The 41,327-nt window shown below is 42.7% G+C and carries 38 protein-coding genes; 33 read left to right on the plus strand and 5 right to left on the minus strand.

Annotated features, from left to right (window positions below; genetic code table 11):
• The first annotated feature begins 63 nt into the window (after nt 1-63).
• On the plus strand, nt 64-288 hold the full coding sequence (locus tag AAEZ02_RS23740; protein WP_502959595.1) for a DUF6988 family protein: 225 nt from the start codon (nt 64-66) through the stop codon (nt 286-288).
• Between the two features lie 18 nt (nt 289-306).
• A complete protein-coding gene (locus AAEZ02_RS16050; protein ID WP_351123979.1) occupies nt 307-906 on the plus strand; it encodes a hypothetical protein in 600 nt (199 codons plus the stop codon).
• 8 nt (nt 907-914) lie between these two features.
• Here the strand turns inward: AAEZ02_RS16050 and AAEZ02_RS16055 are convergent, their stop codons facing one another.
• Entirely contained in the window at nt 915-2,150 is a 1,236-nt protein-coding gene (locus AAEZ02_RS16055) for a tyrosine-type recombinase/integrase (RefSeq protein ID WP_351124009.1), read from the minus strand.
• A 554-nt stretch (nt 2,151-2,704) separates the two neighbouring features.
• Nucleotides 2,705-4,159, minus strand: a complete 1,455-nt coding sequence (locus AAEZ02_RS16060) for a tetratricopeptide repeat protein (protein WP_351123982.1) — start codon at nt 4,157-4,159, stop codon at nt 2,705-2,707.
• 1,629 nt (nt 4,160-5,788) lie between these two features.
• Here AAEZ02_RS16060 and AAEZ02_RS23745 point away from each other — a divergent pair.
• The 3 genes from AAEZ02_RS23745 to AAEZ02_RS16075 all read left to right on the plus strand — a co-directional run bounded on the left by AAEZ02_RS23745 (nt 5,789) and on the right by AAEZ02_RS16075 (nt 7,872).
• A complete protein-coding gene (locus AAEZ02_RS23745) occupies nt 5,789-5,995 on the plus strand; it encodes a YegP family protein (RefSeq protein ID WP_443729201.1) in 207 nt (68 codons plus the stop codon).
• 690 nt (nt 5,996-6,685) lie between these two features.
• Nucleotides 6,686-7,165 carry a DUF2947 domain-containing protein gene (locus AAEZ02_RS16070; RefSeq protein ID WP_124011952.1) on the plus strand — a complete coding sequence of 160 codons (480 nt, stop codon included), beginning with the start codon at nt 6,686-6,688 and terminating at the stop codon, nt 7,163-7,165.
• Between the two features lie 149 nt (nt 7,166-7,314).
• Complete coding sequence (locus AAEZ02_RS16075) at nt 7,315-7,872, plus strand: chalcone isomerase family protein (RefSeq protein ID WP_124011951.1); 558 nt, start codon at nt 7,315-7,317, stop codon at nt 7,870-7,872.
• A 472-nt stretch (nt 7,873-8,344) separates the two neighbouring features.
• On the opposite strand, the gene AAEZ02_RS16080 is transcribed toward AAEZ02_RS16075, so the two are convergent.
• The 3 genes from AAEZ02_RS16080 to flgA form a co-directional block, all read right to left on the minus strand.
• A complete protein-coding gene (locus AAEZ02_RS16080) occupies nt 8,345-8,818 on the minus strand; it encodes a flagella synthesis protein FlgN (RefSeq protein ID WP_124011950.1) in 474 nt (157 codons plus the stop codon).
• A gap of 101 nt (nt 8,819-8,919) precedes the next feature.
• Nucleotides 8,920-9,249 carry a flagellar biosynthesis anti-sigma factor FlgM gene (gene flgM / locus AAEZ02_RS16085; RefSeq protein WP_124011949.1) on the minus strand — a complete coding sequence of 110 codons (330 nt, stop codon included), beginning with the start codon at nt 9,247-9,249 and terminating at the stop codon, nt 8,920-8,922.
• 74 nt (nt 9,250-9,323) lie between these two features.
• Nucleotides 9,324-10,031 (minus strand): flagellar basal body P-ring formation chaperone FlgA, encoded by a 708-nt coding sequence (flgA, locus tag AAEZ02_RS16090; protein ID WP_124011948.1) that lies wholly within the window; start codon nt 10,029-10,031, stop codon nt 9,324-9,326.
• A 608-nt stretch (nt 10,032-10,639) separates the two neighbouring features.
• Between flgA and AAEZ02_RS16095 the strand changes: the two genes are divergently transcribed.
• From AAEZ02_RS16095 to fliJ, 28 genes are all read left to right on the plus strand, one after another.
• Nucleotides 10,640-11,560 carry a chemotaxis protein CheV gene (locus tag AAEZ02_RS16095; RefSeq protein ID WP_101032358.1) on the plus strand — a complete coding sequence of 307 codons (921 nt, stop codon included), beginning with the start codon at nt 10,640-10,642 and terminating at the stop codon, nt 11,558-11,560.
• A 60-nt stretch (nt 11,561-11,620) separates the two neighbouring features.
• Complete coding sequence (locus AAEZ02_RS16100; protein ID WP_124011947.1) at nt 11,621-12,454, plus strand: CheR family methyltransferase; 834 nt, start codon at nt 11,621-11,623, stop codon at nt 12,452-12,454.
• A 136-nt stretch (nt 12,455-12,590) separates the two neighbouring features.
• Nucleotides 12,591-12,989: a flagellar basal body rod protein FlgB gene (gene flgB / locus AAEZ02_RS16105; RefSeq protein WP_351075300.1), complete on the plus strand. Its 399-nt coding sequence runs from the start codon at nt 12,591-12,593 to the stop codon at nt 12,987-12,989.
• A 2-nt stretch (nt 12,990-12,991) separates the two neighbouring features.
• The gene (flgC, locus tag AAEZ02_RS16110) at nt 12,992-13,408 is read left to right on the plus strand and encodes a flagellar basal body rod protein FlgC (RefSeq protein ID WP_101032355.1); all 417 of its coding nucleotides are present in this window, start codon (nt 12,992-12,994) and stop codon (nt 13,406-13,408) included.
• A gap of 23 nt (nt 13,409-13,431) precedes the next feature.
• Nucleotides 13,432-14,217: a flagellar hook assembly protein FlgD gene (gene flgD / locus AAEZ02_RS16115; protein WP_351075297.1), complete on the plus strand. Its 786-nt coding sequence runs from the start codon at nt 13,432-13,434 to the stop codon at nt 14,215-14,217.
• A 60-nt stretch (nt 14,218-14,277) separates the two neighbouring features.
• A complete protein-coding gene (gene flgE / locus AAEZ02_RS16120) occupies nt 14,278-15,654 on the plus strand; it encodes a flagellar hook protein FlgE (protein ID WP_351123987.1) in 1,377 nt (458 codons plus the stop codon).
• 265 nt (nt 15,655-15,919) lie between these two features.
• Nucleotides 15,920-16,660, plus strand: coding sequence for a flagellar basal-body rod protein FlgF (flgF, locus tag AAEZ02_RS16125; RefSeq protein ID WP_124011943.1), 741 nt, complete (start codon nt 15,920-15,922; stop codon nt 16,658-16,660).
• 15 nt (nt 16,661-16,675) lie between these two features.
• The gene (gene flgG / locus AAEZ02_RS16130; RefSeq protein ID WP_101032351.1) at nt 16,676-17,464 is read left to right on the plus strand and encodes a flagellar basal-body rod protein FlgG; all 789 of its coding nucleotides are present in this window, start codon (nt 16,676-16,678) and stop codon (nt 17,462-17,464) included.
• 9 nt (nt 17,465-17,473) lie between these two features.
• Nucleotides 17,474-18,148 (plus strand): flagellar basal body L-ring protein FlgH, encoded by a 675-nt coding sequence (gene flgH, locus AAEZ02_RS16135; RefSeq protein WP_101032350.1) that lies wholly within the window; start codon nt 17,474-17,476, stop codon nt 18,146-18,148.
• A gap of 10 nt (nt 18,149-18,158) precedes the next feature.
• Nucleotides 18,159-19,265, plus strand: coding sequence for a flagellar basal body P-ring protein FlgI (locus tag AAEZ02_RS16140; protein WP_351123991.1), 1,107 nt, complete (start codon nt 18,159-18,161; stop codon nt 19,263-19,265).
• Between the two features lie 17 nt (nt 19,266-19,282).
• Nucleotides 19,283-20,452 carry a flagellar assembly peptidoglycan hydrolase FlgJ gene (gene flgJ / locus AAEZ02_RS16145; protein ID WP_351123994.1) on the plus strand — a complete coding sequence of 390 codons (1,170 nt, stop codon included), beginning with the start codon at nt 19,283-19,285 and terminating at the stop codon, nt 20,450-20,452.
• Entirely contained in the window at nt 20,452-22,371 is a 1,920-nt protein-coding gene (gene flgK / locus AAEZ02_RS16150) for a flagellar hook-associated protein FlgK (protein ID WP_124011939.1), read from the plus strand. The genes flgJ and flgK overlap by 1 nt, the downstream gene beginning before the upstream one ends.
• A 10-nt stretch (nt 22,372-22,381) precedes the next feature.
• A complete protein-coding gene (flgL, locus tag AAEZ02_RS16155; RefSeq protein ID WP_124011938.1) occupies nt 22,382-23,587 on the plus strand; it encodes a flagellar hook-associated protein FlgL in 1,206 nt (401 codons plus the stop codon).
• 153 nt (nt 23,588-23,740) lie between these two features.
• The gene (locus tag AAEZ02_RS16160; protein WP_124011937.1) at nt 23,741-25,198 is read left to right on the plus strand and encodes a flagellin N-terminal helical domain-containing protein; all 1,458 of its coding nucleotides are present in this window, start codon (nt 23,741-23,743) and stop codon (nt 25,196-25,198) included.
• Nucleotides 25,199-25,400: 202 nt separating this feature from the next.
• Nucleotides 25,401-26,852, plus strand: coding sequence for a flagellin N-terminal helical domain-containing protein (locus AAEZ02_RS16165; RefSeq protein ID WP_124011936.1), 1,452 nt, complete (start codon nt 25,401-25,403; stop codon nt 26,850-26,852).
• A gap of 233 nt (nt 26,853-27,085) precedes the next feature.
• Entirely contained in the window at nt 27,086-27,583 is a 498-nt protein-coding gene (locus tag AAEZ02_RS16170; protein ID WP_233768557.1) for a flagellar protein FlaG, read from the plus strand.
• Between the two features lie 76 nt (nt 27,584-27,659).
• A complete protein-coding gene (gene fliD / locus AAEZ02_RS16175) occupies nt 27,660-29,024 on the plus strand; it encodes a flagellar filament capping protein FliD (RefSeq protein ID WP_124011935.1) in 1,365 nt (454 codons plus the stop codon).
• A gap of 69 nt (nt 29,025-29,093) precedes the next feature.
• Nucleotides 29,094-29,438, plus strand: coding sequence for a flagella biosynthesis chaperone for FliD, FliT (locus tag AAEZ02_RS16180; RefSeq protein WP_124011934.1), 345 nt, complete (start codon nt 29,094-29,096; stop codon nt 29,436-29,438).
• 6 nt (nt 29,439-29,444) lie between these two features.
• Nucleotides 29,445-29,849, plus strand: coding sequence for a flagellar export chaperone FliS (fliS, locus tag AAEZ02_RS16185; RefSeq protein ID WP_124011933.1), 405 nt, complete (start codon nt 29,445-29,447; stop codon nt 29,847-29,849).
• Nucleotides 29,850-30,281: 432 nt separating this feature from the next.
• Nucleotides 30,282-31,712: a sigma-54 dependent transcriptional regulator gene (locus tag AAEZ02_RS16190; protein ID WP_124011932.1), complete on the plus strand. Its 1,431-nt coding sequence runs from the start codon at nt 30,282-30,284 to the stop codon at nt 31,710-31,712.
• A 337-nt stretch (nt 31,713-32,049) separates the two neighbouring features.
• A complete protein-coding gene (locus AAEZ02_RS16195) occupies nt 32,050-33,267 on the plus strand; it encodes a sensor histidine kinase (protein ID WP_232772060.1) in 1,218 nt (405 codons plus the stop codon).
• Entirely contained in the window at nt 33,260-34,609 is a 1,350-nt protein-coding gene (locus tag AAEZ02_RS16200; RefSeq protein ID WP_351124003.1) for a sigma-54-dependent transcriptional regulator, read from the plus strand. The genes AAEZ02_RS16195 and AAEZ02_RS16200 overlap by 8 nt, the downstream gene beginning before the upstream one ends.
• Before the next feature lie 274 nt (nt 34,610-34,883).
• Complete coding sequence (gene fliE, locus AAEZ02_RS16205; RefSeq protein ID WP_101032337.1) at nt 34,884-35,225, plus strand: flagellar hook-basal body complex protein FliE; 342 nt, start codon at nt 34,884-34,886, stop codon at nt 35,223-35,225.
• A 62-nt stretch (nt 35,226-35,287) separates the two neighbouring features.
• Entirely contained in the window at nt 35,288-36,964 is a 1,677-nt protein-coding gene (gene fliF / locus AAEZ02_RS16210; protein WP_351124012.1) for a flagellar basal-body MS-ring/collar protein FliF, read from the plus strand.
• Complete coding sequence (fliG, locus tag AAEZ02_RS16215; protein WP_101032335.1) at nt 36,957-38,012, plus strand: flagellar motor switch protein FliG; 1,056 nt, start codon at nt 36,957-36,959, stop codon at nt 38,010-38,012. The genes fliF and fliG overlap by 8 nt, the downstream gene beginning before the upstream one ends.
• A 234-nt stretch (nt 38,013-38,246) precedes the next feature.
• Nucleotides 38,247-39,380: a flagellar assembly protein FliH gene (gene fliH, locus AAEZ02_RS16220; RefSeq protein ID WP_351124006.1), complete on the plus strand. Its 1,134-nt coding sequence runs from the start codon at nt 38,247-38,249 to the stop codon at nt 39,378-39,380.
• On the plus strand, nt 39,352-40,692 hold the full coding sequence (gene fliI, locus AAEZ02_RS16225; protein ID WP_101032333.1) for a flagellar protein export ATPase FliI: 1,341 nt from the start codon (nt 39,352-39,354) through the stop codon (nt 40,690-40,692). The genes fliH and fliI overlap by 29 nt, the downstream gene beginning before the upstream one ends.
• A 5-nt stretch (nt 40,693-40,697) precedes the next feature.
• On the plus strand, nt 40,698-41,144 hold the full coding sequence (fliJ, locus tag AAEZ02_RS16230; RefSeq protein WP_101032332.1) for a flagellar export protein FliJ: 447 nt from the start codon (nt 40,698-40,700) through the stop codon (nt 41,142-41,144).
• Nucleotides 41,145-41,327 lie beyond the last annotated feature (183 nt).

Consider the following 41,327-nt stretch of genomic DNA (forward strand, 5'->3'; position numbering starts at 1 on the left):
TGATTTTTTTGATGAGGAAAGATCTGCTTATCGTTAAATTCGGCAAATAGTGGCGCTTTTAGACTGGCGTTAACACTCAGTTCTTATATCCATGGAGGCATACATGTCATCAGCCGTAAGAAGCAGGGCTACCCAGTCATACTGTTGGAAAATGTCCTTAAAAATTCTAACCAACTCAGTGGAGTTGCAGGGTACTTTTGGTCTCATCAGACTCAGAACCCGCTGATTATTGCTAATGCAATGGCTTCTTTTAAAAAATATCAGGATTGTTTTAATTACGTGCAATAAACTAATTAGGAATATTAAATGGAATTAGATGTAGTTTCGAAGTTGATTACTTTTGTCGGTGCAATTTTTGGTATTGCATTGACTATCTCTCACTTATTAGCTCAGAAAAGTACAGGGAAGCTAAAAAAATTTGATATTTTCAAAGAAATCAAAACATACCTTGATGATTCACCTGATAAGAACTTTTCAGCAATCTGTGTAGCTATTAACTGTATTTGCAAAAGGGAGTTGACATTACAGGAGGTTAAGTGGTTTATCTTGACGCCACATGCCTTTGATTATCTTAAAGCATATAGTGATCAAGAAAGGTATATCGAACTATCAGAAAACATGGATTCTTTTAGATATTCAGGTAAATACCAATCAGAAACTGTTAGAAATATAGAATATTTAGTGCTAGTGTTGGCTTACATAATTTTAGCCAGTATTGGTGTATCTATTTGTATATTTACACAGTCAAAAGTCGAAACATTTATAATGTCTATTAGCGGTTATATTTTTGGTATTATTTTCATTATCTTCGGTGTTATGGCTTTAATTCAAAAAGGTCACTTATCCAGCAGTAAATCAACTGTTAAGCGAAAATTTTGTTCTGTCATGCCGAATGAGCAAGATTAAGCATTCAGCTAAAACTTTTCAAACAGCTCTCTTTTCTCTTCCTCTGAGAGCTGTTTTATTTCCCACACCAACTTATCCACTTTCGACTCATGCTGAAAAGTCCCAAGTAAATGCGCTGTGGTGATACCTAGTTCTTGCCTAACATGCTCAATATCTAAATGCGCATAGGTACTTGCTGTGATGCTAATATCGCTATGCCCTAACAGTTTACTCGTCGTTTGAATGTTACCGCCTCGCATTACACTCCAACTGGCTATGGTTCGTCTTAAATCGTGAATGGTGACACTCTCGCCTTTTGTCTCACTACGCAAACCAGCACGTTCGGTTATACGCCACCAGAAGCTGCCTTTGCCAGACTTTTCGGTAATGTGGCCACTATGACTACGATTAGCAGGAAAAACATATTTCTCGCCTTGTTTAGCTTCAATGCTTCTACGTTTTAGAATATCCATCATCTCAATCGTTAATGGCACTGCATGAGGCTTTTTGATTTTCATCTTAGAAGTTGGAATAAGCCAAATGCCGCGCTGATGATCTATCTCTTTCCACTCCATGCTAAAAACACAGCTTTTACGCTGACCTGTCAACAATAGCGCCATGACCACATCGCTATAAATTGGCTCTTCGAATTTGAGGGCGTCTAGCAGTTCCTTGACTTCCAATTGACTAAGAATTCGCTCACGCTTGGTATCTGCCAGCTTTTTTATCTTGATAAACGGGTTGATGTCTTGATCAGCATACATCGACTTTATTAACGACAAACTTTTATTGCGTACCGCAACCGAATTTTTGGTTAGAATCAATTTGAGTAAATTATTAGCTTCTTGGACTGAGATATTATCTATAGCCAAATGACCAACAAGCTTTTGTAAATGAATGCGCCAAAGTGAGCGGATATCTTGCAAAGACTTTATACGCCGCTGACCAGACTTAATCTTTAATTCAAACTCAACTTCGAACGCATCAAACAGTTGTTGCACTGACATCGATAAAGCACGTTCACGATCAGCTTGCTGTTTTTTCTCGCGTTTTACTTCGTTAGGGTTTTGACCTTGAGACAGGTCAGAAGCATGTTTGAGTGCCAGTTTTCTAGCATTCTCGATAGTGATAGTAGGGAAATTTCCTAGGGAGACTGTTACATCACGACCTAAGTGCTTGCGGCGAAAACGAAAAATCTTTTTCCCTGATGGCAAAATATCTAAAATCAAGCCTTTAACCGAGCTTTTTTGGCCAGAATCGTGAATTCGGTAGCGTTTTAGGGGGTTCTCGAGCTGTTATAAACTACGTTTTGTAAAAGGAATATCAACACTCATAATCACTTAGCCTCAAAAAAAGTCTTTCCCTGTGCCGCCCCTGTGCCACCACGGGGGTTAATTTAGACTAATTTACAGTAATTTTGATTAATGTCAAAAAACGAAATAATGATATAAGGTGTTGATATATATAGATTGGTTAACTTTGGTCAATTCTGGTTAATCTCACCATAGCTCACCTGTGGGGAGACCATATAAGGCTTTCCACTCTTGTTTATCAGTAGTTTACTGAATATGAAAATACTATACCGCCATAGGAACACCCTTTTTTAGAATTTTATTTTTAGCTTTTTATAAAAACTCCTTTTCAACTGTTTGATTCAAATCATAGATATTAACGTCCATTCTTCATAGTTTATGAGTATGTATATTAAGAAATGATATATATGAGTGATATCTTCGAATCTTTTGTAAATACCGATGATGTTGTATTGCTTCTTTCTTATACTTCACAGCAACGGCCTATTGATTAAAACAATTCAAGATTATTGACTCTGTAGATTGAACAGTGTAGGTACCGTTTTAGGCGATAGATGATAGTTATCGATATGGTGCTGTAGGTTACTTTGTCCATCCTTGTTCGTTAGCGCATATACGTCGAGTAGCTTGATGTTTAAAGACTGACATGCATTTGCAAGCGCAAGGTTATAGTAAGCAACGATATCTTTGAACCGTTGTTGCTCAGACGGCGGTAATATCTCAATGCTTTGAGGGTGTGGAGCTGGTACGCCGTAGAGAATAATTTCAATGTCAAAAGAGTCTGCAAGATTTTTTAGTGCATTCACATATTTTGACAGCATATCATCAATCACGTCCTTGTAATCTCGTTTTGATTTCAAACTATAGCTGTAAATTCCTTCGTCCGGTCGGCAATCAATTTCCCCAAATGCAACCACCACTTTGGAACCTGGAGCAAGGTCTTGTAGTAATGATACAAGACTCACTTGGTATTTATTTTCTTCCTCGGTAACAAAGTGAATAACCTTAGCGCCCATTATGAAAAGAGAATTGACTTCATAGTTTTGGTCTTTGTATTGAATTGATGTTCGGTTGGGCGCGAATCCATGACTTTCAGAGATGAAGTACATTTTTGTGGCGTCGTTAACAAGGTTATAACAATCTTTATATTCGCCGCTCTCATACAGTGCTATAAGATTTTTAATGTAATGGTGAAATACACTGAATTTTTTCAAGTATTTTGGCTGTGAGGGAAACTGATGAATGATTTCGCTCAGCTGTAATGTGTGCTTGGCTTCATCTAAATGGTTAAATAGAAAATAGATGATGGCCTTGCCGATGAGCAAAGTGCAGAGTTGTTGCTCTGAAAGTTGCTGGCTTTGTATGCCAAGATCGGCAACTTCAAGTGCATCTTGGTAGCGGTGTTGACTGAGATGTAAGCTGAATAATTGCCAATAGGCGTCGAGGTGTGTTCTTCCTTTCTTGTGCTTATTCTCTACTTCAAGTGCTTTAACTAGCGCCTTAGCGGCATTGTCAAACTGACCTTGATCATAGTAGATGACACCTAAATGAAGGTAGAAGTCAGAATTTGTGGCATCTTGCAGGATGGCTTTCTTGCAAAAGTTTTCTGCTAATGAGTAGTTGCGCTGGTTGTGCAGACAGATAGCAAGATTGTAGTTAGGTTCAGGTAAAAGTGGTTCAAGATTAAGTGCTTTTTCGAAACACCGACTCGCTTCAACAAAACTCTCTTGGTCTAGATAAACATTGCCTAAGTTACTATGGAATGATGAAAGCTGGCTGTTAATCGCAATGGCTTTTTGAAATTCTGCTATCGCAGGTGCAAATTGTCCAAGTGCATAATAATTCAAGGCAGTTAAATGGATGGCATTAGCCAGTTTTGGTTTTTTCTCAATAATTTTTGTACACAAGGAGAGTGACTCAGCATACTCTTTTTGACGAAATAATGCCTCGGCTCTGGCCATATTACTCTTTATACTCATTTTGAGCTTCCCCAAGAAAGTTCTATTTTGTTCAAAATAACATATTAGATTAAGGACCGAAAAAAAATCTATTGAAATTAGCGTAATCCCCCTAATTTCTTAAGTTACATGATATTATAGGTGCTCTCGTTTCTATTGATGCGATGGGTTGCTAAAAAGAAAGAAATAAAACAATCATTACTCAAAAATGCGCCTATTTTCTTGCTGTGAAAGGTAATCAAAAATCTTTCAATAAAGTGATAACGGAGATGTTTAAATATTTTTGAAGTACTGAGCCATCCAACCTAAAGATAGAGAATAATCGTGGGAGGATCGAAGCCAGAAGTAGTCAGGTTTTATTGGCTAACAACTCAACAAGGATTTTTCTGATTGGGCTAGATTAAAAACGATTGAGATAAGCATGAGTTATCGTCAAGAAAAAGGACAAGAAGCTAGCTTGGAATACCATTATAACATTAGTTCAGCAAAGCTGATTGAAGACAAGTTTCCCGAAGCCGTTCGTCAACATTGGGTTGTATAAAATAGCTTGCATTGGGTGCTAGATCTGACCATGAATGAAGACGCACTCTAAATTTACAAAGGTCATAGTGTAAAAAATATAGGAATACTACGTCAGATAGCACTTAATGTGCTCAGGAAATAACCTCTAAAAGGTCGCGTTGCATCTAAGGGAAGAAAAAGGACATGGATGAAAACATCCTACTTAAGAAAGTGTTAGAAACAGGCCGAACTGAAGTGGCTAAAAGTTAAATACTTATGCTAACACCCTGTTTATTAAAGTATTCTTTAAAGCTTCGCTTTTTCGATAGTTTGTATCCGATCATGGACATTGAGCTGCATTGTTAATCATTTTCTATTAAAACTAAAACATGACAACATTGCTCAATGGGCATGCCAAAAACGACAGCTTACAAGAGACGCTAAGTACACTCTAAGACATTAACATGTGTTAAATCTTATCCTATGACCTCATATAAAAAATTCATTGCCGTTCAATAAACTCATTAAACTTGGAGACGGTGTTAAGCCAGGGCGAGATCGCGAACGTTTTTTGAACAGAATTAGTTTATTTAATGAATTATTATGGTTCATAAAGTCTTCATAGCTTGGATGATTTTTTGTTTTTTGTTTGCAGGTTAAACGTAGCGTTCAAAAAACAAGCACTCGTGCGGTTACCCTGGGTGTTAAGCACGTTATCGTTAGTTCATCCCACACATTACACCAATAACGACTCCCATTACTGATAACAATGGCCCGAATAACAACATGCTGGTTAAAAGTTGTTTATATACTTCCCTGAACAGTAAATTAGCTTAAGGTAATGATAAAAAGTAAAAATATAATTTTGATTTGGGCTTGAATACCAGTGCTAAAATAAAAATACACCGAAATTAATAAAGCTATTATTAAGTGAAGGGCTAAAATCATATTGGTGTTAAAAAGAGTCTAGGTTTGCTCGTTATCATAACTATAAAGGAGTTAATTTATGTCTGGATGGTATGAGTTAAGCAAAAGCAGCAATGATCAATTTAAGTTTGTTCTGAAGGCTGGAAATGTAGAGGTCTTCTTACTAGTGAGCTATACAGTGCAAAAAGTGGTGCAAGCAATGGTATCGGGTCAGTTCAAAATAATTCCCAAGATGAATCAAAATTTTCCAAAGTAACCGCTAAAAATGCTAAGCCCTATTTCCATCTCAAAGCGGCTAATCATCAAATCATTGGCACTAGCAAAATGTATTCGGATATCACTGCTAGTGATAATGGCATAGGTTCTGTAATGGAACATGGTGACACTCCAACAATCAAAGACTTAAGTTAAAACTGCTCGTGCTTTCTACTGGCTCTCGACTCTCATCTGCCGAGCGCTGCTCTATTCTGTCAATCTTAGACACTTGCGCATCAGTCCCTAACAAATGCGCCGTAGTCATCCCCAACGCAGCTCTAACATGTTCAATATCTAAGAGGGCATAGGTGTTTGTTTGCTGTGATACTGACTCTTGCTTAAATCTCTGTCTATCGACAGGTGATTATGACCTCACGATTTGCTGGTGATTGACATCATGAAGTATTGTATTACCGCCATGCATAACACACTAGCTTGCTATGGTGCACCGTAATCATCAATGGTGACTACAATCCTGACACTGGCGGCTTAAAAAGATTTTTCAGTGCCGCGCTGTATAACAACAGCGCGCTGCGCGTTTGGTGATGCAATGCCACCGCGGCCTTTATCCGCGTTATCGATTCCTTTTGCTATTGCTATTAGGTTAGCTGATTGGCTGTGCCGACTGGGAAATACATCGCGTTTACCTTTCGCCACGTGTTGGTTATGGCGGCTATGATCCTTGATTAATTTTTTGATTATCTTTTCGATTGGCATTTTTTTTGATTATCTTTTTTGATAATTTTTTTTGGTAAATTGGCAGATCATTTATCTCTGTTGCTATCGCAGTCTGATCCGCTTTAGCGCTATAATTGCGTTTCATTTTTAGTTGCTAGGAGCAATTGTTTGTCATATTCATATATTCCGTTTGATCTTTATAAGCGTAAGTGGATTTTTAACCATAAAGATTTGCCTGTGTCAGATGATGATAAGGCCTTGATTAAACCACTGACCGATAAAAGTGCCATGGAAGTGTGGGATAAGTGGATAAGCAATAAAAGCAGCCGTGCGGAACTATTCGAGAAAGGTGATTGGCCAGCAAAGCAAGATGCTTGGACTGCAACGGATCATTGGCAATCGGCGTGGGACTCTGATGATATTGCGATGCCTGAAGCGATTACTAAACATATTCAATGGCCTGATGATACGGTTGTATATTTTTGCTATGAAAAGTACCAAATCATTGAAACGCGCTGGTGTGTGTTCGTGCGCAATTGGAAGAGTTTTTTATTTTTTGATGATGGTCCTATTTTAATGGCGCCAAAGCACAAGCAAGCGTTGATGTTTCAACAAAATGGCCAATATAAGTTAGGCGTTCGTGGTTAGTTTATGAGTCGTTAATCTAAGCGTACTTAAGCTAATAATTGAGCTAATAATTGAGCAAATTAATGGGATGAATGGCTGATATTGCAGTCGTTCATGTTGTAATGGTTTATACAGTGGTTATTTATATTGTTTTTTTTTAGAGAGTTTAGATGAAGTTATTAGCTTTAATTGGCTGTTTAGTGTTGACGCTGCCGTTGTTGGTGCAAGCAAGAATGATTGCCGATGTTGATGTTGCTGAGCAAATGAATGTTGCAGAGCAACCATTAATATTAAATGGTGCGGGCGTGCGCAGTAAATTTTTTATGGATATTTATGTAGCCAGTTTGTACTTACCTACCAAAGTTTATACGCTTGAAGATGTGCTCGCTCAGCCTATAGCGGTAATCCAATTAACCATTACTTCTTCGATGGCCACCTCAGAGAGAATGCGTGACGGCATTACGAAAGGTTTTGAGACTGCTACCGACAATGACACCCATTTTATTGCCAAAGAGATTGAACATTTCACTCAACAATTTGCTTACGACGTTGTCGACGGGGATCAATTTACTTTTGTGACCCAAAAAGGCAAGGGCGTGAGCAGCATTAAAAATGGTCAAGTTCAAGGTGATATTGCTGGAGAGGCTTTTCGTCAGGTATTACTTAACATTTGGTTAGGTGAAGAGTCTGCGCAACAAAGTTTACGCCAGGCAATGCTAGCTCAGTAACTCACCTGCTAGGTTCTAGGGCGGACTACGTCCTGCTAGTATCGCTTCGCTGCTAGGGCGGACTACGTCCTGCTAGTATCGCTTCGCTGCTAGGGCGGACTACGTCCTGCTAGGGTCGCTTCGCTGCTAGAGCGGACTACGTCCTGCTAGGGTCGCTTCGCTGCTAGAGCGGACTACGTCCTGCTAGGGTCGCTTCGCTGCTAGGGCGGACTACGTCCAGCTAGGGTCGCTTCGCTGCTAGGGCGGACTACGTCCTGCTAAGAACAGCTTCGCTGTTAAGACTTTATAGCCTCTATGCCTTCCGCTTTATTTTTTCCGTTTATTCGCTTGTTATCGGATGCGGCTCAGATTTTATAGTCTCTAGCCGCGAAGCGTCCTAGCAGCGAAGCGCTCTAGGCTGTTGCTCAGATTTTATAGCCTCTAGCCGCGAAGCGTCCTAGCAGCGCTCTAGGCTGTTGCTCTCTAGGCTTTATTAGGCTGTAAAATCATTACCGAGTGTTGAAATGGTGGAGGTTTTGCCTTTGTCATTGTAGGTTAAACTTGATGCATTACGGCTGGCTTGCAATGCTTGGGCAAATCGATTTAGGCTGGCGATATTGTGTTCAATTAAGCTGGCATTCTGGCTATTAATGTCTTTGCATTCTGCGAGAATAGATTTGGCCTGGGCGACTTTTTGTACCAGTCCAGGAGCTGTGGTAAGCAGGGCGTGCTGGGGGTGTTGAGCCAGTTTTTCGTCAGTCGCTTTCATATTGATTAAGCACTGGGTTTTGTCTTTGGAAAGCGTCAGTAGTTTGTCGGCATCTTGGTTTGTTAATGCGGCTTTTTCTTCAACAATAAGCAGTTTCAGCTGTGCTAAGGTCTGATTTTGGGTCTCTAACAGTGCACGTAGCTCATCGTTTGGTTGTTCGCTTGGTTGTTTATTTAGCTCTTCATTTAGCTCTGTCATAAATTACTCATTGGTTTTGTTAACTGACACTTATCTATGATGCAAGTTAGCACCTATTATCTGTGTGTCGTTAAAACAAATTAAAGAGTAACGTTTAACGGCTACTCTTTGTCAAACGATAGACTGCTTAGCTCTGCTTCAAAGCTGGCAATATTCGCAGCAAGCTTTTCTGGGTCGACTTTATAGCGTCCTTCAGAGATAGCGAGCTTAATTTCTGCGACCTTTTTTTGGTCAACTTCAGGTGTCGCTTCCATTTTTGCTTGCGCGCTCTGAAGCTGGTGAGCTTGAGCGGTGATGCTAACGGAATCGGCTTTAACCGGTGCCGCGGATTTTTGAGCCACAGCAGTATTAGATTGCTTAGCAGACTGCGTGTCACGTGCAGTGCGCATTTGGGTATTAGCCGCAGTGTTATGCTTAATGTCAATTGCCATTGGAGGCTCCAGCGTAATGTATTAGGTTCTTCAAACAGATTATCGGCACTGTTGGAAAAAACTTTAGTCCTAGTTTACATTCTTACTTCAACTTCGCCAACCCCAACCACCACCGCATCAAATTGTTTACTCGTGTTACTGTTTTTCACCCTGATGACGTCATCAAGATTGCCGTCACGCAGTGCTTCACCAAGGGTTTTTATTTGAACATTAGCGGTTCTAGCGTAGATGGAAACCGAGTCACCTTTGCACACAAAACACAGGTTATTACTCAATACAGGTGAGTCTTTTGCCACGCGACGTTTCACTCGCGAACCGATTAATGTGTGGGTATCAGAAAAAAAGTGGCCTCTTAAACTATATTGGTCAACATACATGATGTTTAAGTGATGTGGAGCAATAATTTGGTCTGGAGACAGTAGCTGGTTAGCCACCACGACAGGGTATTGTATTTCAACTCGAACAGAGAGATACATTTGCCATGGATAGTCATAGTCTGGGCTGATACAACTTAGTTTTACCATGTTATTTCGACTAATGGCTCTTTCACTGGCGAGTTCGGCATTAATCGGTGGATAGCAGCGCGGTGGACTAAGACGACCTTCAAGATTTTGTGGGGTAATTTGCACCTTAGCGTTGGCGTCGGCATCAATTTTTTTTGCGACCACCTCTTTAGCTAACGTATAAATGGCCGATAGTTTAGGTGTTACTATCTCTTCGCTAGCAAATGCTGGCAAAGAAAGCGTCATTGAGCACAAAAAACATAAAAAAAATACTTTCATAATGAAGATCCTAGCTTGTGTTGCCAGAATGCACCTATACTTTGGAGAACGAAAAATATGCGAGTAATCTCTGCATACGCAATAAGCTAAAAATGAGGTGAGGGCATGATAATAACATTTCCCTTTCGTCAAAAAAGTGTCAGTTCACTGTAAGTGTTAACTTAGTAAAAGTTAAAGCAAGTTGCATGCCCACTTTTAATTCAATAATTTGATAGGTATTTGCTAGGCTGCTGATGGTTTGCCCAGAATGTGTCATGTTCGTCTGATGAAAACCTCAATTGGGGGTAAATTGGGGGTAAATTAGAGACAGTAACGGTTATCAAATGGCCCTTTGTTCGGCTATTCACCTTGTATCGACTCACAATAGGCCCGCTATTGGCGCGGCGACTAACACTATTGTTAACATGTGAGTGCACCTTTATTAGCAAAACACATGGCATGTTTGATATTGCAGACTTGAAATAAACCCATTTTTAACGATTTATCCCCTCTCTTATCCAGGTTGAGGTTAAAATAGCTAGCAAGCGTATTATATTAAACCAAGGTTCACTATAATGTTAACCAACAATTTTATTCTTTTGAGTAACAGTTAACTACAAGGCTGTGTTATGTCGAGCATTTTAGAATCAGTAAATAAACGTACCCAGCTTGTCGGACAAAACAGATTAGAGCTGTTACTGTTTAAGCTTAACGGTCGTCAACGCTTTGGTATTAACGTATTTAAAGTAAAAGAGGTATTACAATGTCCTCCACTGACAAGGCTACCTAAGCTAAACCCCTATGTTAAAGGTGTTGCGCATATTCGTGGGGAAACCATTTCTATTATCGATTTAAGTGCAGCAACCGGTGGGCGTCCACTGACATCAACTGAAAATTGCTTTGTTATCATTTCCGAATATAACCGCAGTGTTCAAGGCTTTTTGGTCAGTTCTGTTGAGCGTATCATCAATATGAATTGGGAATCTATTTTGCCGCCGCCCCAAGGTTCAGGACGTTCTTCATATTTAACGGCTGTGACTGAGATTGAAGGTGAGCTGGTTGAAATTTTGGATGTTGAAAAAATTCTTGATGAAATTTCACCTGTTAAGACCTCTATCAGTAAAGAAGTCAGTGAGACGTTAACTATCGATAAAGAACAGCATTATCATATTATGGTTATTGATGATTCTACGGTGGCACGCAAACAAATTATTCGTTCGTTAGAGTCGTTAAATCTGCAAATCGATACCGCTAAAGATGGTAAAGAAGCGTTGATCATGCTGAAAAATATTGCCGCTGAAATGGATGATGTCTCAGTTGAGATCCCGCTGATTATTTCAGATATCGAAATGCCAGAAATGGACGGTTATACTTTAACTGCTGAAATTCGTGATGATCCAAAATTAAAGAACATAAAAGTAGTTCTACACACATCATTAAGTGGTGTGTTTAACCAAGCAATGGTAGAAAAAGTAGGTGCTAACGATTTTATTGCTAAGTTTAACCCCGATGAATTAGCCTCAGCGGTTAACAAACATTTGAGTTTATAAGCCTCTAATATTGAACAATATTAGAGGCTTAGCTCATTGGCCACATATTAGGAAGTTAATGTGACAGATAAATCACTTGCTGAAGCAGAGTACAATCAATTTAGGCTGTTTTTAGAGCAGCATAGCGGTATTGTGTTAGGTGAGAATAAACAATATTTAGTCCGCAGTCGTTTAGCGCCGTTGATGGGGAAGCATAATTTACCTTCTTTGTCTGAGGTGGTTAAAAAGTCGATGAAACCGATAGAACGTCAGCTGCGTGCTGAAGTGATAGATGCAATGACCACCAATGAAACCTTATGGTTTCGAGACCGTTATCCGTTTGAATTACTGAACAATACTCTACTGCCTGAATACAGTAAGCTTGGCAGACCGTTAAAAATATGGTCAGCGGCATGTTCTTCTGGGCAAGAACCTTACTCTTTGTCGATGACAGTGTTGGAATATCAACAGCGTAAACCCGGTGCTTTACCGGGCGGCGCGACGATTCAGGCAACGGACTTGTCACCATCAATGTTAGAGCGCTGTAAGAATGCTGAATATGATGGTTTAGCGCTGGCTCGTGGCTTGTCTGAAGAGCGTAAACGTCAGTTTTTTGATGCTTTACCGTCGGGCAACATGACAGTGAAAGATAATGTTAAGCGTTTAGTTAACTTTAGAGCACATAATTTACTTGAAAGTTATAGCTTATTAGGTAAGTACGATATTATTTTTTGCCGTAATGTATTGATTTATTTTGGGCCAGAGGCAAAGACTAAAATTTTGCGGCAATTTGCTGCCGCACTTAATCCCAAAGGTATTTTATTCTTGGGTGCGTCAGAATCTCTAGCAGGCTTAAGTGATGAGTTTACTATGGTTCGCTGTAATCCTGGTATTTATTACCAAAAGAAAATATAGATAAAATAACAAGTTAAGCTATTTATCATGCCGGCATTCGTCGGCATGTTTGTTTTTGTCTTTTATTCGTTTAAAAATTAAATTGTTGGCATAACCCTTGCTTTATTACTATCAGTTAGCTGATGGAGGCAATTTTATGGCGATTAATTTCGATAATGCATTAGGTGTTCACCAATATTCTTTGGGCATTCGAGCTCAAAGAGCAGAAGTAATTTCAAGTAATATCGCCAATGCCAATACTCCTCATTATAAAGCTCAAGATGTTAATTTTGCTGCTGCCATGAAATCGGCAAGCTCGCATCAACAGGGCTTGAGTATGAGTCAAACCACAGACAAACATTTTGATTTAACGGCGTTAAGTCAACAACATGTTCAATATCGTATACCAAATCAGGCCGATACTGGCGATGGTAATACCGTCGATACCCAGAAAGAACAAGCAGCATTTATGCAAAATTCGCTCGAATATCAAATGTCATTAGGCTTTCTTGAGGGCAAATTTAATGGCATGCGTAAAGCATTGAGAGGTGACTAATCATGAGTTTATTCAATATTTTCAATGTGTCTGGTTCGGGTATGTCAGCGCAGTCAGTGCGTTTGAATACTACCGCCAGTAATATTGCCAATGCTGATTCGGTGTCAAGCAGTGTCGATAAAACCTATCGTGCACGTCATCCTGTTTTTGAGGCCGAAATGCTAAAAGCCAATAGCCAGCAAGACAGTTCGCCTGGCGTCAGCGTTAAAGGCATTGTCGAAAGTAACAAACCATTATTAAAAGAATACTCGCCAGACCATCCAATGGCGGATGGTGATGGTTTTATTTACAAACCTAATGTCAATGTGATGGAAGAAATGGCCGATATGATTTCTGCATCACGCTCTTATCAAATGAACGTTCAGGTGGCTGATGCAACTAAGTCTATGTTGCAACAGACGTTAAGGATGGGTAAATAGTATGATTATTCAAGGAGGTAACAATGAGCCTCGTTAACTCTTACAGTCAGTCTTTACCGCAACAGTCCAGTAGTGCTTCAAACACAAGTGCTACAACCAAAAATTCTGTGCAGGCAAATACGACCACCACGACCACAGGTAATCCTTTTCTTGACGGAATTCGCTTACCTGAAGAAAGTGCGATACCTGAAGCAAAAGATCAGATGTTAAAGCAAGATGATTTCTTTGCTTTACTCAGTCAACAGTTGTCGATGCAAGATCCCTTTAAACCGGTTGATAATGATCAAATGATTGCCCAAATGGCATCATTTTCCACAGTCGATGGTATTTCAAATCTTAATGATGAAATTCTTAACCTCAATACTGTGATGAGTTCTAGCCAAGCATTGCAAGCTTCTGGTTTAGTGGGCCGTAAAGTGCTTATTCCTTCTGATACTGGGGCTATTTCTACTGAAAACTCGGAAATTAAAGGGGTGATCAGTACGCCATCAACCATCGAATCTATTTCGGTCAGAATTGAAGATGAGTCGGGTCAGCTGATTAAGAGCTTTAATATTGATGGCAGTAAAGGCGGCAATGTTGATGTGACGTGGGATGGTTTAGATTCAGATGGCCAACCCGCAGAAGCCGGTAATTACGCCATTAAGGCTAGCGGTAAAGTGGATGGAACGTCGGAAGATTTAGCCGTATCGACTTATGCCCATGTTACCAGTGTGTCATTGGGCACTGTGGCGACAGGCGCTATTTTGAATTTGCGTGGAGTAGGTGGAATTAAGTTATCTGACGTACTCGCAGTATCTGAAACATAATACGGCCATCAATAAAGAGTTGGCTGTCATCATAAATGAATTAATTGTGAGAGGTGAAACATGTCATTTAATATCGCACTGAGTGGTATTGCTGCCGCGCAAAAAGACTTAAATACAACCGCGAATAACATCGCGAACGTGAATACTATTGGCTTTAAAGAGTCTCGGACAGAGTTTGCTGATGTGTATGCCAATTCTATTTTTTCCAACGGTAAAACCGCAGTGGGCGGCGGTGCCACCACCTCACAAGTTGCGCAACAGTTTCATCAAGGTAGCTTGCAATTTACCAGTAACTCGCTAGATATGGCGATAAGTGGAGGGGGTTTCTTTGTTACCTCGTCAGAATTAGGCACTAAAGATCAATCATTTACTCGTGCGGGTGCATTTAAAGTTGATTCAGGCAATTACATGGTTGACTCAGCAGGTAACTTTTTACAAGGTTTCCCTGTTGATGAAGATGGTAATTCAACGTCGGTGAGCTTAACCACCACCAAACCCATTGAGATCCCAGATAAAGCGGGCAGCCCAGTAAAATCGTCAAACGTTGAAATACAGATGAATCTTAATGTGGGAGAGAATGCATTAGATCCAGCTAACTTTAATCCTAAAGATTCTGACACCTTTAATAATTCCACCTCAGTGACGATTTATGATTCGCTAGGTGAGTCACATATTATGACCAGTTACTTTATTAAGCCTGAGCAGGGTTCATATACTGGCGAAAGTAATTGGGTGGCCTTTTATGCGGTTGATGGAAAGCCTGTTGACACGACTGTTGCTGGCAGTTATGAAACAGATACTGATGATGATGGCACCAAAGATAATAGTGCATTGGCAGAAGCTGCTGATCCCGATGGATTAGGAGGAACATGGTCGGGTGCCGTGCTTACCTTTAACTCAGTAGGTGCCAATATAAGCAGCGACCCCGTTTCGATCACCACGGAGTCATTAGGCACTGCGGGTGCAAATACTTTAGGCCCTGAGGCCGATGGTACGCAAACTCTTAATATAAAGTTTGATAATCCAACCCAGTATGCTTCTCCGTTTGAAGTAACTAAATTAGCCCAAGATGGTATTACCGTTGGCCGATTGACTAACGTAGGTATTGGCGCTGATGGATTAGTGACCGCAAGCTACAGTAATGGCTCAACGGTGCCGTTATCACGAGTAGCCTTGGTGCGTTTTGCCAATGAGCAAGGACTCACTCAGGTGGGGAATACGTCTTGGAAAGCCAGTATCGATTCAGGTGCAGCATTAGCGGGAGAGGCCAATAGTGGTACCTTTGGTGATATAAAATCTTCTGCGCTTGAACAGTCAAACGTTGAGTTAACCACCGAGCTTGTGGATTTAATCTCGGCTCAGCGTAACTTCCAAGCCAACTCGCGTACCCTTGAAGTGAACAATACTTTAAACCAAACCATATTACAGATCCGCTAAGTTAACCACACGTCATGATAGGTGTTGCCGTTTGCGGCAACACCTTGCCTTTACCCCTTCATTATTAGTCCTCATTATTAGTCCTCGTTATTATTCCCTGGTGTTGTTTGATACTTTTTTGACACTCATGAGTTATTCGTTAATGTTAATTCTTAACTGATTCAATCTATTACATCTCCATAATCCGCCTTAAAACTCATTGGCATGATGCTTGCTTATTCTGTGTATATAAATTGTTTTTGCAGAAAGTTTGACGGAGCAACAAATGGACAAATTTCTTTATATTGCCATGAGTGGCGCAAAGCAAGGTATGAATGCCTTAGCAGTAAGTGCTAACAATCTTGCCAACGCCAATACTGATGGATTTAAAGCTGACATGGTCCAAGCCCGTTCAATGCAGGCCTTTGGTGAAGGCTTGCCTACGCGAGTATTTGCGATGATGGAAAGCCCCGGCAGTAACTTTAACGGCGGTCCCATTCAAACCACAGGTCGCGACCTTGATATCGCAGTTAAGGGCGATGGCTGGGTTGCCGTACAAGCGGCTGACGGTTCAGAAGCTTACACCCGTGCAGGCAGTTTGAAATTTGACAGTACCGGTTTGCTGTTAAATAGCAGCAATCGCCCTGTGATGGGCAATTCCGGTCCTATTGTGTTGCCTATCCCCATTGAGAAAGTAGAAATTTCGGCCAACGGTATTATTTCAGTTAGGCCCCAAGGGGCGACTGCCGAAGTGGTTGAAGAAGTGGCGAGGATTAAATTAGTTAATCCTGGTAACGAGAACATGATGCGCGGTGAAGATGGTTTGTTCCGCCTGATTGCCGGTGGCGATGCGCCAAAGGACCCCGGGGTTGAAGTTGTCAGTGGCGCAGTTGAAGGCAGTAATGTCAATTCAGTGCAAGAAATGGTCGCCATGATCGATATTCAACGTCGATATGAAATGCAAGTCAAAATGATGAAGAACGCTGAAGAAATTGATAAGGCGTCAGCTTCTTTGATGAGAATCTAGTTAGGAGTAATTATTATGCATCCAGCGTTATGGATAAGTAAAACAGGTGTAGATGCCCAGCAAACCAACATTGCGGTTATTTCTAATAACGTGGCTAACGCCAGTACTGTCGGATTTAAGAAAAGCCGAGCGGTATTTGAAGACCTACTTTATCAAACCGTTAATCAAGCCGGTGGCATTAGCTCAGACAACAGCAAGTTACCCAATGGCTTAAATATTGGTGCTGGTACTAAGGTTGTTGCTACCCAAAAAATGTTTACCCAAGGCAACATGCTCACCACCGATAACTCATTAGATTTAATGATTGAAGGTTCAGGCTTTTTTGAAGTGCAAATGCCAGATGGTACTGCTGCTTATACCCGTAATGGTCAGTTTAGCTTGGATGATACCGGTCAGATTGTTACCCCAGGTTCAGGCTATGTGGTTCAGCCGCCGATCACTATTCCCGATGATTCCTCCAGTATTACCGTATCCGCATCGGGTGAAGTGTCAGTGCAAACCCCAGGTACTGCAGCTAGTCAGGTGATTGGCCAGTTAACCATGACCGATTTTATTAATCCGTCAGGTTTAGATCCCCTAGGACAAAACTTGTATACCGAAACGGGTGCCAGTGGCACGCCTATCCAAGGTACGGCATCCCAAGACGGTTTAGGCTCTATTCGCCAAGGGGCACTGGAAACCTCTAACGTCAATGTGACTGAGGAATTGGTCAACCTTATTCAAGGACAACGTATTTACGAGATGAACTCCAAAGTGATCTCGGCGGTTGATCAAATGCTGTCTTATATTAATCAGAATCTCTAAGGCGTTAAGATGATTAAATACATTGCGTTAGCGTCAATGGTGTTATTAATTGGCTGTAGTTCTACGCCCAAGAAACCCATTGAAGATGACCCCTTTTATGCGCCGGTATACCCAGATACGATACCGACACAAGTGGCGGCAACGGGATCTATTTATCTTGATAGCCAAGCATCAAGCTTGTATTCCGATATTCGTGCTCATCGCGTCGGTGACATTATTACGGTGACCTTAAAAGAATCAACCCAAGCATCGAAAAGCGCCAATAACGAAATCAAAAAAGACACTGATTTAAGCGTTGAACCAATATATGCCGGCGGCAAAAACATTTCCATAAGCGGCGTCCCAATTGATTTGGGTTACGGCGACAGCATGAATACCAAGCGCGAGTCTGATGCTGACCAATCAAACAGTTTAAATGGCAGTATTTCAGCCAATGTCATTCAAGTGCTCAGTAACGGCAACTTAGTGATCCGTGGCGAAAAATGGATTTCGATCAATAACGGTGATGAGTTTATTCGCATCACAGGGATGATCCGCAGCGAAGACATTAACCCAGATAATACTATCGATTCGACACGAGTGGCCAACGCTCGCATTCAGTATAGCGGCACCGGTACGTTTGCTGATGCCCAAAAAGTCGGTTGGCTGAGTTCATTCTTTATGAGTGAGTGGTGGCCTTTTTAAGGAGTAATGGATGAAAACTAAACTGATTGTGGCGACGGTATCGATAGTCGCGTCGATATTAATGTTAACCGCGCCTGCACATGCAGAGCGGATTAAAGACATCGCCAGTATTCAAGGGGTGCGAAGTAACCAATTAGTCGGTTATGGGCTGGTGGTCGGTTTGCCTGGTACGGGGGAAAGTACCCGTTATACCGAACAAACATTTAGCACCATGCTGAAAAACTTCGGCATCAATTTACCTGATTCGGTTCGTGCTAGCTCAAAAAACATCGCCGTCGTTGCGGTGCATGCAGAAATGCCAGCCTTTATTAAACCGGGTCAAAAACTTGACATTACCGTGTCCAGTTTAGGCCAAGCAAAAAGTTTACGTGGCGGCACCTTATTACAAACCTTCTTAAAAGGGGTGGACGACAATGTCTATGCCATTGCTCAGGGCAGCTTAGTTGTCAGTGGTTTTAGTGCTGAAGGGCTTGATGGCTCAATGGTGATCCAAAATACCCCAACGGTCGGCCGCATTCCCAGTGGCGCCATTGTCGAGCGCAGTGTGGTCAGTCCCTTTGCCAGCGGTGATTACCTTACCTTCAATTTACGTCGTGCTGATTTTTCTACCGCTAAACGCACCGCAGATGCGATTAATAATTTACTCGGCCCTGATATGGCCAAGGCCATTGATGCCACCTCTATTCAAGTGAGTGCGCCACGGGATGCATCACAGCGAGTGTCATTTTTATCGGTATTAGAAAACATCGACGTTATACCGGCAGAAGAATCTGCCAAAGTGATTGTTAACTCACGTACTGGCACCATAGTGGTTGGCCAAAACGTTAAGTTATTACCAGCCGCGGTGACCCACGGCGGATTAACCGTCACCATTGCCGAAGCCACCCAAGTGTCACAACCTAACGCATTAGCGGGCGGCGATACGGTTGTTACCGCCAACAGTACGATTGATGTGTCAGAAAAAGATCGTCGTATGTTTATGTTTAACCCAGGCACCACACTTGATGAACTTGTCAGAGCCGTGAATTTAGTGGGCGCAGCCCCATCTGATGTCCTTGCCATACTCGAAGCGTTAAAAATGGCAGGCGCTTTGCATGGTGAACTCATCATCATCTAATAATTGTCGGAATGACTATGGATAAGTTGTCAGCTTCATCGAACTTTTTGGATCTAGGAGGACTAGATTCACTTCGCGTCCAGGCCCAGAAAGACGAGAAGGGGGCACTTAAAGAAGCGGCTAAGCAATTTGAAGGTATTTTTATTCAAATGCTAATGAAAAGCATGCGAGATGCCAATGCCGCGTTTAAGTCAGACAGTCCAATGAACAGTGAAACCACCGCGTTTTTTGAAAAAATGCGCGATGAGCAAATGTCGGTCGATCTATCAAATAAAGGCATGTTAGGGCTAGCTGAGATGATGATGCAGCAACTAGACCCTGAAGATAGCGCCGTTACGCCAGCATCGGTATTGCGTGGCAATAGCGATTATAAAGTTAATCCGAGTATGTTTGCAGCGCCGCCAACGGCATTAGATAACGACACCCTTGATGCCATTGCGCCAAAAGATCAAATAGCAGCATCGCATTCTATTATCGGCCACTCTGTTATAGATAGCGCCGAATCTATGCGACCTATGTCGGCCCAGCTTTCTAGTGCGTTAGAGGCTAAACCGTTATCCAGTGTGTTAGACAGCGAGCAATTAGCGAGTGTGTTACGCGGTGAACAATTAGCCAGTCAAGCAGCGCAAGCAGGCAAAGGTTTGCCGCAGGCAGATGTTACTGTGCCAAAAGATAAAGGCATTATGGTGAGTCAATTTACCAGCCCTGAGCATTTTATCTCAGTGTTATATCCCCACGCTGAAAAAGCGGCTAAATCTTTGGGAACCTCTGCAGAAGTGTTAATTGCTCAATCCGCGTTAGAAACGGGTTGGGGCCAAAAAGTGGTACGTCGTAACGACGGCACCATGAGTCATAACTTATTTAATATCAAAGCAGACAAACGTTGGCAAGGTGAGAAAACCTCAGTCAATACATTGGAATTTGAAAAGGGCATTGCGGTGCAACAAAAAGCGGATTTCAGAATGTATGACAACCTTGAGCAGAGCTTTAATGACTTTGTGTCGTTTATTAGCCAAGGCGATCGTTATCAAGATGCGCGCAAAGTGGCCGCTGAGCCGACTCAATTTATTAAAGCGTTGCAAAAAGCCGGCTACGCCACCGACCCTCAATATGCCGATAAAGTCATCAATGTGATGAAGTCGGTAAAAGAAGGCCTTAAATCTGTATTACCTGTGGAGACTCAATAATGTCGATTGACTTACTCAATATCGCTCGCACAGGTATTCAAGCATCCCAAGCACAATTAGGCGTCACCAGTAATAACATCGCTAATGCCAATACTGAAGGTTATAACAGGCAAGTCGCGACTCAGGCGTCATCACAATCTCAACACTTGGGCAATAATTTTTATGGCACCGGCACGTATGTGTCCGATGTTAAACGTGTTTATAACGAATTTGCCGCACGTGAGTTACGGATTGGCCAAACTAGTATGAGCGCGGCTGAAACCTCTTACAGTAAGTTAAGCGAACTAGACCAAATTTATGCTCAAGTGGGCCAAATGGTGCCCGAAAATTTGAATAACTTTTTTGCCAGCATTAATAGTGTCGCCGATTTACCCAGCGACCTTGGTATTCGCAGTAGCAGCCTTAGTTCGGCGCAGCAGTTGGCCAATGGCCTAAATCAAATGCAATCACAACTTGATGGCCAGGTGAAACAAACCAATAGCCAAATTGAAGCCATTACTACTCGTATTAATGAGATTGGTAAAGAGCTAGGCAGCCTCAATGTAGAGTTGATGAAATCTCAAGATCAAGACAGCCAAGTGCTAGACAAGCAAGGTGCTCTCATTCTAGAACTGAGCGAATATGCCCAGGTCAATGTGATCCCGTTAGACACAGGTGCCAAGTCCATTATGCTTGGCGGCTCAATGATGTTGGTGTCGGGTGAAGTGTCAATGTCGATGGGCATGAGTGCCGGCGACCCTTATCCCAATGAGCCGCGCATTAATGCCTCCATTGGCGATAAAACCCTTAATGTCGATCCGTCTAAATTGGGCGGCCAATTAGGCGCATTATTTTCTTTTCGGGACGACACCTTAATACCCGCCAGTACTGAACTTGGCCAATTAGCACTTGGGGTGGCAGACACCTTTAATGGAATGCAATCAAAAGGAATTGATTTAAATGGTGAGGTTGGCAGTAACATTTTTACTGATATTAACGATCCGTTAATGGCATTAAGCCGGGTAGGGGCGTTTTCAACCAATAAAGGCACTGCAACAGGAGTGTCAGTCAATATTGATGATGTTGGCGCGTTATCGGGTGGCAGTTATGAGTTGAGCTTTATCTCGGCAACAAATAACTACCAACTGAAAGATACTCAAACCGGCAAAGTGTCACCGTTGGTATTATCAGGCAGTCAACTTACTGGCGGTGCAGGTTTTAGCATTAACATTGCCAGTGGCGCAATGGCCGATGGCGACAAGTTTGAAATTCGCCCAACTGCGGGTGGCGCTGCAGGCTTAAAAGTGGTGATGACCGACCCTAAAGGCATTGCCGCCGCAGGGCCGACCTTAACATCGGCCACTGCTAACTCAGGTAACACGGCCATTAGCTTAAATAGCATGGATTCATCTGCTGGTGGCTTTCAAGGTATCGGATCATCTATTACCTTCCAACTTGATACTGCTGCGAACACATATGAATCTTTTAATGCCGCTGGTGCCTCATTAGGCACAGGCGCTATCACAAATAACAATATCAACGCTTTTGGTATGGATTTCGATATTACCCGTAATGGTACCGCTACCGCCGACAGCTTTACGTTTGATTTGTCATTGGCCGAAGGTGACAACAGCAATGCGGTAGCAATGGCGAGCTTATCAAATAGCAAACTAATGAATAACGGCACGGGCACATTAACCAGCGTATTTGAAAATACTAAACTCGATATCGGCAGCCAAACTAAATCTGCTGAAGTGCGCGTTAGCTCCGCCACGGCCATATATCAACAAGCTAGCAACCGTGTTCAAAGTGAGTCAGGTGTCAACCTTGATGAAGAAGCCGCAAACTTAATGCGCTTCCAACAATCTTATCAAGCCTCCGCCAGAATTATGACAACAGCCCAAACCATTTTCGATACTTTATTCAGCTCGGTTCGCTAGGAGATAAATCATGAGAATTTCTACCGGACAAATGTTTCAACAAAACACCAATAGCATTTTAGAAAAACAATCTGCCACCAACACCATCATGGCGCAAATTTCCAGCGGCAAAAGGGTTAACACCGCCGGCGATGACCCTGTCGCTGCCATTGGTATTGATAACTTAAAGCAAAAAAATGCTTTGGTAGACCAGTTTGTAAAAAACATTGATTACGCCACCAGTCATATTCAACAAGCCGAAAGCCAGTTAGGCCAAGCCGATACCTTGGCTGGCAGCATGAAAGAGTTAGTGCTCCGCGGCGCCAACGGCAGCATGACGACTGCCGAGCGGCAAGTGATTGCCGATGACATGCGTCAAAGTCTTGAGCAATTAATGTCCATTGCCAACACCAAAGATGAATCAGGTAATTATATCTTTGCCGGTAATAAAACCAACAGTACGCCGTTTGCTTTGGATAATAACGATCAAGTGGTGTACAGCGGTGACTCAGGTACTCGTAAAAGCAATATTGCCGCAGGGGTGCAAGTTAATACCAATGTGTCAGGCGATGCGGCATTTATGAACGCCGCCAATGCCATGGGCGATTACGGCGTCAATTATTCGTCAACCCAGCAAGGTGATTTTGTCGTAACTAGCGCCAAGGTTACTGACTCGACAACCTATACTACTGGTTCTTATAGCTTTAGCTTCGCCGACGACGGTGCAGGCGGGCTTAATGTTTCAGTAACCGACAGCGCGGCCCCCCCGGTTACTACGGTAACGGCTTTTGATGCATCTGTGCCGGTCAGCGTTAACGGCATGGCAGTCAAAATAGACGGCGAGCCTAAAGCAAACGATAGTTTCAGCATTAAAGAACAGCCACAAGTCAGTATTTTCGAGACCTTCAGCAAGGCTATCGCATTATTTGAAAGCGGCGATGACGCCCAAACCCCTGCCGGTAAATCAGAGTTGGCACAACTATTGAATAACATTGATAGTGGCGTCAATCAAATGAGTCAGCAACGCAGCGTTACGGGCAACAGCCTTAAAGCGCTGCAACAGTATAGCGACAATCATACTGATGAAAAATTGATTAACACCTCGGCATTATCAAGACTAGAAGATTTAGATCTTGCCTCGGCCATTACCGAATTTGAAAAGCAACAATTAGCGCTCAATGCCGTATCGAGTGTGTTCAGTAAAATCAGCTCGACCAGTTTATTTGATTATATATAAACATAATGTAGATAGGTTCTTATGCTTGGTCAGTTTTGCTTGGCCTTAAGTCAGTATCTATCGATAAGTTCATACACCTTAAACAGTTTGCATGATTAACCGTTTAGCCAAGCTCCGAGTCTTGGCGTTCAACTAAGAAGAGGATTCAATATTATGGCTATTTCAGTTAATACCAACGTTACATCCATGAAAGCCCAGGGCAATTTAAATAAAGCGCAAACCGCTACTTCAACCTCCATGGAGCGTTTAGCGTCAGGTCTGCGCATCAACAGCGCTAAAGATGATGCTGCTGGTATGCAAATCGCCAATCGTATGACCAGTCAGATTAACGGTATTGGCGTCGCCATTCGTAATGCCAACGATGGTATTTCGATTGCACAAACTGCTGAAGGCGCCATGAATGAGTCGACCAATATATTGCAACGGATGCGTGACTTATCATTGCAATCTGCCAACGGTTCAAACTCATCTGATGACCGTGCAGCTATGCAAAAAGAAGTGAATTCATTACAAGCTGAGTTAACCCGTATTGCTGAAACTACCTCATTTGGTGGCCAGAATTTACTCGATGGTTCTTATGGTACTCAGTCATTTCAGGTCGGTTCTGATGCCAATCAAACCATTGATGTGTCACTGAAATCGGTATCTGCCACCAGTATTGGGGCGTATCAAAGTAACGCTGCAGGTAGTCTATTTGGTGGAGGGCTTGTTGCCGCCGCGGCTGGCACAAATGGTTCAACGGGTGAAACGTTAACCATTACTCAAGGTACTAGCACTACGAATATAGTGTCAGTAGATGAAGATACTGCCACTGAGTTGGTCTCCAAAATTAACCAAGCCGGAACGGGCGTAACCGCTTCTGCTGAAACGACAGTCCAAGCTAATTTAACTGCTGCATTTGATACTTCGTTAATCATGAATGTTGATGGTGGTAGCGGGAAAACAGCGTCTTTAAATTTAACCGGTATTAGCTCTAACGCTGACCTTGCAACCGCGATAAATGATACCTCTGGTGATACTGGCGTAACTGCAAATTTGGATAACGGTACCCTGACTATCACCAGTTCTACCGGTGCCGATATTAACTTCACATCGCTGGCATCAAATACAACAGGTGCATTGGAGTTAAAGAACGTTGCTGCAGACGGTACAGCATCAGCAGCTACTGACGTAACCACCGCCGGTGTTGTAGCAACCGCGGCAGGTGCCATTACATTAAGTTCAGCTGACAGCTTTACGCTAACAGGTACAGCGGGTCCAGCTGAAATAACCGGTGAAGCGGCAGGTGTATTTGCGGGTGTTAGCACAGTTAATATAGGTACTGCATCCGGCGCGCAAAGTGCCATTGACATCATTGATGGCGCCATTGCCGGGATTGACAGTTCTCGTGCTGGCTTAGGTGCAGTGCAAAACCGAATGGACTTTACCATTAACAATCTGAGTAGTATTCAAAATAACGTCACCGATGCGCGTAGTCGTATTCAAGATGTTGACTTTGCTTCAGAAAGTGCTGAACTCAGTAAGCAGCAAATTCTATCGCAAGCCTCATCGTCTATGTTGGCGCAGGCCAATCAATTGCCACAGGTCGCGTTATCTTTACTCGGTGGTTAATGAGTAAAATAGTATTTTCTATAGTTAAATAGGCCCCTTTGTTAAGGGGCCTATTTTCTTTTTGTTACTGTAAAATAAAAATGTTGTCAAAAAAACTAAAGTTCCTCCGTTTATTGCCGTTAGCATAAGTGTAACCAATATGATCCGCCTGGCTTAATACAGACAGGCAATGTCTACAGTCAGGAATACGAGGAATTAAATCATGGCTATTTCAGTAAATACTAACGTCACTTCAATGAAAGCCCAGGGCAATTTAAATCAAGCGCAAAGTGCTACTTCTACATCGATGGAACGCCTTGCTTCAGGTCTACGCATCAACAGCGCCAAAGATGATGCTGCCGGTATGCAAATTGCCAATCGTATGACCAGCCAAATTAATGGTATTGGTGTGGCCATGCGTAACGCTAACGATGGTATTTCGATTGCACAAACCGCCGAAGGTGCCATGGGTGAGTCAACCAACATTTTACAGCGGATGCGTGACTTGTCTTTGCAGTCTGCCAACGGTTCAAACTCATCTGATGACCGTGCAGCTATGCAAAAAGAAGTGAATTCATTACAAGCTGAGTTAACCCGTATTGCTGAAACTACCTCATTTGGTGGCCAAAACTTACTCGATGGCTCTTATGGTACGCAAGCATTTCAAGTCGGTTCTGAAGCCAACCAAACCATTAATGTGTCACTAAAATCGGTATCTGCCACCAGTATTGGGGCATATCAAAGTGATGCAAAAGGTAGTCTATTTGGTGGAGGGCTTGTTGCCGCCGCGGCTGGCACCAATGGTTCAACGGGTGAAGAGTTAACTATTACTCAAGGTACTAGCGCTACGAAAATAACGTCAGTAGATGAAGATACTGCCACTGAGCTGGTTGCCAAAATCAACCAAGCCGGAACGGGCGTAACCGCTTCTGCTCAAACCAATGTTCAGGCTAATTTAACTGCTTCATTTGATACTTCGTTAATCATGAATGTTGATGGTGGTGCAGGGAAAACAGCTTCTTTAGATTTAACCGGTATTAGCTCTAATGAAGCACTTGCAACCGCGATAAATGATACCTCTGGTGATACTGGCGTAACTGCAAATTTGGATAACGGTACCCTGACTATCACCAGTTCTACCGGTGCCGATATTAACTTTACATCGCTGGCATCAAATACATCAGGTGCATTGGAGTTAAAGAACGTTGCTGCAGACGGTACAGCATCAGCAGCTACTGACGTAACCACCGCCGGTGTTGTAGCAACCGCGGCAGGTGCCATTACATTAAGTTCAGCTGACAGCTTTACGCTAACAGGTACAGCTGGTCCAGCTGAAATAACCGGTGAAGCGGCAGGTGTATTTGCGGGTGTTAGCACGGTTGATATTGGTACTGCATCCGGCGCGCAAAGTGCCATTGACATTATTGATGGCGCCATTGCTGGGATTGATAGTCAGCGCGCCGAGTTAGGTGCTGTGCAAAACCGCATGGACTTTACTCTTAATAACTTAAGTAGTATTCAAAATAACGTGTCTGACGCACGTAGCCGTATTCAAGATGTCGACTTTGCCTCAGAAAGTGCTGAACTCAGTAAGCAGCAAATTCTATCGCAAGCCTCATCTTCAATGCTTGCGCAGGCGAATCAGTTACCACAAGTGGCATTGTCGCTACTTTAATCACTCAGTGAGTGAATAGCAGCTTGATAGTAATTGACTGAGTGGATCAGTAACATAGCGTCAAATGGAAAAGGAAGATTCACACTGTTGGATCTTCCTTTTTGTTACTTACGCATATAAATTACATATGCACATAAATTAATAGAGCTATATAGGGTGGTAACTCTTGTGAAGGGGTAATGTTGCTTTGTTGACCAAGTAGTCCCAACGTGAAACACGTTAGAGGGAGTACAATGATGAGAGAGGATGTTATGGATAATAATTTACTGGGTATTACACATTCACCTGTAAGCCCCTCTGCAACAAATAGGCCTGTAGTTGCACTCAATAGACATGAAACCGGATTAGATGCTACATCTGATACCTCTGATACAAGTGTTGCTGCGCCGTTAACGGTTGAAAAAAACACTTATGTTGCAGAAGCCGACAAAGTGGCGCTGGCCAAGGCGGAAACTGAAACGGTAATTGAAACTGAACAATCCGTTGCGGATAAAGACCAACAATCCGAGGCTGAAGTATTGGCTGAAGTGGTTGAGCAGTTGTCTGAGGTGGTGACATTAATGAATAAAGGCCTCGCATTTTCGGTTGACGAAGATTCCGGCTCCGCGATTGTTAAAGTGATGGATATTGACACCGGTGACATTATACGCCAAATTCCCAGCGAAGAAGCTTTGGAGTTGGCGCAAAAATTGCAAGATGTAAAGGGCTTGTTGCTGAAAACTCAAGCCTAAATGATAGCTAATTCGCTTATTCGCTAATTAACTTGAAAATTTGACTACGCTTTTTATGAGATAAATTGAGGTAAATATGGGGTTAACATCGGTTGGACTGGGATCGGGTCTTGACATTAACGGTATTGTATCCGCTTTAGTTACCTCAGAGCAGGCTCCTAAGGTGGCACGATTTGACTCCACAGAGGGTGCCATTACTGCTGAAATATCAGCCTTGGGCTCATTAAAAAGCGTGTTGTCGGAATTTCAAGATAGCTTAAGTTTTCTGTCCAAAACAGATTCATTCGACAGTCAGAGCGTGAAACTTTCACAAAGTACTTATTTAAGTGCCTCTGTGAGTAATGATGCTGTGTCAGGCAGCTATAATGTTGCCGTTGAGCAACTAGCCCAAAGTCAAAAAGTTGGCTCTTTAGCCGTAACTGATGTAACTGCGCCTTTAGATGAAGGCTCGTTAAACTTTGCCGTTGATGGTGAAAGCTTTGATATTGCGGTGACCACAGACGATACCCTGCAATCGCTGGTGACTAAAATAAATGCTGCTGACGACAATGTTGGCGTGACCGCCACCATAGTGAACAGTGATGCCGGCGCCCAGTTAGTCCTCACCTCTAACAAAACCGGCACCGCTAATAATATGAGTGTCACCGCAACCGATACTGGCGCGGGCACAGTGCTTGCCGATACTTTTGTCATGACCGAACTACAACCCGCTAAAGATTCGATTATCTATATCGATGGCTTAAAACTCACCTCCAGTAGTAATACCGTTGATAATGCGATTGATGGGGTGACCCTTAATCTAAAAGATGCCGATATTGCTAAGTTAACCACATTGACGGTTGCCCAAAGCACCAGTTCAGTCAAAACAGGTATAAAAGCATTTGTTGAGTCATATAATGCCATGTCAAAAACTATTGCTGATTTGACCAGTTATAATGCCGCTACCGAGCAAGCGGCAGCTTTACAAGGAGACTCCTTGCCTCGCGGGATCCAAAGCCAGTTAAGAGGGGTGATTTCATCGGCATTTTCTACCTCTAATGGTAATTTGTCTCTGGCCTCCATCGGCATTACCACGACGCGCAGCGGCACTTTAGAAATTAATGATGATATTTTAACCGAAGCGTTGAAAAATAATGTTGCTGGCATTAAAGAAATGTTTACCACTGAAGATACCGGGGTGGCGGCAAAGTTAGACGGTTACCTTGATTCGTATGTTGGCACTGGATCTATTATTGATAGCCGTGATACCTCCCTTGATAATCGCTTAGATCGCTTGAGCGATCAGCGAGAAGCATTTGCCCGAAAAATGTCAGCATTTGAAGACCGCTTATTTAAACAGTATAACTATATGGATTTGATTGTCGGTCAATTGAGCACCCAAAGTGACAATTTACAATCGCGATTGGATTCTCTCCCTGGGCTTGTGAGACAAAATGATTAATCCAATGTTTAATCGAATGCTACCGGTTTAATCAATCTGTTTAAAAGAGAACAGCGAGTTGACAATTATATGACGACCACAGAACAACAAGTGTTAATTGATAATTTGGATGCCATTAGCGAACAATGCAAGACGGTATTGAACAGGTTAAAAAGCAAAAATGACCTAGAAGAGTTTGATGAGTTGGTATTAAATTTGCAAGAATTGGTTGTTAAGCGTCAAAATTTATTGAATGTTTTGATTGCCGACTATTCGTTTACGCAAAGAGATTATTTGGAACACCAATTAGAGCTGACATTGAGTCTTGAGGTGAAAGCAAAGTTAGTCATGAATAGTTTGCATTCTGAGATACATCTAGGAAAGAAAAACCAACGTCAACTTGATGTTTATAAAAGTATAGATTCAGATAGGTAGGTATTTATGAGAAGCTCGCTACGGTCATATCGAAAAGTTTCGCTAGAAAGCGAAATTGCGGTGGCTTCACCGCATCGCATTATACAAATGATGTTTGAAGGCGCATTGCAGCGTATTGCACAAGCTAAATATGCCATTCAGCAGAAAAGTCATGCGCAAAAAGGAGAAAATATCGGTAAAGCAATTAGTATTATTGCTGGACTGAGTGGTAGCTTAGATATGGATGCTGGCACCGAAATATCTGCTAATCTAGACTCACTTTATGAATATATGTTGAGACGATTATCTGAGGCTAATGTGGCTAATGATGTGGATATGCTCGAAGAGGTTTCTGCTTTACTCAGAACAATTAAAGAAGGCTGGGATGCCATTCCGCAAGACATGCATGAGTTAACCTCTGAAGCCAGTTAAAAATGGCTATAATGCTGCATCAAACTAAAAAAGACGCTTAGCGTCTTTTTTGTTGTGTGGGAAAAATGAACGCGTTAACGTTTAGTGGGTTTATGTTTATCATATTGGTTATTTTAACGTGGTCTAAAATTAATTTTGGCTAAAAAATCATCACTCTTAGCTGAAAATGCTATCTGTTGTAGATAAAATGTCACTGATGCTTGCTTATGCTGAGCTGATAATACAATATTTATGACCGAGTTCGTTTTTCTTAACTGTATTTAACAGATTAACGATCCTGTTTTAGGAAAAATGCTAGAATAGCCCCAGTGTTGTAATTTTTGCCAGTATTGTTGTCAGTATTTATGGCAACAATGTACTTTGGTTTTTGTTGCTGTGTGCGGCATAATCATCCCGAATAAATACCTATAACAAGAGCTTTTGGCCTTCTGAATGATGCAAATAGAACAAAGTATTTTAATTGTCGGTACCCCATCAGAGCGCGTGACTCGTTTGTGCTGCATTTTCGAATTTTTAGGCGAGCAGTGTGAAATTGTCTCTAATGAATCTTTTACAACCTTAATCGAGCAATCTCGCTATCGCGCCGTTGTTATTTTGACGGATGACATTGTCTCAGACAGGATCAAAAATATTGCCGCCATTGTGCCTTGGCAACCTATGTTGTTACTGGGTGATACCGATGCAAGTTTATCAAATCTGCTCGGGACTATCGAAGAACCGATAAATTATCCACAATTGACTGAGCTGCTGCATTTCTGTCAAGTGTTTGGCCAAGCAAAAAGACAACACACCTTAACCAGTGGTAATCAAACCAAGTTATTTCGCAGCTTAGTGGGCCGCAGTGAAGGCATTGCTAAAGTTCGCCATTTGATTAACCAGGTGTCAAGTTCTGATGCGACCGTCATCGTGCTGGGTCAATCGGGTACAGGTAAAGAAGTGGTGGCGCGTAATATCCATTATTTATCTGAACGACGTGATGGGCCATTTATTCCGGTTAATTGTGGTGCTATCCCTGCTGAGTTACTTGAAAGCGAATTATTCGGCCATGAAAAGGGCTCTTTTACAGGTGCTATATCAGCCCGTAAAGGCCGTTTTGAATTAGCTGAAGGTGGCACGCTATTTCTAGATGAAGTAGGTGATATGCCACTGCAAATGCAAGTGAAATTATTACGGGTATTACAAGAGCGCGTTTTTGAACGTGTGGGTGGTAGCAAAACGATTGCCGCTGATGTTCGCATTATTGCGGCGACGCATCGCGATCTTGAAACCATGATTATAGACAACTCATTTCGTGAAGATTTATATTATCGACTCAATGTGTTCCCAATTGAGATGCCTGCACTAAGCGAGCGACGTGATGATGTGCCCTTATTACTTCATGAGTTAGTCAGTCGAGTATTTAATGAGGGGCGTGGTAAGGTTCGTTTCACCCAACGAGCCATTGAATCGCTAAAAGAACATAATTGGTCTGGTAATGTGCGTGAATTATCGAACTTGATTGAGCGGTTAACGATTTTGTTTCCTGGCGGATTGGTCGATGTTAACGATTTACCGCATAAGTATCGTTATATTGATGTACCAGAATACTGTGTAGAAGTCAGTGAAGAGCAGTTAGAGCGGGATGCGTTAGCGTCGATATTCAGTGATGAAGAGCCTGTAGAAATACCTGAAACGCGGTTTCCGAGTGAATTGCCGCCTGAAGGGGTTAATTTAAAAGACTTACTGGCGGAATTAGAAATTGACATGATCCGTCAAGCACTTGAGCAGCAAGACAGTGTTGTAGCAAGAGCGGCTGAAATGTTGGGTATTCGTCGTACCACATTAGTTGAAAAAATGCGTAAATATGGTTTAGGTAAAGACTAACTAAACGCTATTTCTAGAAACGCTATTATTAAACGCTATTACTAGAAACGATAGCTGAGAACCATAGCTGAAAACCATAACTAAAAACCATAGCTAAAAACCATAGCTAAAAACGATAGCTAAAAACAATTACCAGCACTATACCATTGACCTAAATCATAAAAACATACTATTGAGTGTGTTTTTTTTGTTTTTAATGTTTGATTTCACTGTTAGGTTAATGTCAGTTCAGATCTTTTCAGTATAGACACACTATTTGTCAGTAATCAGCAAACAAATTGTTTGGCACAGTAAATGCATTAAGCTAGTTAAATGTTATTCTTTTGACGGAGCGACCATGTATTCAGCACGAGCGTTAACACATACAGATAATCCCGATTTTGGATTGTCTGCGTCAGCTTCGTCTAGCATCACAACTGATGCAGAGATTCAATCGTCTGCTATTGGCGCTTATTCAGTGCTACAACGAAAAGCTAATGTGCTTCGTAAAGGCGTTGCCCATTCTAGCGCGGCTGTTGCTACTCCTGTTATCAGCCCTTATTCTAGTAAGGCCGCTAATATGTCTAATCAAATGGCGCATATTCTTCAAGCCATGCCATCTGGCGTGGTGATCATTGATGGCGACGGCGTGGTAACGCTTGCTAATCCTGTTGCAACCGAACTTCTTGGGCGACCGCTCCAAGGTGCACGTTGGTTTGATATTATCCATCGCGCGTTTGCCCCACAAGATGATGATGGACATGAAGTCTCCCTTAAAAATGGTCGCCGGGTAAAATTAGCCATTACCCCATTAGCGCCAGAGCCGGGGCAGTTGATTGTATTAACCGATCTAACCGAAACCCGCTTATTGCAGAAAAACTTATCTCATTTACAACGTTTATCGGCGTTAGGCAAAATGGTGGCGACATTAGCACATCAGGTGCGCACCCCATTATCTGCGGCTTTGCTGTATGCCTCTAATCTTGGCAGTTCCAAATTATCGGACTCAGCACGAAGTAAGTTTCAATCTAAATTGGTTGACCGATTGAATGAGCTAGAGCGTCAAGTAAATGACATGTTACTCATGGCAAAGGGACGTCAAGAGGGAATGGCTGAATCGGTTACAATGGATGAGATTATTGGACAGGTTATGGCCAATTGCGAGCCTATTGCAGATAAAAAACACTGTCAGCTTGTGGCTGAAGACACCTCAAATTCATTGATGCTTGCCAATGCTAACGCACTCAGTTCAGCAGTGAACAATTTGGTGATGAATAGCATTGAAGCGGGCGCAACAAAAATAAAAGTCAGCGCGAGTGAAACCCCTGAAGGACTATTACTCGATGTTATCGATAATGGCAAAGGGCTCGAACCGTCAATGCAACAACAAATACTTGAACCTTTTTTTACCACTAAAAGTCAAGGTACAGGATTGGGCTTAGCGGTTGTTCAGTCGGTAGTGCATAACCATGGCGGACAAATACAGTTGTCGTGTAAACCTGGAATGGGTTGTCATATTCGATTGAGCTTTCCGCACATTAGCAAAGCAAGTGATCAGGAGGTGATGCGTGGCTGAAGCCAATATTTTATTAGTTGAAGATGATGCTGATTTACGTGAGGCATTACTCGATACGCTAATGCTCGCCCATTACGACTGTGTTGATGTTGGCAGTGCTGAAGAGGCTATTTTGGCCTTAAAAGTAACCCATTTTGATATGGTGATTAGCGATGTGCAAATGGACGGTATTGGTGGCATGGGGTTGCTGAGTTATTTACAGCAGCACCAACCTAAACTGCCGGTCTTATTAATGACCGCTTATGCCACCATTAACAGTGCGGTTAGTGCAATGAAATTAGGCGCAGTGGATTACCTTGCTAAACCATTTGCGCCTGAAGTGTTGTTGAATCAGGTGTCCCGCTATTTACCCTTAAAGCAAAACCACGATAAGCCTGTGGTTGCCGATGAGAAAAGTTTAGCCTTGTTGTCGCTGGCTCAGCGTGTGGCAGTATCTGATGCATCGGTAATGATCATGGGGCCGAGTGGCTCAGGTAAAGAGGTGCTGGCGCGCTATATTCACCAACATAGCCAACGCCATGACCAGCCGTTTATTGCGATTAATTGCGCTGCAATACCCGAGAATATGTTAGAAGCGACCTTGTTTGGTTATGAAAAAGGCGCGTTCACTGGGGCTTATCAGGCATGCCCTGGTAAGTTTGAACAAGCCCAAGGTGGCACCATATTACTTGATGAAATATCTGAGATGGAGCTGGGGTTACAAGCTAAGTTATTGCGGGTGTTACAAGAACGTGAGGTTGAGCGTTTAGGTGGCCGTAAAACCATTAAACTGAATGTTCGCGTACTGGCAACCTCAAACCGCGATCTTAAAGCGCTGGCCACCTCGGGTGAGTTTAGAGAAGATTTATATTACCGAATTAATGTATTCCCGTTAACGTGGCCTGCGCTGCATCAACGCCCTGCCGATATTTTACCGCTTGCGCGGCATTTGATTATTAAACATGCTAAAGCATTTAATATGACCTCAGTACCACAGCTTGATGACGGTGCGACTCGGCGTTTATTAACCCATCGCTGGCCGGGTAATGTGCGAGAGTTAGACAATGTTATTCAACGGGCACTGATATTGCGGGTTAATGATGATATTGGCGTTAATGATATTATTTTAGACTCTGGCGATGTGGCGTTAGTGGCACCAGAATATGTTGACACTGATAAGTCTGCCGAATTAGAAGGCTTAGGTGGCGAATTAAAAGCCCAAGAGCATGTGATTATTTTAGAAACCCTAAATCAATGTCAGGGTAGTCGGAAAATGGTCGCTGAAAAACTCGGGATCAGTGCTCGTACGTTACGTTATAAAATGGCAAAAATGCGCGATATGGGGATCCAATTACCCGCTTAGTGCCAATGCTTGTGCTAATTGATTATTTGTTCAAGCTTATTTAATTGATTGATTTTAAAGTTTTATTTTATAATTAAGACAAAAAGTGACCTATTTTATATGGTAAATAGGTTACTTTCGCCTGCCTATTGTTGCCTTTTGCCTGCCTATTTTCTAATTGTTTTATAATTGTTTTCTACCTATCGCCTACTAATTGTAATATTGGCATCTAAATTGCTATAAATCATTATCAGTTATTGTTGTCGTCAAAAAGCCGACGAAAGGGAGTTACATCGTGCAGATTAGCGCAAATCCATTAATGCAAGAAATGCAGTCACTTCGTGGCGAAATAGCCCCTTCTATTGGTTCATCAATTCGTCCTAATTTAACCCAGCAAGTCAATAACACTACCGGTGCTGATTTCAGCCAGTTGTTGTCTCAGGCGGTGGGTAGCGTCAATGAACTACAACAAGCATCGTCAAGTTTAGCCTCGCGTTTAGATATGGGTGACACCACGGTTAGCTTGTCTGATACGGTTATTGCGCGTGAAAAAGCTGGCGTTGCCTTTGAAGCAACGGTGCAGGTACGTAATAAACTTGTCGATGCTTATAAAGAAATCATGAATATGCCTGTTTAGTCGCAGATCAAATAAAATAACAACATCAGATATAGCAGGTAAGTATTGTGAGCACAGACTTAATGGTAGGTTCAAATTCAACCGCTGATACCGGCGTACGGCAAGAGAACCCGTCTGGGCTTCTTGGCGGCATTGGTGGCGCCGATATGATGCGCCAAGTGATCATGATCTTGGCATTAGCGATATGTCTTGCTATGGCTGTTTTTGTGATGATGTGGGCCCAAGAGCCTGAGTATCGTCCACTGGGTAAAATGGAAACAACTGAGATGATCCAAGTCTTGGATGTACTTGATAAAAATCAAATCGATTATCAAATAAATGTCGATGTGGTGAAAGTGCCTGAAGACAAATATCAAGATGTTAAGTTATTACTCAGCCGAGCAGGTGTTCAAAGTAACACCCAGGCTAATGATTACTTAAGCCAAGATAGCGGATTTGGTGTCAGCCAACGCATGGAGCAAGCTCGCTTAAAACTCAGCCAAGAATTAAACTTGGCTCGGGCTATCGAAGAATTAAAAAGTATTAGTCGTGCCAAAGTTATTCTAGCGTTACCAAAACAAAACGTTTTTGCTCGTAATGCCTCTAAGCCAAGTGCAACCGTGGTGGTGAGCGTTCGTCGTGGTGGATTAGGCCAAGAAGAGATCGATGCGATTGTTGATATTGTTGGCTCTGCGGTGCAAGGACTGGTGCCTTCTCGCGTGACGGTGACGGACTCAAATGGTCGTTTACTTAATTCTGGTAGTCAAGATGGTACCTCTGCTCGAGCCCGTCGTGAACAAGATCTCGTGCAACAACAAGAAGCAGAATACCGTAAAAAAATTGAATCAATATTGATGCCTATTTTAGGACCTGAGAACTTTACTTCTCAAGTCGATGTCAACATGAACTTTACCGCAGTAGAGCAAACTGCAAAGCGCTATTCTCCTGACTTACCCGCTGTTCGCAGCGAAATGACCATTGAGCGAAACTCATCGGGTCAAAGCTCTGGCGGTATTCCTGGTGCGTTAAGCAATCAACCGCCGACGGAGTCCGATATTCCGCAAGTGGCGGGTGAGGCGACAAGCTCAACTGTGTCAGGTAATTTTTCAAAAGAAGCCACGCGTAATTATGAGTTAGACACCACGATTAGTCACACTCGTCAGCAAATTGGTGTGGTTCGCCGCGTCAGTGTGTCAGTTGCGATTAACTTTAAACCTGGGCAAACGGATGAAAATGGTCAGGTCACTCGCGTGCCGAGAACAGAACAAGAATTAACCAATATTCGCCGTCTTTTAGAAGGCGCGGTAGGCTTTAGCACCCAACGCGGTGATGTGCTTGAAGTGGTAACGGTTCCCTTTATGGATCAGTTAATTGAAGCGTTACCAGAACCGGATATGTGGGAGCAGCCTTGGTTTTGGCGTGCGATTAGACTGGCTTTAGGTGCGATTGTTATTTTAGTGCTCATTCTGGCCGTGGTTCGACCTATGCTGAAGAAGCTAACCAATCCTAATGGGATTAAGATGCCCGATGATGTTCATCCTGGACATGAATTAGCTGAAATTGAAGATCAGTATGCAGCCGATACCTTAGGTATGCTTAATACTAAAGAGGCGGAATACAGTTATGCCGATGATGGGTCAATTCATATACCTAATCTGCATAAAGATGATGATATGATTAAAGCAATTAGAGCAATCGTGGCCAATGAGCCAGAGCTTTCCACGCAAGTAATTAAGAACTGGTTACAAGACAATGGCTAATGAAAAAAAAGAAAGCGTAGAAAAAGCAGAAAAAGCTACGGGATTTGACCTGGATTCGGTTACTGGTGTTGAGAAAACTGCCATTTTACTGCTCAGTTTGAATGAAGCGGATGCGGCGTCAATTTTAAAACACTTAGAACCTAAGCAGGTGCAAAAAGTGGGTATGGCGATGGCGGCGATGGATGAGTTTGGTCAAGATAAAGTCATTGGGGTTCACAAGTTATTCTTAGATGATATCCAAAAATTCTCGTCAATTGGCTTTAACAGCGAAGAATTCGTCCGTAAAGCGTTAACCGCGGCGTTAGGTGAAGATAAAGCGGGCAACTTGATTGAACAAATTATCATGGGCAGCGGGGCTAAAGGGCTTGATTCGTTAAAATGGATGGATGCCCGCCAAGTGGCGACGATTATCCAAAACGAACATCCGCAAATTCAAACCATTGTGTTGTCATATTTAGACCCAGATCAAGCCGCTGAGATTTTTAGCCAGTTTCCAGAAAATACCCGTTTAGATTTGATGATGCGTATTGCTAACCTTGAAGAGGTTCAGCCAGCGGCTTTGCAAGAGTTGAATGACATTATGGAAAAACAATTCGCGGGTCAAGGTGGAACGCAAGCAGCCAAAATGGGCGGCCTAAAAGCGGCTGCCAATATTATGAACTATCTCGATACGGGTGTTGAGAGCCAGATAATGGAAACCATGCGTGAGTCTGACGAAGAAATGGCGCAACAAATACAAGACATGATGTTTGTATTTGAGAACTTAATTGACGTTGATGACCGTGGCGTTCAGGCCTTGTTACGTGAAGTGCAGCAAGATATTCTGATGAAAGCACTTAAAGGTGCTGATGAAGGTTTGAAAGAGAAAATTCTGGGTAATATGTCTAAACGTGCAGCAGAATTACTTCGTGACGACTTAGAAGCCATGGGGCCAATTCGTATTAGTGAAGTAGAAGTGGCACAAAAAGAGATTCTGGCTATTGCTCGGCGCCTCAGTGACAGCGGTGAAATCATGTTAGGCGGAACTGGTGGCGACGAGTTCTTATAACTCAGTATCTATATCCAAGCCATTACCGAGAGCGCTGCTTCGCTGCTAGGACGCTTCGCTGCTAGGACGCTTCGCTGCTAGGACGCTTCGCTGCTAGGACGCTTTGCTGCTAGGACGCTTCGCTACTAAGATTTTATAGAATCTAGCAGCGAAGCGCCCTCGAAGGACGCGGTCCGCCCTAGGTCCTTGAACCTTGCTTTTGAACAATGTTTTCAACAACATAAGTGATGAATTATGCCAGAATCAAAATCGCCTAAAAATACGCTCAATACGGATGATGAGCAAGCATTTAGGCATTGGCAATTACCTGATATGACTAAAGATAGTAGTTTAGAACCGTCAAACATGTTTGGTAAGTTTTCTGAGGCGCACACGCCTACTCCAGTTGCTGGTGCCGAGAAGTCCATGGCACCACCGACCATGGCGCAAATTGAAGACATTCGCGCAGCCGCGGAGCAAGAAGGGCTTGAGCAAGGCAAACAAGAAGGCCATCAACAAGGATTAGAGCAAGGGCGCTTAGAGGGACTGGAGCAAGGTCACCAACAAGGGTTCGCTCAAGGCGAGCAGCAAGGATTGGAGGCCGGGCAAACGAAAGTTAATGAACTTGTTGAGCAACTTAATCAAATTATTAACCAATTTGAGCGGCCACTCTCTATATTAGATAACGAAATTGAAGCTGAACTGTTGGCAATGACAATAAGCTTAGCCAAGTCGGTGATTGGCCATGAACTTAAGACGCATCCAGAACATATATTATTGGCATTACGTCAAGGTGTTGATGCGCTGCCACTGAAAGAACAACGGGTTAAATTGCGCTTGAATCAAGCCGATGCTGAAATCGTTAACCAATGTTACAGTGCGGAACAACTGGACAAAAATCAGTGGCAAATTGATATCGATCCGTCATTATCAAATGGTGACTGTATCATTGAAAGTGTGCGTTCATCTGTCGATTTACGTGTTGAGCAACGTATTAACCAAGTGTTTAGTGAATTAGACGCCCAGTCGAATCAGTTAGCTAAGAATGTGCAACAACAAAAAGCAACTCATCCACAATATCAAACCACTTCAGTCGATAATTTGAGTGAACATCAACAACCCCCTGAGCTTACCGACACCATCGACAGTACAAACCGTGCTGATAATGACCAGAATAGCCAAAGTCATACTGTTGATACGGATGCTGAACCGGTGACTCAACACATTGATGCGCCGGATCCCATTGTGGATCCACAGACAAGTGCAACGCTCGACACAAGTGTACAAGCTGATACTGTCCCAGCAGATAAAGCGGATGATACTCAGCAACAGACAAAAGACCTATCCCAAGGAAATACCGATGAGCACTCGTCAACATCGACTACTTAACAAATTTGCTGTGCATCATAAACACGTATTACCGCTGCGACCAGTGGCAAGCGGGCAGTTAGTTAGGGTTGTTGGTTTAACGCTCGAGGCGACCGGATGTCGTGCACCTATTGGTAGTTTATGCTCTATCGAAACCATGGTGGGTGATTTGGTGGCAGAGGTTATCGGGTTTGATGACACATTACTGTACTTAATGCCTATTGAAGAACTCAGAGGGGTGTTGCCCGGCGCGCGCGTTAAGCCGTTAGGTGAACAATCTGGATTAAATGTTGGCTTATCATTATTAGGCAGAGTGTTAGACGGTAGTGGCTTGCCATTAGACGGTTTAGGACCGCTTAATACTGATCAATATGCTTCACGTCATGGCCCTTATATTAACCCATTATCTCGACGAGCGATTACCGAACCTTTAGATGTCGGCGTTCGTGCAATCAATTCGATGTTAACGGTCGGTAAAGGCCAGCGTATGGGCTTGTTTGCCGGTTCTGGTGTGGGTAAAAGTGTGCTGCTTGGCATGATGACGCGAGGTTCTAAAGCCGACATTATTGTGGTGGGTTTAGTGGGCGAACGTGGTCGTGAAGTTAAAGAATTTATTGAAGAAATTTTGGGTAAAGAAGGTCGTGCGCGCGCAGTTGTTGTGGCCGCACCGGCAGATACGTCTCCCTTAATGCGCTTACGGGCTTGTGAAACATCCACTCGTATTGCTGAGTATTTCAGAGATTTAGGTTACGATGTTTTGTTGCTAATGGACAGTTTGACGCGTTATGCACAAGCACAACGCGAAGTGGCTCTTGCGGTAGGAGAGCCGCCAGCAACCAAAGGATATCCCCCTTCCGTATTCGCTAAGTTACCGCGTTTGGTTGAACGGGCGGGTAATGGCGGTGCTGGGCAAGGTTCTATTACGGCTTTTTACACTGTTTTAACTGAAGGTGATGATCAACAAGATCCCATTGCTGATGCTTCTCGCGCTATTTTAGATGGCCACATTGTGTTATCTCGTCAACTTGCCGATTCGGGTCATTATCCTGCCATCGATGTGGAAGCATCGATTAGCCGCGTAGCACCCATGGTGATCAGTGATGAACACCTAGAAGCCATGCGCAGAGTTAAACAGATGTATTCTCTGTATCAACAGAATCGAGACCTTATTTCAATTGGTGCCTACTCTCAGGGCAGCGATCCTAGGATTGATAATGCGATCCGCTTACAACCTGCAATGAATGCCTTTTTGCGTCAGGGATTTAAAGAACCAGTGACGTTTGAAGAGAGTCGAGTCATGTTGACTCAAATAGCCGCGCAGTGTCAGGGATAACGTAAATGACTCGAACTGATCCACTATTGACGGTATTGAAGTTAGCCACTTCTGCCGAAGATCAAGCTGCTTTACAGCTTAAGTCGGCTCAATTTGAGAAGCAAAAACGCCAAGGTCAGCTGGATGCATTAAACAACTATCGCTTAGATTATATGAAACAGATGGAAGGACACACAGGAACCACGTTACGCGCAAACCAATACCATCAATTCCATCAATTTATTCGTCAAGTAGATAATGCAATAACACAGCAGGTTGGCGCGGTTCAAGATGCCGAAAAACAAGTTGGCTATCGTCAAGTTCATTGGCAAGAAACACAACAAAAACGTAAAGCGGTCGACATGTTATTAAAGCAAAAAGCCAAGAAGGCTATGGCAATAGAAGCTAAACTTGAACAAAAAAACTCAGATGAATTTGCGATGCAACAGTATTTTCGCCGAAAACTTAAATAACCCTTTGTCTTGCTAATGACCTTGCTAACAATCTTGTTAATGACCATTTATCGACTTGCTAATGACCTTGCTAATGACCTTGCTAATGACCTTGCTAATGATCTTGCTAACAATCTTGTTAATGACCATTTATCGACTTGCTAATGACCTTGCTAATGACCTTGCTAATGACCTTGCTAATGA

Origin of the sequence: Shewanella sp. T24-MNA-CIBAN-0130, assembly GCF_040310185.1 — a bacterium.
In the GTDB taxonomy this organism is placed as follows: Bacteria; Pseudomonadota; Gammaproteobacteria; order Enterobacterales; family Shewanellaceae; genus Shewanella; species Shewanella psychromarinicola.

Bases quoted from the DNA above. Each gene is read 5' to 3' on its own strand.
- AAEZ02_RS16050 (WP_351123979.1), top strand. From the start codon at position 307: ATGGAATTAGATGTAGTTTCGAAGTTGATTACTTTTGTCGGTGCAATT.
- AAEZ02_RS16060 (WP_351123982.1), bottom strand. From the start codon at position 4,159: ATGGCCAGAGCCGAGGCATTATTTCGTCAAAAAGAGTATGCTGAGTCA.
- AAEZ02_RS16075 (WP_124011951.1), top strand. From the start codon at position 7,315: ATGAAGTTATTAGCTTTAATTGGCTGTTTAGTGTTGACGCTGCCGTTG.
- AAEZ02_RS16080 (WP_124011950.1), bottom strand. From the start codon at position 8,818: ATGACAGAGCTAAATGAAGAGCTAAATAAACAACCAAGCGAACAACCA.
- flgM (WP_124011949.1), bottom strand. From the start codon at position 9,249: ATGGCAATTGACATTAAGCATAACACTGCGGCTAATACCCAAATGCGC.
- flgA (WP_124011948.1), bottom strand. From the start codon at position 10,031: ATGAAAGTATTTTTTTTATGTTTTTTGTGCTCAATGACGCTTTCTTTG.
- AAEZ02_RS16095 (WP_101032358.1), top strand. From the start codon at position 10,640: ATGTCGAGCATTTTAGAATCAGTAAATAAACGTACCCAGCTTGTCGGA.
- flgB (WP_351075300.1), top strand. From the start codon at position 12,591: ATGGCGATTAATTTCGATAATGCATTAGGTGTTCACCAATATTCTTTG.
- flgC (WP_101032355.1), top strand. From the start codon at position 12,992: ATGAGTTTATTCAATATTTTCAATGTGTCTGGTTCGGGTATGTCAGCG.
- flgD (WP_351075297.1), top strand. From the start codon at position 13,432: ATGAGCCTCGTTAACTCTTACAGTCAGTCTTTACCGCAACAGTCCAGT.
- flgE (WP_351123987.1), top strand. From the start codon at position 14,278: ATGTCATTTAATATCGCACTGAGTGGTATTGCTGCCGCGCAAAAAGAC.
- flgF (WP_124011943.1), top strand. From the start codon at position 15,920: ATGGACAAATTTCTTTATATTGCCATGAGTGGCGCAAAGCAAGGTATG.
- flgG (WP_101032351.1), top strand. From the start codon at position 16,676: ATGCATCCAGCGTTATGGATAAGTAAAACAGGTGTAGATGCCCAGCAA.
- flgH (WP_101032350.1), top strand. From the start codon at position 17,474: ATGATTAAATACATTGCGTTAGCGTCAATGGTGTTATTAATTGGCTGT.
- AAEZ02_RS16140 (WP_351123991.1), top strand. From the start codon at position 18,159: ATGAAAACTAAACTGATTGTGGCGACGGTATCGATAGTCGCGTCGATA.
- flgJ (WP_351123994.1), top strand. From the start codon at position 19,283: ATGGATAAGTTGTCAGCTTCATCGAACTTTTTGGATCTAGGAGGACTA.
- flgK (WP_124011939.1), top strand. From the start codon at position 20,452: ATGTCGATTGACTTACTCAATATCGCTCGCACAGGTATTCAAGCATCC.
- flgL (WP_124011938.1), top strand. From the start codon at position 22,382: ATGAGAATTTCTACCGGACAAATGTTTCAACAAAACACCAATAGCATT.
- AAEZ02_RS16160 (WP_124011937.1), top strand. From the start codon at position 23,741: ATGGCTATTTCAGTTAATACCAACGTTACATCCATGAAAGCCCAGGGC.
- AAEZ02_RS16165 (WP_124011936.1), top strand. From the start codon at position 25,401: ATGGCTATTTCAGTAAATACTAACGTCACTTCAATGAAAGCCCAGGGC.
- AAEZ02_RS16170 (WP_233768557.1), top strand. From the start codon at position 27,086: ATGATGAGAGAGGATGTTATGGATAATAATTTACTGGGTATTACACAT.
- fliD (WP_124011935.1), top strand. From the start codon at position 27,660: ATGGGGTTAACATCGGTTGGACTGGGATCGGGTCTTGACATTAACGGT.
- AAEZ02_RS16180 (WP_124011934.1), top strand. From the start codon at position 29,094: ATGACGACCACAGAACAACAAGTGTTAATTGATAATTTGGATGCCATT.
- fliS (WP_124011933.1), top strand. From the start codon at position 29,445: ATGAGAAGCTCGCTACGGTCATATCGAAAAGTTTCGCTAGAAAGCGAA.
- AAEZ02_RS16190 (WP_124011932.1), top strand. From the start codon at position 30,282: ATGATGCAAATAGAACAAAGTATTTTAATTGTCGGTACCCCATCAGAG.
- AAEZ02_RS16195 (WP_232772060.1), top strand. From the start codon at position 32,050: ATGTATTCAGCACGAGCGTTAACACATACAGATAATCCCGATTTTGGA.
- fliF (WP_351124012.1), top strand. From the start codon at position 35,288: ATGGTAGGTTCAAATTCAACCGCTGATACCGGCGTACGGCAAGAGAAC.
- fliG (WP_101032335.1), top strand. From the start codon at position 36,957: ATGGCTAATGAAAAAAAAGAAAGCGTAGAAAAAGCAGAAAAAGCTACG.
- fliH (WP_351124006.1), top strand. From the start codon at position 38,247: ATGCCAGAATCAAAATCGCCTAAAAATACGCTCAATACGGATGATGAG.
- fliI (WP_101032333.1), top strand. From the start codon at position 39,352: ATGAGCACTCGTCAACATCGACTACTTAACAAATTTGCTGTGCATCAT.
- fliJ (WP_101032332.1), top strand. From the start codon at position 40,698: ATGACTCGAACTGATCCACTATTGACGGTATTGAAGTTAGCCACTTCT.